Source organism: Streptacidiphilus jiangxiensis (assembly GCF_900109465.1).
In the GTDB taxonomy this organism is placed as follows: Bacteria; Actinomycetota; Actinomycetes; order Streptomycetales; family Streptomycetaceae; genus Streptacidiphilus; species Streptacidiphilus jiangxiensis.
Genome location: NZ_FOAZ01000014.1, coordinates 112,033 through 168,243, shown reverse-complemented (window position 1 = coordinate 168,243; position 56,211 = coordinate 112,033). Strand labels below are relative to the sequence as shown.

General features: G+C 72.1%; 54 protein-coding genes (2 of these 54 cut by a window edge). 31 read left to right on the top strand and 23 right to left on the bottom strand.

The features are described 5' to 3' along the window. From BMY61_RS25605 to BMY61_RS46440, 4 genes are all read right to left on the bottom strand, one after another. Positions 1-224: the 5' end (the start) of a hypothetical protein gene (locus BMY61_RS25605; RefSeq protein ID WP_236656495.1), read on the bottom strand. 289 nt of this gene lie to the left of the window's left edge; the window shows 224 of its 513 coding nt (coding positions 1-224); it begins with the start codon at positions 222-224; the stop codon falls past the left edge of the window. Then, positions 218-1,825 (bottom strand): alpha/beta hydrolase, encoded by a 1,608-nt coding sequence (locus BMY61_RS25600; RefSeq protein WP_042454879.1) that lies wholly within the window; start codon positions 1,823-1,825, stop codon positions 218-220. Before BMY61_RS25600 ends, BMY61_RS25605 begins: the two co-directional genes overlap by 7 nt. Before the next feature lie 113 nt (positions 1,826-1,938). After that, positions 1,939-3,276 (bottom strand): DUF3472 domain-containing protein, encoded by a 1,338-nt coding sequence (locus BMY61_RS25595; RefSeq protein ID WP_052439181.1) that lies wholly within the window; start codon positions 3,274-3,276, stop codon positions 1,939-1,941. A gap of 12 nt (positions 3,277-3,288) precedes the next feature. Beyond that, positions 3,289-3,441 carry a hypothetical protein gene (locus BMY61_RS46440; protein WP_161791319.1) on the bottom strand — a complete coding sequence of 51 codons (153 nt, stop codon included), beginning with the start codon at positions 3,439-3,441 and terminating at the stop codon, positions 3,289-3,291. 144 nt (positions 3,442-3,585) lie between these two features. Between BMY61_RS46440 and BMY61_RS25590 the strand changes: the two genes are divergently transcribed. Together BMY61_RS25590 and BMY61_RS25585 are read left to right on the top strand one after the other, a co-directional pair. Beyond that, positions 3,586-4,863: an ATP-binding protein gene (locus BMY61_RS25590; protein ID WP_042454877.1), complete on the top strand. Its 1,278-nt coding sequence runs from the start codon at positions 3,586-3,588 to the stop codon at positions 4,861-4,863. A gap of 144 nt (positions 4,864-5,007) precedes the next feature. Next, positions 5,008-5,928, top strand: a complete 921-nt coding sequence (locus BMY61_RS25585; protein WP_042454874.1) for an AEC family transporter — start codon at positions 5,008-5,010, stop codon at positions 5,926-5,928. A gap of 20 nt (positions 5,929-5,948) precedes the next feature. Here BMY61_RS25585 and BMY61_RS25580 read toward each other — a convergent pair whose 3' ends face one another. Further along, the gene (locus BMY61_RS25580) at positions 5,949-8,126 is read right to left on the bottom strand and encodes an alpha-galactosidase (protein ID WP_042454872.1); all 2,178 of its coding nucleotides are present in this window, start codon (positions 8,124-8,126) and stop codon (positions 5,949-5,951) included. Positions 8,127-8,259: 133 nt separating this feature from the next. Beyond that, positions 8,260-9,117: a PIG-L family deacetylase gene (locus BMY61_RS25575; protein ID WP_042454870.1), complete on the bottom strand. Its 858-nt coding sequence runs from the start codon at positions 9,115-9,117 to the stop codon at positions 8,260-8,262. 177 nt (positions 9,118-9,294) lie between these two features. Here BMY61_RS25575 and BMY61_RS25570 point away from each other — a divergent pair, with 177 nt between their 5' ends. The 3 genes from BMY61_RS25570 to BMY61_RS25560 are packed head-to-tail and all read left to right on the top strand — an operon-like array spanning position 9,295 to position 11,080. Beyond that, positions 9,295-9,504, top strand: coding sequence for a hypothetical protein (locus tag BMY61_RS25570; RefSeq protein WP_143094517.1), 210 nt, complete (start codon positions 9,295-9,297; stop codon positions 9,502-9,504). Next, positions 9,501-10,208: a tRNA-dependent cyclodipeptide synthase gene (locus BMY61_RS25565; RefSeq protein WP_042454865.1), complete on the top strand. Its 708-nt coding sequence runs from the start codon at positions 9,501-9,503 to the stop codon at positions 10,206-10,208. The genes BMY61_RS25570 and BMY61_RS25565 overlap by 4 nt, the downstream gene beginning before the upstream one ends. Continuing rightward, entirely contained in the window at positions 10,205-11,080 is an 876-nt protein-coding gene (locus BMY61_RS25560) for a cytochrome P450 family protein (RefSeq protein WP_052439180.1), read from the top strand. Before BMY61_RS25565 ends, BMY61_RS25560 begins: the two co-directional genes overlap by 4 nt. 4 nt (positions 11,081-11,084) lie before the next feature. On the opposite strand, the gene BMY61_RS25555 is transcribed toward BMY61_RS25560, so the two are convergent. Both BMY61_RS25555 and BMY61_RS25550 read right to left on the bottom strand, forming a co-directional pair. Continuing rightward, positions 11,085-12,575 carry an aminobutyraldehyde dehydrogenase gene (locus BMY61_RS25555; RefSeq protein ID WP_042454864.1) on the bottom strand — a complete coding sequence of 497 codons (1,491 nt, stop codon included), beginning with the start codon at positions 12,573-12,575 and terminating at the stop codon, positions 11,085-11,087. Positions 12,576-12,609: 34 nt separating this feature from the next. Continuing rightward, positions 12,610-13,539, bottom strand: a complete 930-nt coding sequence (locus BMY61_RS25550) for a UTP--glucose-1-phosphate uridylyltransferase (protein ID WP_042454863.1) — start codon at positions 13,537-13,539, stop codon at positions 12,610-12,612. A 181-nt stretch (positions 13,540-13,720) separates the two neighbouring features. Between BMY61_RS25550 and BMY61_RS25545 the strand changes: the two genes are divergently transcribed. The 5 genes from BMY61_RS25545 to pgm are packed head-to-tail and all read left to right on the top strand — an operon-like array spanning position 13,721 to position 19,616. Then, entirely contained in the window at positions 13,721-14,329 is a 609-nt protein-coding gene (locus tag BMY61_RS25545) for a TetR/AcrR family transcriptional regulator (protein ID WP_042454861.1), read from the top strand. 23 nt (positions 14,330-14,352) lie between these two features. Next, on the top strand, positions 14,353-15,678 hold the full coding sequence (locus BMY61_RS25540; RefSeq protein ID WP_042454860.1) for a glycosyltransferase: 1,326 nt from the start codon (positions 14,353-14,355) through the stop codon (positions 15,676-15,678). Next, positions 15,675-16,991, top strand: a complete 1,317-nt coding sequence (locus BMY61_RS25535; protein ID WP_052439179.1) for a hypothetical protein — start codon at positions 15,675-15,677, stop codon at positions 16,989-16,991. Before BMY61_RS25540 ends, BMY61_RS25535 begins: the two co-directional genes overlap by 4 nt. A 2-nt stretch (positions 16,992-16,993) precedes the next feature. After that, positions 16,994-17,971, top strand: a complete 978-nt coding sequence (locus BMY61_RS25530) for an SIS domain-containing protein (protein ID WP_042454858.1) — start codon at positions 16,994-16,996, stop codon at positions 17,969-17,971. Between the two features lie 4 nt (positions 17,972-17,975). After that, positions 17,976-19,616, top strand: coding sequence for a phosphoglucomutase (alpha-D-glucose-1,6-bisphosphate-dependent) (gene pgm, locus BMY61_RS25525; protein WP_042454856.1), 1,641 nt, complete (start codon positions 17,976-17,978; stop codon positions 19,614-19,616). Between the two features lie 125 nt (positions 19,617-19,741). Here pgm and BMY61_RS25520 read toward each other — a convergent pair whose 3' ends face one another. Further along, positions 19,742-20,083 carry a hypothetical protein gene (locus BMY61_RS25520; RefSeq protein ID WP_052439178.1) on the bottom strand — a complete coding sequence of 114 codons (342 nt, stop codon included), beginning with the start codon at positions 20,081-20,083 and terminating at the stop codon, positions 19,742-19,744. Positions 20,084-20,137: 54 nt separating this feature from the next. On the opposite strand from BMY61_RS25520, the gene BMY61_RS25515 reads away from it, so the two are divergent. Beyond that, positions 20,138-20,473, top strand: coding sequence for a hypothetical protein (locus tag BMY61_RS25515; RefSeq protein ID WP_052439177.1), 336 nt, complete (start codon positions 20,138-20,140; stop codon positions 20,471-20,473). Between the two features lie 28 nt (positions 20,474-20,501). On the opposite strand, the gene BMY61_RS25510 is transcribed toward BMY61_RS25515, so the two are convergent. Next, a complete protein-coding gene (locus tag BMY61_RS25510) occupies positions 20,502-21,119 on the bottom strand; it encodes a hypothetical protein (RefSeq protein ID WP_143094516.1) in 618 nt (205 codons plus the stop codon). A 150-nt stretch (positions 21,120-21,269) separates the two neighbouring features. Here BMY61_RS25510 and BMY61_RS25505 point away from each other — a divergent pair, with 150 nt between their 5' ends. The 8 genes from BMY61_RS25505 to BMY61_RS25470 all read left to right on the top strand — a co-directional run bounded on the left by BMY61_RS25505 (position 21,270) and on the right by BMY61_RS25470 (position 29,479). Next, a complete protein-coding gene (locus BMY61_RS25505) occupies positions 21,270-21,698 on the top strand; it encodes a DUF6234 family protein (RefSeq protein WP_042454991.1) in 429 nt (142 codons plus the stop codon). A gap of 143 nt (positions 21,699-21,841) precedes the next feature. Continuing rightward, on the top strand, positions 21,842-22,906 hold the full coding sequence (locus BMY61_RS25500; protein WP_042454852.1) for an ATP-binding protein: 1,065 nt from the start codon (positions 21,842-21,844) through the stop codon (positions 22,904-22,906). Continuing rightward, positions 22,903-24,747: a vWA domain-containing protein gene (locus tag BMY61_RS25495; protein ID WP_042454850.1), complete on the top strand. Its 1,845-nt coding sequence runs from the start codon at positions 22,903-22,905 to the stop codon at positions 24,745-24,747. The genes BMY61_RS25500 and BMY61_RS25495 overlap by 4 nt, the downstream gene beginning before the upstream one ends. A gap of 98 nt (positions 24,748-24,845) precedes the next feature. Then, on the top strand, positions 24,846-26,108 hold the full coding sequence (locus BMY61_RS25490) for a hypothetical protein (RefSeq protein ID WP_075004064.1): 1,263 nt from the start codon (positions 24,846-24,848) through the stop codon (positions 26,106-26,108). Between the two features lie 108 nt (positions 26,109-26,216). Then, entirely contained in the window at positions 26,217-27,065 is an 849-nt protein-coding gene (locus tag BMY61_RS25485) for a polysaccharide deacetylase family protein (RefSeq protein ID WP_052439198.1), read from the top strand. A 135-nt stretch (positions 27,066-27,200) separates the two neighbouring features. Continuing rightward, positions 27,201-28,421 (top strand): LLM class flavin-dependent oxidoreductase, encoded by a 1,221-nt coding sequence (locus BMY61_RS25480; protein ID WP_052439199.1) that lies wholly within the window; start codon positions 27,201-27,203, stop codon positions 28,419-28,421. 146 nt (positions 28,422-28,567) lie between these two features. Next, a complete protein-coding gene (locus BMY61_RS25475) occupies positions 28,568-28,963 on the top strand; it encodes a helix-turn-helix domain-containing protein (protein WP_042455217.1) in 396 nt (131 codons plus the stop codon). Positions 28,964-29,032: 69 nt separating this feature from the next. Then, entirely contained in the window at positions 29,033-29,479 is a 447-nt protein-coding gene (locus tag BMY61_RS25470) for a VOC family protein (protein ID WP_042455220.1), read from the top strand. Positions 29,480-29,776: 297 nt separating this feature from the next. Here BMY61_RS25470 and BMY61_RS25465 read toward each other — a convergent pair whose 3' ends face one another. The 3 genes from BMY61_RS25465 to BMY61_RS25455 all read right to left on the bottom strand — a co-directional run bounded on the left by BMY61_RS25465 (position 29,777) and on the right by BMY61_RS25455 (position 32,420). After that, positions 29,777-30,571 (bottom strand): hypothetical protein, encoded by a 795-nt coding sequence (locus BMY61_RS25465; RefSeq protein ID WP_042455055.1) that lies wholly within the window; start codon positions 30,569-30,571, stop codon positions 29,777-29,779. A gap of 110 nt (positions 30,572-30,681) precedes the next feature. Next, complete coding sequence (locus BMY61_RS25460; protein ID WP_042455058.1) at positions 30,682-31,332, bottom strand: DsbA family oxidoreductase; 651 nt, start codon at positions 31,330-31,332, stop codon at positions 30,682-30,684. Positions 31,333-31,385: 53 nt separating this feature from the next. Further along, a complete protein-coding gene (locus tag BMY61_RS25455) occupies positions 31,386-32,420 on the bottom strand; it encodes an MsnO8 family LLM class oxidoreductase (RefSeq protein WP_042455059.1) in 1,035 nt (344 codons plus the stop codon). Between the two features lie 156 nt (positions 32,421-32,576). Between BMY61_RS25455 and BMY61_RS25450 the strand changes: the two genes are divergently transcribed. From BMY61_RS25450 to BMY61_RS25430, 5 genes are all read left to right on the top strand, one after another. Beyond that, complete coding sequence (locus BMY61_RS25450; RefSeq protein WP_201777627.1) at positions 32,577-33,173, top strand: thioredoxin family protein; 597 nt, start codon at positions 32,577-32,579, stop codon at positions 33,171-33,173. Further along, complete coding sequence (locus BMY61_RS25445) at positions 33,170-33,700, top strand: protein-disulfide reductase DsbD family protein (protein WP_143094515.1); 531 nt, start codon at positions 33,170-33,172, stop codon at positions 33,698-33,700. The genes BMY61_RS25450 and BMY61_RS25445 overlap by 4 nt, the downstream gene beginning before the upstream one ends. 218 nt (positions 33,701-33,918) lie before the next feature. Further along, a complete protein-coding gene (locus BMY61_RS25440) occupies positions 33,919-35,718 on the top strand; it encodes a carbohydrate-binding module family 20 domain-containing protein (RefSeq protein ID WP_042455064.1) in 1,800 nt (599 codons plus the stop codon). Between the two features lie 27 nt (positions 35,719-35,745). Continuing rightward, complete coding sequence (locus tag BMY61_RS25435) at positions 35,746-36,261, top strand: GNAT family N-acetyltransferase (RefSeq protein WP_042455066.1); 516 nt, start codon at positions 35,746-35,748, stop codon at positions 36,259-36,261. Continuing rightward, positions 36,258-36,746, top strand: a complete 489-nt coding sequence (locus BMY61_RS25430; protein ID WP_042455067.1) for a nucleotidyltransferase domain-containing protein — start codon at positions 36,258-36,260, stop codon at positions 36,744-36,746. Before BMY61_RS25435 ends, BMY61_RS25430 begins: the two co-directional genes overlap by 4 nt. 65 nt (positions 36,747-36,811) lie before the next feature. Here the strand turns inward: BMY61_RS25430 and lepB are convergent, their stop codons facing one another. Beyond that, a complete protein-coding gene (gene lepB / locus BMY61_RS25425; RefSeq protein ID WP_082015435.1) occupies positions 36,812-37,558 on the bottom strand; it encodes a signal peptidase I in 747 nt (248 codons plus the stop codon). A 209-nt stretch (positions 37,559-37,767) separates the two neighbouring features. On the opposite strand from lepB, the gene BMY61_RS25420 reads away from it, so the two are divergent. The 3 genes from BMY61_RS25420 to BMY61_RS25410 all read left to right on the top strand — a co-directional run bounded on the left by BMY61_RS25420 (position 37,768) and on the right by BMY61_RS25410 (position 42,569). After that, on the top strand, positions 37,768-39,030 hold the full coding sequence (locus BMY61_RS25420; protein ID WP_042455069.1) for a Gfo/Idh/MocA family protein: 1,263 nt from the start codon (positions 37,768-37,770) through the stop codon (positions 39,028-39,030). A gap of 163 nt (positions 39,031-39,193) precedes the next feature. Further along, entirely contained in the window at positions 39,194-40,447 is a 1,254-nt protein-coding gene (manA, locus tag BMY61_RS25415) for a mannose-6-phosphate isomerase, class I (protein ID WP_075004063.1), read from the top strand. 112 nt (positions 40,448-40,559) lie between these two features. Then, a complete protein-coding gene (locus tag BMY61_RS25410; protein WP_042455074.1) occupies positions 40,560-42,569 on the top strand; it encodes a fructose-specific PTS transporter subunit EIIC in 2,010 nt (669 codons plus the stop codon). Positions 42,570-42,597: 28 nt separating this feature from the next. On the opposite strand, the gene BMY61_RS25405 is transcribed toward BMY61_RS25410, so the two are convergent. Then, positions 42,598-43,236 carry a C39 family peptidase gene (locus BMY61_RS25405; protein WP_042455076.1) on the bottom strand — a complete coding sequence of 213 codons (639 nt, stop codon included), beginning with the start codon at positions 43,234-43,236 and terminating at the stop codon, positions 42,598-42,600. A 174-nt stretch (positions 43,237-43,410) separates the two neighbouring features. Here BMY61_RS25405 and BMY61_RS25400 point away from each other — a divergent pair, with 174 nt between their 5' ends. Then, complete coding sequence (locus BMY61_RS25400; RefSeq protein WP_042455077.1) at positions 43,411-45,069, top strand: MFS transporter; 1,659 nt, start codon at positions 43,411-43,413, stop codon at positions 45,067-45,069. Positions 45,070-45,121: 52 nt separating this feature from the next. Here BMY61_RS25400 and BMY61_RS25395 read toward each other — a convergent pair whose 3' ends face one another. Then, on the bottom strand, positions 45,122-46,573 hold the full coding sequence (locus tag BMY61_RS25395) for an amidase (RefSeq protein WP_042455079.1): 1,452 nt from the start codon (positions 46,571-46,573) through the stop codon (positions 45,122-45,124). 115 nt (positions 46,574-46,688) lie between these two features. Between BMY61_RS25395 and BMY61_RS25390 the strand changes: the two genes are divergently transcribed. The 3 genes from BMY61_RS25390 (at position 46,689) to BMY61_RS25380 (ending at position 48,213) form a co-directional block, all read left to right on the top strand. Beyond that, positions 46,689-47,057: a hypothetical protein gene (locus tag BMY61_RS25390; protein ID WP_042455085.1), complete on the top strand. Its 369-nt coding sequence runs from the start codon at positions 46,689-46,691 to the stop codon at positions 47,055-47,057. A 266-nt stretch (positions 47,058-47,323) separates the two neighbouring features. Beyond that, positions 47,324-47,968, top strand: coding sequence for a hypothetical protein (locus BMY61_RS25385; RefSeq protein WP_042455087.1), 645 nt, complete (start codon positions 47,324-47,326; stop codon positions 47,966-47,968). After that, positions 47,968-48,213 carry a helix-turn-helix domain-containing protein gene (locus BMY61_RS25380; RefSeq protein WP_042455089.1) on the top strand — a complete coding sequence of 82 codons (246 nt, stop codon included), beginning with the start codon at positions 47,968-47,970 and terminating at the stop codon, positions 48,211-48,213. Before BMY61_RS25385 ends, BMY61_RS25380 begins: the two co-directional genes overlap by 1 nt. A 1-nt stretch (position 48,214) precedes the next feature. Here the strand turns inward: BMY61_RS25380 and BMY61_RS25375 are convergent, their stop codons facing one another. From BMY61_RS25375 to BMY61_RS25345, 7 genes are all read right to left on the bottom strand, one after another. Then, on the bottom strand, positions 48,215-49,249 hold the full coding sequence (locus tag BMY61_RS25375) for an ABC transporter ATP-binding protein (RefSeq protein ID WP_042455091.1): 1,035 nt from the start codon (positions 49,247-49,249) through the stop codon (positions 48,215-48,217). A 35-nt stretch (positions 49,250-49,284) separates the two neighbouring features. After that, positions 49,285-50,376 (bottom strand): ABC transporter ATP-binding protein, encoded by a 1,092-nt coding sequence (locus tag BMY61_RS25370; RefSeq protein ID WP_042455093.1) that lies wholly within the window; start codon positions 50,374-50,376, stop codon positions 49,285-49,287. Between the two features lie 10 nt (positions 50,377-50,386). Continuing rightward, a complete protein-coding gene (locus BMY61_RS25365; protein ID WP_042455095.1) occupies positions 50,387-51,397 on the bottom strand; it encodes an ABC transporter permease in 1,011 nt (336 codons plus the stop codon). 29 nt (positions 51,398-51,426) lie between these two features. Further along, the gene (locus BMY61_RS25360) at positions 51,427-53,202 is read right to left on the bottom strand and encodes an ABC transporter substrate-binding protein (RefSeq protein WP_174514553.1); all 1,776 of its coding nucleotides are present in this window, start codon (positions 53,200-53,202) and stop codon (positions 51,427-51,429) included. Between the two features lie 26 nt (positions 53,203-53,228). Further along, a complete protein-coding gene (locus BMY61_RS25355; RefSeq protein ID WP_042455098.1) occupies positions 53,229-54,227 on the bottom strand; it encodes an ABC transporter permease in 999 nt (332 codons plus the stop codon). A gap of 104 nt (positions 54,228-54,331) precedes the next feature. After that, positions 54,332-54,859 (bottom strand): NUDIX domain-containing protein, encoded by a 528-nt coding sequence (locus BMY61_RS25350; protein WP_052439201.1) that lies wholly within the window; start codon positions 54,857-54,859, stop codon positions 54,332-54,334. Between the two features lie 12 nt (positions 54,860-54,871). Beyond that, positions 54,872-56,211, bottom strand: the 3' portion of a protein-coding gene (locus tag BMY61_RS25345) for an ABC transporter ATP-binding protein (RefSeq protein WP_236656533.1). It continues 616 nt past the right edge of the window; the window shows 1,340 of its 1,956 coding nt (coding positions 617-1,956); its start codon lies beyond the right edge, outside the window; it ends in the stop codon at positions 54,872-54,874.

Below are 56,211 nucleotides of genomic sequence, written 5' to 3'. Positions count from 1 at the left end.
GCGCGGACCGGTTCCAGGTCGAGCTCCGCCTCGCCGTCCGGGACGAGGTGCAGGCCGTGCGCCGCGCAGTGGGCGTCCAGTTCGGTCCGCGAGCCGAAGGTCAGCAGCCGGGCGTCGCCGTCCAGGGCCAGCGTGTCGGGTGCGTCACCCGTCCCCGGCCGCCACAGGACGATCCGGTCCCCGGTCCGGCCCTGGATCCGGTACGGGTACGCGACGCTCAGCACGTCGTGCCGTCCGCGACGGGACGCAGGTCGACGAGGAAGCCGTCGACGGCGTCGGTGACGCAGCCGTTGCTGCGGCCGTAGGCGGTGTGGCCCAGGCCGTCGTAGGTCAGCAGCATGCCGTGCGGGAGCTGCGCCGCGAGGCTCTGCGCGTCCTGGTACGGCGTGGCCGGGTCGCCCGTGGTGCCGACGACCAGCACCGGCGGCAGTCCGGGCGCGTGGACGCGGTGCGGCTCGGCCGTCCCGGCGGGCCAGGTGCGACAGGCGAGGTCGGACAGGACGGTGGTGGCGCCGTAGTCACCGGAGGAGGCGGTCGCGCGGTCCAGGAGCCGCCAGTAGGCGTCCGGGGCACGGGGGTGCGGGACGTCGAGGCAGTCGACGGCGGTGAGCGCGGCGGTGCTGTTGTCGGGCGCCTGCTCGTCCTGCGAGGGAGTCGCGGCTCCGGGCGAGGGGCTGGATCCGTCGTCCTGGAGGTTCGTGCCGGACCGCGCGAGCGTGGCGAGCCCGGTCCCGTCACCCTGTTCGGCCGCGGCCCGCAGGCCGTCGGACAGCTCCTGCCACTGGGCCTCCGGCGTGTACATCGCCGTGGTGAGCGCGCTGTTGAAGGTCACGGCGTCGAGCGGCGGCTGCTTGCCGCCCTGCACGGGGAGCGGGTCGGTTGCAGTCCGCGTGGCGAGGTCGGCGAGGACCCGCCGGATCCCTGCGGGGTCGCCTCCGGCCGGGCAGCCGGTGGTGACGACCGTGGCGCACCGGTCCGCGTAGGCGTCGACCGCGTGCGCGAAGGCCGCGCCCTGTTCGAGGTCGCGCGCGGCCCAGTCCTTGCTCGGGTCGACGGCCCCGTCCAGCACCAGCGCGCGGACGCGCTGCGGGAACAGCTCGCCGTAGACGGTGCCCAGGTAGGTGCCGTAGGACCAGCCCAGGTAGCTCAGCTTCGGGTCGCCGAGGGCGGCGCGCAGCACGTCGAGGTCGCGGGCGGCGTCCTCGGTGCCGACGTGGCGCAGCAGGTCCCCGCTGTGGGCCAGGCAGGCGGCCGTGCCGGCGTCCGCGCTCGCGACGGCGGCCCCGCGGTCGGCGGCGGTCCGCGGGACGAGCGGGGCTGCGTCGGTGGCCGGGTCGGGGGCGGTGGCGGGGTCGCCGGTGGGAGTCGCCGCAGGACCGCTGTCGCCGCAGTCCACGGACGGCCGGCTCCCGGCGACCCCGCGCGGGTCGAAGCCGACGATGTCGAACCGGGCGCGCACCGTGGCGCTGAAGGAGTCCGTCCCGCCCGCCTTCAGCGTGGCGACGCCGGACGCGCCGGGGCCGCCGGGATCGAACACCAGCGAACCGATCCTGGCCGACGGGTGGGTCGCCGCAGCCTTCGCCAGCGGCAGGCTGAACGTCTTGCCGTTGCCCGGGTGCGTGTAGTCCATCGGGACCGTCAGGCGCGCGCACTGCAGTTCCCCGCAGGCCGTCCAGGTGAGCTTCTGCGCGTAGAACCGCTGGAGGGGGTCGGTGTGCGCAGTGGGTACCGTCAGCTGCGGTGCGCAGCCCGCGAGGGCGGCGGCGCCTGCGACCGCGGCGGCGAGGGCCGCGCGTATGGTTCCGGTGGACCTGGGTGCGTGCATGGTGGATCTGTCCGTCCGTGTCGAGCCGGGCGCGTCACCGAGCGGTGCGACGCTGCTTGCAGCGTGGGGTGGCCGGGCTGAGGTTTTGATGAGGGCCGGGGCTTCGGCGCGCGTCAGCGCGCGTCGCGGCGCCGCCGCCGGACCAGCAGCACCACCGTCGACCCCGCCGCGACCAGGCCGACGGAGGCCAGGGCTGTCGCCAGGACCCGACCGTCGACACCGGTCCGGGCGAGCAGGCCGGTCGGGTCCAGGGAGACCGCGGACGCGGACAGGGCTCCGGCCTGCGGGGTGCGCGGCGTCCGCCCGTCGAGTGTCGGCAGGGTCCACCCCCGGTCGCTCGGGTCGGCCGAGCAGCGACGCGAGGCGAGGCCGGAGCCGTCGGCCGCCAGGCACCGGCCCGTCTGCCGGTTGCGCAGCTCGCCGCGGGCCGGGTCGTAGGTCCACAGCTTCGCCGGATCGGTGACCCGGCCGGAGTCCTTCGCGCCCTTGCAGTCACGGATCCGGACGCCGGTCCGGCCGTCGCCCAGGCAGTAGTTCGACGGCAGCCGCAGCGTGCCGTCGGACCCGTGCACCCAGCCGCGGTCCGCCCTCGGCAGACACGGGACGAGAGCCGCCACGACCCCGTCCGCGACGGTCCCGTGCACGCCCAGGCACGCCTTGCCCTTGCCCACCTCGCCCCGCACCGAGTTGCCGATCCCGTTCCGCTGGACGCTGCCGCCCGCGACGCGGGCGACCCGCGACTGCGGGTCGCAGGCGGGGCCGAGCCCGGTGCCGGACACCCCGGCGTGCACCCGGCCGCCGTCGCCGCTCGGCAGGCCGAACCGGACGCCGGAGCCGGGCTGGTCGTAGCAGGTGGAGCGCGGGTCGTTCCACTCGACGTACTCGGTCCGGTCGACCATGTTCTGCGTGGAGACCGCGTGGGCGGTGGTCCTGATCCGGCCGAGGACGATGGTCCTGCGGGTCTGCTGGTCGGTCACCTTGCCTTCGAACCAGCCGTCGCCGACGGCGCTGACGGTGAAGGCGTAGGTGTGGCCGGTGGTCCAGTCGACGGTGGCGGCGCAGTGCTCACCGGTGCCCTCGCCGCCGAAGCTCTCGCAGTGGCTGCCCGCACCCGGCACCGCCTGGGTGGCGTTCCGGACGGAGAAGAGCATCCAGCGCGGGTCGCCGCCGTTGCTCCGCAGGCCGATGGAGCCGGTCCGGCCGTCGTCCAGGTCGAACTGGTGGCTCCAGAAGACGTCCGCGGTCCAGCCCGGGTCCACGGTGGGCGTCGTCGTCCAGGTCACGTCGTGCAGCGGCCTCGTCCCGGCCGGGAACGCGTAGTCGGTGGAGGACCCCGGCGTGTGCCCGTCGTCCGCGTGCGCCCCGGGCGCGACGGCAAGACCCAGCCCGGCCACCACGCCCAGCGACAACAACCCACCCAGCAGCCGCGGTCGGACCCGACGGTACGTCATCCACCACTCGATTCAGACGGTGCTCAGCACGCCACCGCCGCCTCCTCGAACGGCGGCGACGCGCTCGGACGCGTCAGCGTCCCGCACCGGACCTGAGGTTTCGATGAGGACGTGCCCGTCGGGCAGCTCGCCGGCATCGGACGGGCCGGACACGAAGCCGACCATCTCGGGTCACCCGTTCGGCGGAGCGTTCGTGCGGTCGCTTCTCGGTCCCGGCCACGGCTGTTCATCGCCGGCGGTCACGACCACATCCTGCCTCCGGCCGTGCGGCGCGAGAATGACCGGAAGAACCCCTTCGAGGAGGCTGCCGTGTCGGTGTGGCACCTGCGGGACTTCCACGACGACGACCTCGACCAGGCCGTCCAGCTGTGGGACCAGGGCCGGCAGGCCGACCTGTCGCTGCCCGTCTTCCCCGTCTCCGAGGTCGTCGGTGCGGCCCGTGGCGGCCAGCCGGCCGTCGTCGCCGTGGTCGGGGAGGAGCTCGTCGGGATGGTCGTCGCCCGCGCGGAGGGCGAGCGCGGCTGGATCATGATCGTCGCGCTGTCCGGCGCCTGGCGGAACCGGGGCCTGGGCAGCGCGCTGATCGCCCAGGTCGAGCAGCGCCTGCGAGCCAAGGGCGTGCGGCGGATCGGCGCGGTCCTGACTCCCGGATCGGCCGGTACGACGGCCCTGGAGAACTCCGGCTACCGCCTCCTGGACGGCCTGGTCTACTACGAGAAGCTCGAACACCTCGGCGCGGCGGACGCGGGGCTGCTCGCCCAACTCGGTGGCCGGGTCATGCCGCAGGGCCTGTGGGAGCAGCTCGCGGGCATGTACGAGGCCAAGGAGACGATCGAGAAGCGGATCGTGCTGCCACTCGCCGAGCCGGAGGTGGCCGAACGCTACGGAGTGCGCCCGCCCAAGGCGGTCATCCTGTTCGGGCCACCGGGCACCGGCAAGACCAGCTTCGCCAAGGCGGTCGCCTCCAGGCTGGGCTGGCCGTTCGTGGAGCTGTTCCCCTCCCGCCTCGCGGCCGACGCCGACGGAGCCCTCGCCGCGTCGCTGCGCGAGGTCTTCGCGGACCTGGCCGAGCTGGGCAGCGTGCTGCTCTTCATCGACGAGGTCGAGGAGATCGCTGCCGCCCGCTCCGGCACGGCCGTCGACCCGGGACACGGAGTCACCAACGAACTCCTCAAGCTCATCCCGGCCTTCCGTGACCACGACGACCGCCTGCTGATCTGCGCCACCAACTCGCTGCGCACCCTGGACCCGGCCTTCCTGCGTCCGGGCCGGTTCGACTACGTCATCCCCGTCGGACCGCCCGACCCCAGTGCCCGCGAGGCGATCTGGCGGCGCTACCTCGGTCCGGCCGGGCAGCGGGTCGACCTCGACCGGCTCGTCGCCGCGAGTGAGATGTTCACCCCGGCCGACATCGAGTACGCCGCCCGCAAGGGCTCCCAGCGGGCCTTCGAGCACGAGATCGCCCACCGCCGCGGTGCCCCGCCCGCCACCGACGACTATCTCGCGGCCATCGCGGACACCCGGCCCACCCTCACCGAGCGGGCCTTGGCCGACTTCGCCGAGGACGGAGCACACATGCGTCTCTGACGCAGCCTCCGGTCGCACCGATCACCGATCACCTGCTCCGGCCGGTCACTGGCGCGAGCACCCTGACGCGCTGTCCACATCGACGGCGCCACCGCGCCACGGTGCCCCTGGTCCAGCGGGCGAGACGCGCCACATGATGATCACGTGAACCTCGTCGACGCCTTCATACCGATCTGGGCCCTGACCGCCGTCGGCTATCTCGCGCGGCGCCGGGGACTGCTCGGCGAGGGCGCCGCGATGGTGCTCGGGCGGTACGTCTTCCATCTGGCCATGCCCGCCGCGCTGTTCCTCACCCTGTCGGTGACCCCGCTGGGCAGCTTCGACCTGCGCGGGCTGGGCGTGTTCGGCGTGAGCACGGCCGTGGTCGTCGGCGTCGGCTGGTTCGGTGCCGCGCGGCTGTTCGGCCGCAAGGCCGGGGAGCGGCCGGTGTGGGGGATGGCCGCGGGCTACGTCAACTCGGCGAACCTGGGCATCCCGATCGCCCAGCAGGTGCTTCACAGCGTCTCGTTCCTGGTCGAGGTGGTCCTCGTCCAGGTGCTGGTGGTGACGCCGGTCATCCTCACCGCGCTGGACCGGCACACCGACGCGGCGGGCCGGATCCGGCTCAGGCGGCTGGCCGGCCTGCCGTTCCGCAATCCGGTGATCCTCGGGTCCGCGTTCGGCGTGGTGTGGTCCGCCGGGCATCTACCGGTGCCGCACGTGGTGTCCGGCACGTTCGGCCTGCTCGGCGCCTCCGCCGTTCCCGTCGCGCTGATCGCGCTCGGCGCCTCGCTGCACAGTGAGGACGCCCGGCCCGCGACCGCAGCCGAGATCGGGGTGATCGCGGGCCTCAAACTGGTCGCCCAACCGGTCGTCGCGCTGCTCGTCGGTCTTCTCTTCCACCTGACGCACGCGCAGCTGTTCGCGGTGGTGGTCTGCGCCGGTCTGCCGACGGCGCAGAACACCTTCATCTTCGCCCAGGAGTACGGCGTCGGCGAGGCCCTCGCCAACCGCGCGGTCATCGTCTCCACCACCTTCTCCCTCGGCACCCTTGCGGTGGTGGCCGCGCTGCTCGGACCGCGCTGAACCGAACCGACGTCAGGTGGTCAGGTCCGGACGAGATGCACCAGGGTGCTCGCCCAGTCCTCGTGCGGGAGCTGGAGGTCGAGGCCGCGCTCCAGCAGGACCGCGGCACTGTGCACGCGGCCCGTGCGCGGGTCGCGGTAGTGCGCGTCGCGGGGCAGGCCCGCCAGGCGGACCGGCGCGGGCGGGAGGCCGAACCGGGGCTGCGGGAGCCAGCCGAAGACCGCCGTCTCGGAGGCGTCCACGTCGGCGGAGACGTACTGGACGGCGGTGAGACCCTGCAGGTCGCCCGGCGGGCGCAGCCGGTACAGCTCGCCGTGCTGGACCAGCGGGCGCACGGCCTTGTAGTCGGCGATCAGCTGCTCCGCCTCCTTCAACTCCTCCGGCCGCCACCGCGTCAGGTCACCGCCGACGCCCAGCACACCGCTCATCGCGCTGTGGAAGCGGAACCGCAGCGGGACGGTGCGGCCGGTCTGCTGGTTGGGGACGTCCGTCACCCAGGCGGCCATCGTCCGTACCGGATACAGCTGGGTGTAGCCGTGCTGGATGGTCAGCCGGTCCGCGGCGTCGGTGTTGTCGGAGATCCACACCTGGTCCGTGCGCGCCAGCACGGCCGGGTCGACGCGGCCGCCGCCACCGCTGCACGCCTCGACGCGCAGCTGCGGGTGCGCGGCGCGGAGGCGGTCCAGCAGGGCGTGGTAGGCGCGGACGTGCTCGTACCAGAGGCGGTCGCCGCGCCCGCCCGGCTCGTCGGGCCAACCGGCCTCGGTGAAGGGGCGGTTCATGTCCCACTTCAGGTAGTCGACGTCGTTCGCGGCGACGAGCCGGTCCAGCCAGTCGAAGGCCCAGGCGGCCACGTCGGGGCGGGCGAAGTTGAGGACCAGCTGCTGACGCAGCTCGGTGCGGTGGCGGTGGGGGAAGTGCAGGACCCAGTCGGGGTGGGCACGGTAGAGGTCGCTGTCGGGGTTGACCATCTCCGGTTCGACCCACAGGCCGAAGGCCATGCCGAGCCGGTGGACATCGTCCGCCAGCGGCTTCAGGCCGTCGGGGAAGGCGCCGACGTGCGGCGTCCAGTCGCCCAGGCCGGCTCGGTCGTCGCGGCGCGCGCCGAACCAGCCGTCGTCCATGACGAAGAGCTCGACCCCGAGGGAGGCGGCGATCCGTGCGAGCCGCTGCTGGCCTTCCAGGGTGACGTCGAAGAACGTGGCCTCCCAGGAGTTGTACAGGACCGGCCGGGTCTCCTGCGGGTGCGGCAGCACGTGGGCGCGCAGGTGCGCGTGCCAGGCCCGGCTGAGCGCGCCGAATCCGCCGGTGCCGGTGTGAAGGGCGAGGACGGACGGGGTGGTGTGGGTCTCGCCGGGGCGCAGGGTGACCGTGACGGCGTCGTGGCCGGCGCCGGTGTTGACGGAGAGCTGGTTGTCGGCGGTGCGCTGCAGCGTGATCTGCCAGGAGCCGCTCCAGGCGAGGGCCGCGCTCCAGGCCTCGCCGTGGGTCTCGGTCGTGTCGCCCGCGTCGAGGATCACCCAGGGCTGGGCGCGGTGGCTGGTGGTGCCGGTGCGGCTGGTGAGGACGGTCTCGCCGTAGGGCAGTGGGGTGCGGCGCAGTTGGGTCTCTGCGGCCCACTGGCCCACCGCGTGGCTGAGGCGGTAGTCGTCGCGGGGCGGCAGGGGGAGCGTGGCGGAGTCGGCGCGCAGCAGTACGAGTGCGTCGTCGGCGGTGTCGGTGTCGGGCGCGCCGGTGTCGGGCGAGGCGGTGTCGGGCGTGCCGGTGTGGGTGAGTTCGGTCCAGCGCTCGATCACGTCGGTGTCGGGGTGGAGTCGGTAGCCGAGGGTGGTGCGCAGCGGGTAGTGCGGGTCGCGGAAGCGCAGCAGCAGGGTGTGCGGGTCGGGCTGTGCGTGCCCGTCGGCCTGCCAGGTCAGTGCGCGGGTGCCGTCGGCGAACCGGACCCGTAGCGCAGGTGGCCCGAAGCGGTCCGCGCCGTCCACGGCCAGCTCCTCGGAGGCGGCCGTCCGGCCGTCGAAGCTGCTGCGCGGGCCGGTGCCCGCGAGGGGCAGGGAGACGGCGTCGTGCAGGGAGAGCGGCCCGCCCCAGTGGAGGTGCCGCGGCACGCCGTCCTCGTCGACGCGCAGGGCGTAGCTGCCGGCGCGGGTGGAGAGCAGCCAGGTGCCGGACGTCGGGTCGTGGTGGATCGCCGCAGGCATGGAGGATCCTCGCTGTTGGAACCTGTTGAGCTGTGTGTGGTTCTGAGCGTAGGGGTGCGAGGAGGCGAGCAAAAGAGGGGCGTCGGGGCTCGGCTCGAAATTCCAGTCGAGCCCCGACGTCACGTGGCCGGGCTCAGCGCAGGCCGGCGAAGAGGTCGTTCTCGGGCACGGGCGCGCCGGTGGTGTCCCGGACCCGGACGAAGGTCTCCACGCCCATCAGCTCGGTGAACCTCTCCTTGCCCATCTTGAGGAAGAAGATGTTCTCGCCCTGGCTGGCGTGCGCGGCCAGCGCGTCGAACTTCTGGCCGCCGAACTCGCGGGTGTCCACCCAGGTGGTGATCTCCTCGTCCGGGAGCCCGATCTCCGGCACCTCGGGCGTTTCGGGCGTCTCGGCGTCGGCGCCCTCGGAGGCGGCCGGCTCGTCCCAGTCCGAGCCGAGTTCGCGCATGACCTCGCCGAACCGCTGCATCATCGAGCGCGGGGCGGTCGTCCAGTAGACCTTCGGCGTCAGCCCGGACTGCTCCAGGGCCGCCATGGTGATGCGGTTCGCCTGGATGTGGTCGGGGTGGCCGTAGAAGCCATTCTCGTCGTACGTCACGACCACGTCGGGCCGGTAGCGGTGCAGGAGCTCGGCGAGGCGGGCCGCGCCCTCCGTCACGGGCGTCTGCCAGAAGGACTCGGGGGCGTCGTTGGTCGACCAGCCCATCATCCCGGAGTCGGCGTAACCCAGGGTCTCCAGGTGGCTGACGCCCAGGACCTCGCAGCTGGCCTTGAGCTCGTCGAGGCGCATCGCCGCGACGGCCTCCGGGTCGTGCCCCGGGTCGCCCGGCTTGACGCCCCCGGGGCCGTCGCCGCAGCCGCCGTCGGTACAGGTGACGAGGACCGTGCGCATGCCCTCCTGTGCATAGCGTGCGAGGACGCCGCCGGTTCCGGTGGCCTCGTCGTCGGGGTGGGCGTGCACCGCCATCAGGGTCAGGGGGCGGGCATTCATCAAGCAGTCCTCCGGGTAGAACGTTCCTGGTGCGTCGACCAGTGCAACGGTGTCGGGCGGACCCCCTGTTCCCGGCTGCCGGATCGCTGCTGATTCGCGAAGGACGATGGTTCTCGTACGGTGTTCCCGGGCAGGATGGGGCGGAACGCTTGTTCGTCGACAACGGGGGAGTTCGACGTGGCCGGGCCCAGGCTGACCGATGACGATGTGCGGGCTGCCATCCGCAACAGCGAGAACAGGCGACTGGTGGAGCTGACGGAGGAGATGAGGGACCGTCAGCAGTGGATCTACACGATCGAGGCGATCGACTTCATCACCCGGGGCCTGAACGACGCGCTGGAAGCGAAGGAGCGCGAGCAGGGAGCAGACGCGGAGTCGGGGTCGTGAGCACGGCCGCCGCCACGTTCGTCGTGGAGCCTTTCTCACCCGCGAGCGTCGACATGGTGGCCCGGCGCGACCACGCACTGCTGGGCATCTCGCCCTGGAACAGCTACTACCGGCCGCGCCGGATCGAGGAGCTGGTGGCCTGGGCCTGCCGGGAGTTCCGCAGCGTCGACGTCCTGGTGCCCGGCTACGAGGCCGCCTACACGCTGATGGCGGGCGGCATGGAGACCCTGGAGGCGGTCCACCGGGCCCGCAAGGTGGGGCCGCAGCTGCGCAATCCGGCCTACCGTGCGCTGCAGCGGGCCGGCATCGCCGACTGGCGGCAGCGGGTGCACTCCTGGACGGAGCTGGCCAACCGTCCCGCCTACGCCGCGCTGCGGGCGGCGGCCGAGGAGGCCTACGCGCACGACCCCGTCGTGAGGGACGCCTGCCGGGCCGTCGCCAGGACCGCCGTGCGGCACGCCGCGGGCGGCGAGGAGCGCGCCGACGCGCACATGGACCTGGCGGCGCGCTACGCGCTCGCCGAACTGCCGCTGCTGCTGGACACCCCGGCCATCCTCTCCGTCCCCAGCTCGGTGTTCGTCTACCACCGGCGCATCGAGCTCGTGGAGCCCATGGTCGACGGCCGCAGCACCCGTCTCGCCCCCGCCGCAGGACAGGGCTACGCCGTCGTCACCCCGGCCGGGTCCCTGGTGGAGGCGGCATGACCGGCGGGACCGGCACGACCGGAGTGCGGGGCGGACGGACACCCGAGTTACCCCTGCGCTACCCCTTCGAGCCCGGACCCCTCGGCACGCCGCCGACCGTGCTGCAGTGGGCGCGCAAGCACCGGCCCGTCTGCCCGGTGCGCCTGCCGTCGGGACGCTCCGTGTGGATGCTCACCCGGCACGACGACATCGCCCGGGCACTGAGCGACCCGCGGCTCGTCCCCGTCGAACCGGACGGGCACGCGCCGCACCTCACCGACCAGGGCGTGTCGGCCCAGCGTCCCGTCATCGTTCGCCGCACCTCACGACTCCTGGACGCCATGGCGGCGGGCCCGAACCTGATCGATCTGATACCGGCCTACGTCGGCCCGCTGCAGGAGCAGTGGCCCGATGCGGCGGACGCGTCCCCGGTCTCCGCGCTCGCCGTCGGCGCGTTCACGCTGCTGGTCAACCCCCGCGCCGTCCGCGTGTGTCTGGCGGACCCGTCCTTGTGGCCCAAGGCCGTCGCGGAGATCCTGCGCTGCCACCACGCCGGGGTGCTCGGCCGACCCCGCATCGCCACCGAGGACCTCACCCTCCATGGTGTCACCATCCGGCGCGGCGAGGCCGTCTGTGTGCCCGTCCGGTCCGCGGCCGGTCACGACACGGCATACAGGTTCGACCTCCACCGTCACCGCGAGGACCCGACGGCGGCCACGCCCGAGCCGGGAGCGGCGCTGACGCGCCTGCTCGTCGGCGTGGCGTTGGAAGCCCTGTTCACCCGCCTCCCGGGCCTGCTCCTGGCGATCGCGGAACGCGAGGTCCCCTGGGACCTCGACGGCCCGGCCGCCCGGCCGGTCTCGCTCCCCGTGGCATGGCCGACGCCGGGGTGAGGCGTCAGGCCGGGCGGAAGGAGGACGTGTCCGACCCGCTCGCCGGATGCTCGAACACGCTGTGCTTGATCATGAAATGGCGGGTGACGGTGTACTCCAGGATCGCTTCGTGGCTCATGTCCTTGCCGAAGCCGCTGCCCTTGACGCCGCCGTGCGGGGCCTCGGAGGCGATCGGGAGGTGGTCGTTGACCCAGGTCACGCCCACGTCGAGGCGGTGACCGACGCGCAGGGAGCGGCCGACGTCGTTGGTCCAGATCGAGGAGGCGAGACCGTAGCGGCTGTCGTTGGCGAGGCGCACGGCCTCGTCCTCGTCGTCGAAGGGCAGTACGACCAGGACCGGGCCGAAGACCTCGCCCTGGACGATCTCGCTGTCCTGCTGCGCGTCGACGATCAGCGTCGGGTGGTAGAAGGCGCCGGGACCGTCCGGGAGCTCGCCGCCCGCGACCGTGCGGGCACCCGCCTTGCGGGCGCGCTCCACGAAGCCGTGGACGCGGTCGCGCTGTTCGACCGAGACCAGCGGGCCGATGTCGGTGGCGGAGTCGCGCGGGGCGCCGACGCGGATGCCGGCGAGCGTCGCGCGCAGCTGGTCGACCAGGTCGGCGTAGCGGGAGCGGTGGACGTAGACGCGCGTGGCGGCCGTGCAGTCCTGGCCGGTGTTGTAGGTCGCGCCCATCGCGATCGCTCGGGCGGCGGCGGGTATGTCCGCGTCGGCGAAGACCAGGGCGGGGGCCTTGCCGCCCAGTTCGAGGTGGACGCGCTTCACGCTCTGCGCCGCCGCGGTCATGATCGCGCGGCCGGTGCCGGTGGATCCGGTCACCGAGATCATGTCGGTGCCGGGGTCGGTGACCAGCGCGCTGCCGACCTCCGCGCCGCCGGTGACGACGTTGAGCGCGCCCGCCGGCAGGCCCGCCGCCAGGGCCAGCTCGGCCAGTCTCAGCGTCGAACTCGGCGTCGTGGGAGCGGGCTTGAGGACGACGGTGTTGCCCGCCGCCAGTGCGGGGCCCAGCTTCCAGACCGCCATGACGAGCGGGAAGTTCCACGGTGCGATGCTGCCGATCACGCCGATCGGGCGGCGGACCAGCATCGAGGTGTAGCCCTTGCTCAGCACCCCGGCGCCGGTGCCGTCCAGGGAACGGGCGGAGCCGGCGAAGAAGCGGAGGTTGTCGGCCGCGAAAGGCAGTTCGCCGTCGCGGAAGGTGGCCCAGGGCTTGCCGGACTCGCGCACCTCCAGCTCGGTGAGCTCCTCGGCGTGCTCCTCGACCAGGTCGGCGAGCTTCAGCAGCACCCGCGCGCGCTCGCCCGCGGTGTGGTCGGCCCAGCCCGCGGCGGCCGTGCGCGCGGAGGCGACGGCGGCGGCGACCTCGGCCGGGCTGGATTCGGTGATCTCGGCGACCGGTTCGCCGGTGGCCGGGTCCAGCAGGGTGCGCACCGCGCCGCCGCCGGGGCGGGAGGTGCCGTCGATGAGCAGCCCGTCGACGTGCTGACCGTCGGTCATGTCTGTTCCTTCCAGAGCGGTCTGAGGAGAGAGCTCAGCTGCGGGATCCGGTACCGAGGCGCTCGGCCACGAACGAGCGCAGCCAGTCGTTGAGGTCGGGTCCGAGGTCCTCGCGTTCCGAGGCCAGGCGGATCACCGCCTGGAGGTAGGAGAGCCGGTCGCCGGTGTCGTAGCGGCGGCCGCGGAAGACGACGCCGAGCACGCCGCCGCCGCTCGAAGCCGGTACGCGGGAGCCGAGCTCGCGCAGGGCGTCGGTCAGTTGGATCTCGCCGCCGCGACCGGGCGCGGTGCCCTCCAGGACGTCGAAGACCGCCGGGTCGAGCACGTAGCGGCCGATGACCGCGTAGGTGCTGGGCGCCTGGTCCGTTGCCGGCTTCTCGACCAGGTCCGTCACCCGGACCACGTCGGGGTGCCCGGCGTCGGGGAAGGCCTCGAACGCGGCGCAGCCGTAGCGGTGGATCTGCGAGCGTGGCACCTCCGTCAGCGCGACCACGCTGCCGCCGAAGCTCTCGCGCAGGGCCACCATGCGGGAGAGCAGCTCGTCGCGGGCGTCGATCAGGTCGTCGCCGAGCAGCACCGCGAACGGTTCGTCGCCGACGTGCCGGCGCGCGCACAGCACGGCGTGGCCGAGGCCCCTGGGTTCCCCCTGCCGCACGTAGTGCACGTCGGCCAGGTCGGTGCTGCGGCGCACCAGGGCCAGCTTCTCCGCGTCGCCCTTGGCGGCCAGGATCGTCTCCAGCTCGGCGGCCTGGTCGAAGTGGTCCTCCAGGGCGCGCTTGTTCCGGCCGGTCACCAACAGCACGTCGGTCAGGCCGATGGACGCGGCCTCCTCGACGACCAGTTGGATGGCCGGGGTGTCGACCACGGGCAGCATCTCCTTGGGCGTGGCCTTCGTCGCCGGTAGGAAGCGGGTGCCCAGGCCTGCGGCGGGGATGACCGCCTTCGTGACGGGGTGCTGACCCATCGTGTCCCCCCTTCGGGAGCCTCGTCGTCCAGCGGAAGCGTTGCGGGAGTCTTGCATCGGGGTTCAGGCCGGACAAGGCTGCAGAACGTCAAGAGAACAGGCCTTTTCCTTTCGTTCTGAATGCGGATTCAAAGAGCGGAGGCGGATACGGTACGGCGCACTGGAGGCAGGGGTAGTGCAAGTGGCTCGAAACAAGCAGCGGCGCACCGAGCGCAGGGCGGACCTGGTGGACGCCGCGCGCCGCGCCATGCTGGAACACGGCAGCGCCGTGCGGTTGAACCAGGTGGCCGAGGTCGCCGGACTGACGTCCGGTGCCGTTCTCTACCACTATCCGGACCTGCAGGAACTGCTCCTGGAGGCCCACCGGGCGGGTATGGAGCGCTTCTACGACCAGCGCCTGCGGGCCGTCGAGGGTGTCACGGACCCGGTCCGCAAACTGGTCATGACGATCACCAGCGGCCTGCCCGTGGACAGTGAGGACGAGGACGTCCGCCTGCTGTGCGAACTCGGCGGGGCCGCCGGCCGCAACACCGTCTACGCCGCACTGCTCACCGCTCTGTACGACCGTCAGGTCTCCATGTACCAGGTGATCCTGGAGATCGGCGCCGCCCAGGGCGTCTTCTCCCTCAAGGACCCGTCACTGACCATCGGCCGCAACCTGGTCGCCCTCGAGGACGCCTACGGCTACCGCATGATGGCGCGTCACCCCTCCATCGACCACGCCGCCGCGAGCCGGCTGATCCTCGACTACGCCCGCCTCGCCACGGGACACCCGCTGCCCGCCGACTGACCCCCCACGATCAGGAGCGACCCATGACCGTCCGTCCGCTCACCATCCTCTTCATGCCCGAGTCGGCCTACGGTCCGACCAACCAGTGCATCGGCGTCGGCGACATCCTGCGCCGCCGCGGACACCGCGTGGTGTTCGCCGCCGAGGCGTCCTGGCAGGGCAGGCTGACGGCGCTCGGCTTCGAGGAGGACCTCGTCGACCTCGCACCGCCGGCCGAGGAGAGCGACGCGGAGACCCAGCAGGACGCCGGACAGTTCTGGAAGGACTTCATCCGGGAGACCGCGCCGGAGTTCCGCAAGCCCACCGTCGACCAGCTGGCCACCTTCATGCAGCCCACCTGGCAGGCCCTGATCGACGGTGCCCGCTACTGCGAGCCGCAGCTGAAGGCCATCATCGGGCGCACCCGCCCCGACGTGATCATCGAGGACAACGTCATAGCCTTCCCGGCGTTGCTGACCGCGGGCGTGCCGTTCGTGCGGATCGTCTCCTGCAACCCGCTGGAGGTCTCCGGCCCGGACGTGGCACCGCCCTACTCCGGCCTGCCGTGCGACGACCGCAGCGAATGGGGCTCGTTCCGGCACGAGTACGACCGCACCCACCGGGCCATGTGGGAGGAGTTCAACGCCTGGGTCGTCGAGCAGGGCGCGCCGCCGCTGCCCGACCTGGAGTTCATCCACGAGAGCCGGCACGCCAACCTCTACGTCTTCCCCGAGGAGACCGACTACACCGAGGCGCGCCCGCTCGGCCCCACCTGGCACCGGATCGACTCCAGCGTGCGCGAGACCGACGCCGTCTACGAGATCCCGGCCTCCGTCGCCGACCGGCCGGAGGGCAGCGCGCTGATCTATCTCTCCCTCGGCTCGCTCGGCAGCGCCGACGTCGAGCTGATGAAGCGGCTCGTCGACGCGCTCGGCCGGACCTCGCACCGCTACATCGTCAGCAAGGGTCCGCAGCACGCCGAGTACGAGCTCGCGGACAACATGGTCGGCGCCGAGTTCCTGCCGCAGACCACGCTGATCCCGCAGGTGGACGCGGTCATCACCCACGGTGGCAACAACACCACCACCGAGTGCCTGCACTTCGGCAAGCCGATGATCGTGCTCCCGCTCTTCTGGGACCAGCACGACAACGCGCAGCGCATGGACGAGACCGGTTTCGGCGTCCGCCTGCGCACCTACGACTTCACCGACGAGGAGATGGACGCCGCCCTCGCCCACGTGCTGGACCCGAAGGTGCGCGAGCGCGCCGTCAAGGTCGGCGAGGCCGTCCGCGACCGCGACGGACTGCGCCGTGCCGCCGACGTGATCGAGCAGGTCGGGCGGACGCACGTGGAAGCATCGGGCTCGTGACCCCGAACTGGTCCGAGCTGGTCGCGGCCGCGGACCCCGCCCTGGTGCTGCCCTCGGGAGAGCGGCGCGCCGAGGTGGCGGTCCCCGGCCCGCTCCGGCTCGACGCACTCCTCGACCTGGGCGAGGGCCACGCCGTCGGCGTGGTCCGCTCGGCCGACGCCGCCCGGTGGACCGTCCCGCTCGTGCGGGACGGCGCCGGCGGCGTCCGCCGGTCCCGGCCGGGCGACGGCACCGCCGAACACCTGGTGGCCGCCCTGGCCCGCCGGGGCGCGACGCCCGACGCGGCCTTCGTGCTGGAGGCCTTCACCGGTGCCGCCCCGGTGACGGGCGAGCGCGGCATCATCGTCGACCAGACCAACGAGAGCGTCATCGTCGGCGAGTGCGCCGTCGTCAAGTGGGCCGTCCGCCTGCCTGCCGAGGGGGAGCCGGGCAGCCCGGCGGCGCAGCGGATCGCCGCTCTCGCCCGTGGCGGCTTCACGGAGATGCCCCGGCCCTGGGGCCTGCTCACCCTCGCGGAGGGTGCGCAACCGGTACTGCTGGCGAGCGTCGTCGCCTACCTGCCGGGAGCGCTCGACGGCTGGGACTGGGCCGTCGACGACGTCCGCCGCCTCGCCCGGGGCGAGCTGACGATGGATCAAGCTCTGCTTCCGGCCGCACAGCTCGGTACGCTGACCGCCCGCATGCACGCCGCCCTGGCCGCCCGCGGCCGAACTCCCGCCACCGCGGCGGACGTCGCCGCGTGGGGCGTCCGGATGCGGGAGGAGCTCGACGAGGCCGTGGCCTCGGTCCCGGGCGCCGAGGGCGAACGGCTGAAGGCTTGGGCGCCGCGTATCGCGGACGTCTACGCCGAGTTGGACGCGCTGGCCGGGACGCCGCTGATCGACGTGCACGGCGACTTCCACGTCGGACAGATCCTGCGAGCCGACGGGCGGTACGCCGTCGTCGACTTCGATGGCAACCCCGTGCTGCCCGCCGATCAGCGGGCCGCCCGTCAGCCCGCCGCGCTGGACGTCGTCGGCATGACCGCGAGCCTCGACCACGTCGGGCGCGTCGTCGTCTTCCGGACGCCGGACGTCGATCCGGCCCCCGTGCGGGCCTGGATCGCTGCCGCGCAGCGTTCCTTCCTCGACGCCTACCGCACCACGCTGGCGAGGCTGGACGCGGACGACCTGTTCGACGATCGGCTGCTGACGCCCCTCCGCTACGCACAGGAGGTGCGCGAGTACCTCTATGCCGTGCGACATCTTCCCCACTGGGTCTACGTGCCCGACCTCTCCCTGACCGACCTGCTTCCGGAAAGACTGAAGGACTGATCGTGGAGCCTTCGCTGTTCGCGGCCGACCTCGCGTCCAAGCCCGCCCATCTCATGAACCTGGCCGCCCAGTTGGCCGACACCGACCCGTGGAAGTGCCTACCGGACGAGATCCGCCGCGTGGTCCTCGTCGGCATGGGCTCCTCCGCCTACGCCGCCGGTGTCGCCGCGGCCCGTCTCCAGGCACGCGGCCAGGAGGCCGTGAGCGTCCTGGCCTCCAGCAGCCTGCTGCCCGCGGTCCGGGAGGGGGACGTCGTCGTCGCGGTCTCCGCCGGCGGCGGCTCGCGCGAGACGTTGGCCGCCGTCGAGCACTACCGCGACCGCGCGCCGCTGGTGCTGCTGACCAACAAGCCGGAGTCGGCGCTCGCCGCGTCCCTGCCGCTGGTGGTGGACATGCACGCGGGCACCGAGGCCGGAGGCGTGGCCTGCCGCTCCTTCCAGCACACGCTGGTGCACCTGCTCGCCCTGGAACGCCACCTGCTCGGCCTGGACCGCGATCTGACCGAACTGGTCCGGGCCGCCGCCGCGGCCACCCTCGACCTGGCCGGCCGCGCGCCCGAGTGGCTGCCCCAGGTGCGCCGCCTGCTCGACGGCCCGCAGGGCATGCACGTCGCCGCCCCCGCCCACCGGCTCTCCTCCGCGCAGCAGTCGGCGCTGATGCTGCGCGAAGGCCCGCGCCGTCAGGCCTACGCCTGCGAGACCGGCGACTGGTCGCACGTCGACGTCTACCTCACCAGGACCACCGACTACCGGCTGCTGCTCCTGTCAGGCGCACGGTGGGAGGACGAGATGATGGACTGGGTCCGGCAACGCGGGTCCACGGTGGTGGCCGTCGGGGCCGAGGTCCCCGGGGCGGCGTACACCCTGCGCTACCGTGGCGACACGGACGACGACGTCCGCCTGCTCACCGAGACCCTTGTCGCCGAACTGCTGGCCTCGCGCCTCTGGCTCGACCAGGCGTGCGGGCTCGATCAGGAGTGATGGCATGCCGCACGAACGCGCCGGAACACCGGCCCGTCCCGACGACCTCGTCGACGTCGCCCGCCTGGTGACGGCCTACTACGCGCTCCACCCCGACCCGGCGGACCCCGCGCAGCGGGTGGCCTTCGGCACCTCCGGGCACCGCGGCTCGTCCCTGGCCACGGCCTTCAACGAGGACCACATCGCCGCCACCAGCCAGGCCATCTGCGAGTACCGCCACGCGCAGGGCACCGACGGCCCGCTGTTCCTCGGCGCCGACACCCACGCCCTGTCCGAGCCCGCCCGCGTCACCGCCCTGGAGGTGTTCGCGGCGAACGACGTGACCGTGCTGATCGACTCCGCCGACGGGTACACCCCGACCCCGGCCGTGTCGCACGCGATCCTGACGTGGAACCGGGCGCGGACCTCGGGTCTCGCGGACGGAGTGGTGGTCACCCCGTCCCACAACCCGCCCGCCGACGGCGGGTTCAAGTACAACCCGCCCAGCGGTGGGCCGGCCGGCTCCGAGGCCACCGCCTGGATCCAGGACCGCGCAAACCAGATCATCGCGGGCGGGATGACGGACGTCCGACGGATCCCCTACGCGCGGGCCCTGGCCGCCCCCGGCACCGGCCGCCACGACTTCCTCGGCGACTACGTCGCCGACCTGCCGAACGTCCTCGACCTCGACGCGGTCCGCGCGGCCGGGGTGCGCATCGGCGCCGACCCGCTGGGTGGCGCCTCCGTCGCGTACTGGGGCCGCATCGCCGAACAGCACCGGCTCGACCTGACGGTGGTCAACCCGCTCACCGACCCCACCTGGCGCTTCATGACGCTGGACTGGGACGGGAAGATCCGCATGGACTGCTCGTCCCCCTACGCCATGGCCTCGCTGATCGGGCAGCGTGACCGCTACACGATCGCCACCGGCAACGACGCCGACGCCGACCGCCACGGCATCGTCACCCCCGACGCCGGGCTGATGAACCCCAACCACTACCTCGCCGCCGCGATCGACTACCTCTTCCGTCACCGCGCCGACTGGCCGGCCCGGGCCGGTGTCGGCAAGACCCTGGTCTCCTCCGGGATGATCGACCGGGTCGCCGCCGACCTCGGCCGGGAGCTGGTCGAGGTGCCGGTGGGCTTCAAGTGGTTCGTCGACGGGCTCGTCGACGGCTCCCTCGGCTTCGGTGGCGAGGAGTCCGCCGGCGCGTCCTTCCTGCGCCGCGACGGTTCGGTGTGGACGACGGACAAGGACGGCATCCTGCTCGCCCTGCTCGCCTCCGAGATCACCGCGGTCACCGGCGAGACCCCCTCGGAGCGCTATGCGGCCCTGACCGACCGCTTCGGAGCGCCCGCCTACGCCCGCGTCGACGCCCCCGCCACCCGCGAGGAGAAGGCGCTGCTGGCCCGGCTCTCCCCGGCCCAGGTCACCGCCGACACCCTCGCCGACGAGAAGATCACCGCCATCCTCACCGAGGCCCCGGGCAACGGCGCGGCCATCGGCGGCATCAAGGTCACCACCGCCAACTCCTGGTTCGCCGCTCGCCCTTCGGGCACGGAGGACGTCTACAAGATCTATGCCGAGTCCTTCCTCGGCCCCGACCACCTGACCCGGGTCCAGGCCGAGGCGAAGGACGTGGTGACCGCGGCGCTGACGGCGTGACGGCGTGACCTGCGTGAGCCCCCTGTTCCGAGAGAACAGGGGGTGCTGCGCGCGGGGCCCCAGGCGGTCAGGCCCGGCGTGGGGCGGGGCAGTGCCGGGAGGCGATCAGCCGAGCTTCCAGAGTGTCAGCCGGCCGTTCTCGTCGACGGTGGTCCAGGTGCCGTCGCCGCACAGCCGAGGGTCGGCAGGAAGGCGGCCTCGGACCGCTCCGCTGGGCAGTCGACGACGTACGGGACGCTCCATTCGTCGTCCTCGGTCTCTCCGGCGATGGTGATCACCGCGGTGGCGCTGTCGAGGTAGCCCCCGCTCCACGCGACATGTGCGTCGTCGTCCTCTTCGTCACCGATGCTCGCGTCCTCATTGGCTCCTGCCTGGGCGACGAAGCGGTCGACCGCGAAGCGGCACAGCTCGGTGCCGTCCGGGAAGCTGTGGAAGACGGCGTTGTCCGCATCGTGCCCGACGGTCATGAACTCGCGACCGTCGGGGGAGACGTCGATGAGGCAGCGGTCGTCCCAACGGACGTGGGGGGGCCGCTGCCCAGTCCCGTCGACGATCGCGATCGCCTCGTTTCTTTCTCCCGTGACCAGCAGTCCTGCATCATCTGGTACCTCTATCTGCACCACAGCGGCCGGTCCGCCGTCGTCTGCTCCGACCGCGACTTCGCCTGCCGGCCGGAGGTGATGTACGGGCCAGACGGCGAGTTCGTGGTCCCGCGCAGCGACTTGTTCTGGTGCGCGCCGAACGTGGAGGTCTTCGCATACCGGTTCCTGGTCGAGGCGCGGCTCGGGAGCGCGATCCACGACAAGCAGCGCGCGAGCGACCTCGCCCCGGACGCCCTCGCGTACCTGGCGCACTAGGTCGGCCAACTGCGCGCTCGATCCGGAATCAAGTAGATGTCGAGCCGAATCGCCCTGCTTTTCCCCTCTCCGCGACGGCAGGGTCCGTTGTCGGCCGACGGGGTGGACCGGCAGAGGCGCTGACGCCAAGTTCGTTCCGCATCTGCTGTCGCATCACGTTGGTCGCCACCATCACGCTTTGCAGGATGCGTTCTGCTTCGTCGAGGCTGTCGTCCCGGCGGGGAGGCTGGCTTCGGTCCATCCGCATCAGAATCCCGTAAGCGCGCCCCAGTTCCCGATTGACGATCGAACTGGCGTCCAGGACGGCATCGCCAATGATCATCTGGGCTTCTCCGCGGGTGGTGCGGTACTCGCGCCTCGATCGGGCGACTTCTTCCCTGATCTCTGCGGTCACGCTCCTGTCGCGCAGCGCGAAGAAGAGCTCGTTCAGCGCGTCACGGTACTCCCGGGCCCGGACGTTGAGGTTGCTGCACGTAATTCGGAGTTCGTTGTACTGCCGTGCCTCTTGCTCGCGAGAGTGCTGGATCGTGGCGCGCTCTGCTTCGTGCGCCATCTCCCGGGCTTTCGTCTGTTGGCCCAGACGTTGCGTCCACACGGATGACCCAAGGGTTCCGAGGACGCCGACGATGGCAACGATCAGTGACACGGCACCGCTGGACATAGCCCCCCTGTTCTGCAGTGACCAACCTGAACGAGATTAGCCCGGCACTGCGGCGACGCGCAGGTGGGAACGTGGAAGGCGTCTGAGTATCCGTACTCAGGCGATCCGGGGAGCGGGTGGGCCAGGGTGGCGGGCATGATCGTGTTGAACCCTGAGACCCCGACGAGCCGCGGCCGGTTCCGAGTCCCGCGGGCACCGCTCCCGGTGGACGTCGTGGCGAGCTGCGTCCTGCTGGGCGTCGAGGTCCTGCTCTACGTGTGGCTGTGGCTCGGTGGCGGGCTGCAGATCTGGGCCGCGGGTGACGACTCGGCGAGCGTCGACGCGACGCTGCGGACCGAGCTGGCCCGGACGCAGTGGCTGCTCTTCGCCGCCCTCGCTCTCGTGGTGGTGGCCGCGGTGCTGCGGGCGCCGTGGACGTTCGGGTCGCAGCTGCTCGCCGCCGCCGCGCTGACGGTGCTGCTGACCCTCGCCCAGCAGGGCTACGACCGCACGCACCCGACCCCCGCGCCCGCGCCGACCGGCGACCACCAGCCCTGCTACAGCGGTAGCGGTACCTGCAACTGACCCTCCGACGTGGGGAGAGGGGCGTGGCGGCGCGGAAAACCCGGTGCATGCACGGGCACGGGCGGTTCACACTGGCAGCCCCGGCCCGGCCTGCCACCGACAGGCGGCCGGTCATCCCCGTATCCCCCTCCTTGAGGAGAGTTGTGCAGAGTTCCGTCACGGTGTCCCCCTCCCAGGTGCCCGAGCTGCTGCTCGGGCTGGCGACGGTGCGGCCCGTGTTCCTCTGGGGGGCGCCCGGGATCGGCAAGTCGTCGCTGGTGGGCCAGTTCGCCGAGTCGCTCGGCCTGGAGTGCGTCTCGCTGCTCGGCACGCAGCTCGCGCCGGAGGACCTGATCGGTGTCCCGCAGATCACTCCCGAGGGGCGGTCGCGGTTCTGCCCGCCGGAGGCGATCGCCCGCGACGAGCCCTACTGCCTCTTCCTGGACGAGCTCAACGCGGCCACGCCGGACGTGCAGAAGGCGTTCTACTCGCTGATCCTGGACCGCCGGATCGGCTCCTACGAGCTGCCGCCCGGCAGCATCGTCATCGGCGCGGGCAACCGGTCCACCGACGGCGCGCTGGCGCGCCCCATGCCGTCCGCGCTGCTGAACCGCCTGGTCCACGTCCATCTGCGGGCGAGCGCCGACGACTGGCTCACCTGGGCCGGGGGCGCGGGGATCCACCCGTGGATCACCGACCACCTCACCGACCGCCCCGACCACCTGTGGTCCGCCCCGCCCAAGACGGAGGAGCCCTTCTCCACCCCGCGTGCCTGGCACATGCTCTCGGACACGCTGCACTCCTTCGGCCCCACCCTGGACGAGCCCACCCTGAAGGTGCTCGCCCACGGCCTGCTGACGCCCGCGCACGCGGTCGCCTTCTGCGGCTACGCCAAGATCGTGCGTAACTCCTACGGGCTGGACGCGATCCTCAAGGGCGACGCCTCCTGGCCGAACCGCGTCGAGGACCGCGACCTGCTCTACTACCTCGCCGACGCCTTCCGCGGACGCCTGGTCAAGGAGCTGCCGGCCAGCAAGGAGCACGCCTCGGCGGCCGTGCGGCAGACCGGCTACCGGGCCAAGTCGCTGCTGGTGCAGCTGGCGGAGATCTCCGTCGAGGTCGCGCAGACCGTCATCGCCGACGGGCCCGACGGCAACCCGGTGCTGCCCTCGTGGTTCCTGATCGAGGCCGCGCGCGACATGCCGCGCCTGGTCGAGGCCCGCCGGTGAGCGGGCGCCGCCGGACCGGCCGCGCACCGGCGGGCGGCAGCGACACCCCGGCGGACCCGGCCGTCGCGGCGTTCGGCGCCGGGTTGGCGCTGGTGCGCCGCAACACGGCGCTGGACGCCGTCCCGGCCACGGTCTGCGGGGCCGCCGAGGACGTCTGCCCCCACCACCCCGCGCACGGCTGGGTCGTGGTCACCTCCAACGGCGTGCTGCACCACAACCGTCGGCGCCGCGCGGAGCCGGAGGAGTGGGCCTGGGCGCTCGCGCACGCGCTGTTGCATCTCGGCTTCGGCCACGTCCCGGCCGCGCGCGGGCGGCGGGAGCAGCCGGACCGGGCGGAGCTGGCCGCCCGCTGCACGGTGGTCAACCGCTTCCTGTCCGGCTTCGGCGTGGGCCGGGCGCCGGACACGCTGCCCGCCGTCCATCCGGGCGACGACGAGGAGCGGCTCGCGACCCGCTGGCGCCGCGACGGCGTCCCGGCCGAGTACGCCGACTGCGGCGTCGCCGGGGGCGAGCCGGACCAGGTGCTGGAGACCTGGGCGGCCTGGCAGCAGCCGCCCGAGGACTGGACCCTCGCGTTCGCGCACGCGCTCACCCGCACCGTCTCCGCCGCCATGGACCTGGCGGCCGGCCGCCGTGAGGAGCTGGGCGGGCCGCGCCTGCCGCAGCGGCCCTGGGAGCGGGCACTCGGCTGGTTCGTCTCCTCCTACCCGCTGCTGGGCGGGATCGCCGCCGGGCTGACGCTCGTCGCCGACGCCGAACTGGCCCGCGCGCACGGCATCGCCATCGCGGCCGTCAACGCCGAGGCGGGCGAGATCTACGTCAACCCGCTGCGCCGGCACAGCGACGAGGAGTGGCGCTTCATCCTCGCCCACGAGATGCTGCACGCCGCCCTGCGGCACGGCGAGCGCACCGGGGGACGTGACCCCTACCTGTTCAACGTCGCTGCCGACTACGTCATCAACGGCTGGCTGCTGGAGATGGGCGTCGGCGAGATGCCCGAAGGGCTGCTCCACGACCCGGAGCTGAAGGGCCTGTCGACGGAGGAGGTCTACGACCGGATCGCCCGCGACCAGCGGCGGCTGCGCCGTCTGGCCACGCTGCGCGGCAAGGGCCTCGGCGACGTGCTCGGCGAACCGCTGTCGCGCGGTGGTCGTGACGGGCGCGGCGGCACGTTCGTCGACCTCGACGAGTTCTACCGGCGTGGCCTGCAGCAGGGGTTCGAGCTCCACCAGCGCGAACGCGGGTTGCTGCCGGCCGGGTTGGTCGAGGAGATCCGCGCGCTCGCGCAGCCGCCGCTGCCCTGGGACGCACGACTGGCTCGCTGGTTCGACGAGTTCGTCCCGCGCCCGGAGCCGGTGCGTTCCTACGCGCGCCCGGCCCGCCGCCAGGCCTCGACGCCCGACATCCCGCGCGCGGGCCGGTACTTCCCGCCCGAGGAGGTGGCCCGCTGCACCTTCGGGGTGCTGCTGGACACCTCCGGCTCGATGAGCCGCACCCTGCTCGGCAAGGCGCTCGGCGCGATCGCCTCCTACGCCGCCTCGCGCGACGTCCCGGCGGCCCGCGTCGTCTTCTGCGACGCGGCGCCGTTCGACGCGGGCTACCTGCCCGTCGCCGAGATCGCGGCCCGGGTCCGCGTCCACGGCCGCGGCGGCACGGTGCTGCAGCCGGGAGTGGACCTGCTGGGTCGCGCCCCCGACTTCCCGCCCGCCGCGCCGCTGCTGATCATCACCGACGGCGAGTGCGACGTGCTGCGGGTGCGCGGCCGTGAGCACGCCTACCTCGTCCCGCGCGGCGCGACGCTGCCCTTCACCCCGCGTGGCCCTGTCTTCCACCTGGCGTGAGTCCGGGTGCGGGCGGACCGTGCGGCTCTGGACGGCCCGCCCCCGTCCGTGTCACCGTGGCGCCCTTCGAGGCGCGGAGCGACAGGGGGGAGCGGGACATGTGCGCGTGGGTGGCCGGGCCGTTGCGGGTGGTGCGGCTGTGGGCGGGCCGCGTCCGGGCCCGGGCCCAGCGGCTGGGCCGCGGATGGGGGCGGGCGCTGCGGATCCCCCTCGGCGTGGTCGCGTTCACGGTCCTGGTCGACGAGGGTCGGACCGATCTGCGGCTCGCCGCCGCGGCGGTGCTCTGCGCCACCCTCACCTGGCCGGTCTGGCGCGCGCCGCACCACGGCGAGCCGGAGCCGCTGCGGCTGCGCAGCAGACAGCGGCGGATCGCGTGGCGGGCCACGTGCGTGCTGCTGTTCGCCGCCGTCGCGGTGCGGCTGGAGGTGGGCCCGGGGGCTGCGGCCTCGGCACTCGCTCTGGGCTGCGTCGTCCCCCCGTTGGTCGACCCGCTGGTGTGGCGCGCCTGGCCGGCCTCGATCCGCTCGGCGGCCCGGCGGGCCCGGGGCGGGCAGCGGTACCTGGAGGTGGCCATCGGGCCGGGGCGGCTCTGGCCGCAGCGCCGCCGGTCGGACCGGGCGGCGGCCGGGGCGGTGGCCGCGCGCCCGGCCGCCCTGCCCACGGCCCGGCCGACCGCACAGCCGAACTGGCGTCCGGCGGGCACCCGGCGGCCACGCCGCCGTCCGGGCGCCGCGCCCGCACCCTTCCTGCCGCCCGGCGCGCCGGTCACGGCCACCGTGGCGGCGTTGGGCGGCTTCGACCCCGATGCGGGAGCCGCGGGTCGACCCTCCCCGCTGCCCGGCCACACGGCGCGTCGCCGCAAGGGACCGGCCCCGGACCAGGTGGACTGCCGCAGTCACCAGCGGCTGCTGCGCTGGACGCCCGAGCACCGGGAACTGAAGCTCCACCACCCCGCAGGTCAGCTGGTGCTGCCCGTCGTGGGCGCACCCGCACCGGACGGCGGGGTGCGGGCCGCGCTCGCCCGGCATCCCGTCGCGGAGCTGGTCCTGTACGAGGAGTTCCGGGCGGACACGCCGACCTGGCGGCGGACCTGGCTGGCCCTGCTGGACGCGGAAGGCTACCGCGTCCTGGAACTGCCGGGCTGGGGAAGCGACTGGGCGGCCGTCGGGCGGCTCGCGGACGAGGCCGGGCTCGCGTTCGCCCGGTACCTGCTTCCGGGCCTGGCGCGAGAGGGGCTGGACCTCCGCGGCCCGGTCAGCCGGACCCTCTTCCCCTGGCGCCCGCTCGCCTGGCTGGCCACCCGGCGCTTTCGCAGCGCCGCCCTGCTGGACAAGGAGCAGCGGGCCTCGCGAGGCTGGTGACGCGTGGCCACCCACCTGGTGGCGGGTGGGTGAACAGCCGGCCGCGGGGCGGTCGAGGGGCGGACGCGTCTGTTGGAGCGGGTAGTGGGCCGGGTAGTGTGCGCGCCCGTGAACGAGCTCATACGCCCGCGCCTGTCCCGCCGGGCGCTGCTGACCCTGGGCGGACTCAGCCTGCTGACCGGCTGTTCCTCGCCCGCCGCGGCCCGGACCGCGGGCGGCCGTCCGTCCGCGGGCGCGGGCTCGGCCTCGCCGTCGGCTGCTGCCTCGACGGGCGCGTCCGCCGGTCCGTCCCCCTCGCCCGTTCCGGGCACCGGGACGGGCCTCGGCACCACGGTGGCGAGCCCCTCACCCGGCGCGAGCGGGAGCGGTGACGGTGAGCCGGTCTTCTACGTCCACCAGGGTCCGCACGCGATCGCGCTGACCATCGACGACGGTCCGGACCCGCGCTACACCCCGCAGGTGCTGGCGCTGCTGGAGCGGTACGACATCACCGCCACCTTCTGCCAGCTGGGACAGCAGGTGAGCCGATTCCCCACTCTGGTGGGCGAGGTCTCCGCGCGCGGGCACCTGCTCGCCAACCACACCTGGACGCACGCCGACCTCACGCGCGCCACCGCACCCGCGATCAGGGACGAACTGACCCGTACCAGCGAGGCGTTGGAGGAGGTCACCGGAGTGGAACCGACGTTCTTCCGGGCCCCGTACGGCGCGTGGTCGCGTCAGGTCCTGGACGAGTGCCGGCGGCAGAACCTCACGCCGCTCGCCTGGTCGGTCGACCCGCGTGACTGGTCGCGGCCCGGAGCCGGCCACATCACCGACACGATCCTGCGCACCACCCGTCCCGGCTCGATCATCCTGGAGCACGACGGCGGCGGTGACCGGTCCCAGACGGTAGCGGCGTTGCGCATCGTGCTGCCGCGCCTGTTGGACGAGGGGTACACGTTCGTCACCCCATGACGTTGGTATCGCCGTGATCTGACGCAGCATCAGCTCAGCTCGCCCAGGCCGTTGCCTTGTCGCCAAATCTGATGGATAGTCAGATGTTCTTGTGGCGCGCGCAGCGCGACTCCGTCACAGCCTGGAGGGCCCACCGTGGAATTCGGCATCTTCGTCAACGGGTTCATCCCCGGCCCGGCCGCGCACGACCGGGCCTCGGAGCATCTCGCGCTCCGCCGCGAGATGGAGATCGCCATCAAGGCGGACAAGCACAACTGGAAGTTCGTCTGGTTCGGCGAGCACCACTCGCTCACCGAGTACAGCCACATGTCCGCCCCCGAGGTCGTGATGGGCTACGTCGCGGCCCGCACCGAGCGGATCCACCTCGGCACCGGCATCAACTCGCTCTCGCCGCGCAAGGAGCACCCGGTCCGGTTCGCCGAGCGCGCGGCGATGCTGGACCACATCACCGAGGGTCGGTTCGAGTGGGGAACCGGCCGCGGCGCCGGCTCGCACGAGCTGAAGTCCTTCAACATCATGGACACCGACTCCACCAAGCCGGAGTGGGACGAGGTCTCCCGCGAGATCGTGCGGATGTGGGAGCAGCACGACTACTCGTTCCAGGGACAGCACTTCACCGTGCCGACCCCGCACAACATCCTGCCCAAGCCCTACGGCCACTCCCACCCGCCGATCTGGATGGCCTGCGGGAACCCGCCCTCCTTCGCCAAGGCGGGCTCGCTCGGGATCGGCGCCATCGCCTTCAACTTCGAGCCGATCTACAACCTCAAGGGCAGGATCGAGGCCTACAAGGAGGCGGCCGAGAACCCCGTGGAGATCCTCGGCGACTACCAGAACAACAACGTGATGATGACCAACGCCGTGGTCTGCCTCAACGACCGCAAGCGGGCCCGCGAGATCGCCCTCTCGGCGGGCAACGCCTACATCGTGACGCTGGTCAACCTCTACCACGACACCATGCCGAAGTCGGCCGACGGCATCACCTGGCCGGAGCCCCCGATCAACCTCGGCGCCTTCGGCGGCGAGGAGCTGCTCGACGAGCTGATCGCCGGCGGCTACCTGCTGTGCGGCACGCCCGACGAGGTCTGCGAGCAGGTCGAGGCCTACCAGCGGGTCGGCTGCGACCAGTTGGTCTTCGGCCTGGCGGGCGGCATGACCTTCGAGGAGCACCTGGAGATGGTGGAGCTCTTCGGCGACCGGGTGATCCCGGAGTTCGACCGGAACCCGGAGATCTCCACCGAGGTCTACCGCCGCGGCGCGGGCGCCCCCAAGTACCCGCCGTTCAACGGCCCGGTGGACCCCGACCTCAAGCACAGCGTGCTGCCGCTCAGCGCGATCCTGCCGGTCCAGGACTGAGCGGGACGGCGCAGGGACGAGGCGTGTGCCAGGATCGACGGGTGGCCGGTCCCGTCGATCCACAGCCCGTCGATCCGCAGCCCGTCGATCCGAGTCTCGCGACTCCGGCGGGCGACGCCGCCGCGCACCTCGACCGGCTGCGCCGGATGCGGCTGGCCAAGGACGCGATGGACCGCGACTGGGCCGGGCCGCTCGACCTCGACGCCGTCGCCCGCGAGGCCGGGTACTCGCGCTACCACTTCATCCGGCTCTTCCGGGCCGCCTACGGGCAGACCCCGGGGCAGTACCTCAGCCGCCGCAGGATCGAGCGCGCCGAGGACCTGCTGCGGACCGCCGACCTGTCCGTCACCGAGATCTGCACGCTGGTCGGCTTCAGCAGCCTCGGCACCTTCTCGTCGAGCTTCCGGAGGCACACCGGCCTCGCTCCGAGCGAGTACCGCGCCCGGCACGTCGGGCGCGGCAGCGCCCTCGTGCCCGGCTGCTACGCCTTGCTCTGGCACGGCGGTTTCACGGCGTTCCGCAATTCCGGAGAAGCCGACTGAGCCCGGCCGTCCCTACCGTGGTGGGGGAGCGGACGCGCGCGGCGCCCGCCCGGGCACGTGGAGGCCGTCGTGATCAAGGGAATGTCCATCGCCAACGTCTGGGTCCTGGACCATGAGCGGGCCAAGGCGTTCTACACCGAGAAGCTGGGGCTCGAGGTCCGCACCGACATGACCATGGGCGAGGGCGGCATGCGCTGGCTCACGGTCGGCGCCAAGGACCAGCCGGATCTGGAGATCACGCTCATGGTCCCCGGCCCGCCCGCGCTCGACCCTGAGTCGGCGGAGGAGCTGCGGAAACTGGTCGCCAAGGGCGTCCTCGGTGCCGGGGTCTTCGCCACGGACGACATCCACGCCGACTACGCCGCCCTGAAGGCGCGCGGCGTGGAGTTCCTCCAGGATCCGAAGGAGCGGCCCTACGGCACGGAGGCGATCTTCCGCGACGACTCCGGCAACTGGTTCTCGTTCACCCAGCGTCGTGAGCGGCTGGATCCGGGGCAGGACTGGGGCCTGAGCTGAGCGCAGCGGCCATACGGTCGGCGGGCGCCGGGTCGCCGGGAGGTCCATGCGGGGGGACGGTGTCGGACAGCCACCAGTGCACGAAGGCGGCGGGGAGACGGACGGGCTGGTGGCGCGGGGTCACGTTCGCTTTCATGGTCACCAGCCTGGTGCCGCCGCCAGGGGTGTGGGGTAGTGGCGCGGGGGCGGCGAAACCTGGCGAATCGAGCAGGTGCACTACGCCGCCCCGGACTCCGTGTACGCACTGTACTGCAGAGGCGGGCACGGTCCGGCGCGTTCCAGCGGGCTCGGCCGGGCTCAGGCGAACTCGGGTGCCGCCGGGGTGGGTGCGGGACCGTCGAGGGCTCCGCGCCGCTCCGGCATGCGCAGGCTGACCATCCGGTACCAGCCGCCGAGCCGCTCCCAGGCGTACATCCCGTGGATGCCGGCGGTGATCACCGCGGCCTTGGCCCGCGGCCACCGCAGGATCTCCGCCATCCGGCCCATCACCGCGAGGCTGACGTCGCGGTAGACGCGGATCTCCGCCGCCGCGCTCGCGTCCAGCAGGTCCTTGATCTCCCGGCCGCGTCCGGCCGCCGCGAGACGCAGCAGTTCCTCGTGGCAGTAGGCGAGGTGGTTGTCCTCGTCGCGGCAGATCATGCGGACGGCCTTGCCGATGCCCGGGTCGTCGCCGAAGTAGTGCGCGAGCATCCGCATCTGCTCCGAGGCCCGCTGTTCGGTGACCCGGCTGTGGGCCAGGTAGGCGACGACATCGTGCTCGTCCAACCGGTCGTCGGCGCTCAGCTTCCGGTGGGACAGACCGATGCCCTGGCGCTCGAGGATCATCGTGTAGTCGGTGTCCGGCGGCACCGGCACCGGGGTGAGGTCGCGCCGGTGCAGCAGCGCGTTGAAGATCCGGCCATGCTTGTCCTCGTCGGCCCCGTGTCGCGCCACCCGAGGGGCGAGGTAGTCCATGCCGGGTGGCAGCAGCGCCGCGATCCGCCCGTTCTCCCAGCCCCCCTGGGCCTCGCCGCTCGCCGCGATCGAGCAGAAGAGCCGGAACGCCTCGTCGTCGTCCAGGATCTCCTGGAACACGCTCTTGGCAGTCAGCACATCCTCACCTCATCCGGACGCCCACGCCTTCGTCCCAGCCTTGGCCAGGCGCGGGCGGCCCACAACCGCGGGAGGTCCGGCCGGGTGACGCCCGGGCCGCCGCGGCCAGGTCAGGCCTGCGGGACGGCCCGGCTGCTCCACGCCTGTTCGAGTGCGGAGGCGAAGGCCGCCGGGGGCTGAGCGCCGGAGACGCCGAGGCGGCGGTCGAAGACGTAGAAGGGGACGCCGGTGGCGCCGAGCGCGGCCGCGGTCGCCTCGTCCTCGCGGACGGCGTCCGCGTACGCCGTCGGGTCGGCGAGGACCTCGGCGGCTCGGGCGGGGTCCAGGCCCGCCTCGACGGCCAGCGCCTGGAGACGGCCGGGGGCGAAGGGGGAGACGTCGCCGTCGAAGTTCTCCCGGTAGAGCAGGTCGAGCAGCCGCTCCTGGCGGCCCTGCTCGTGCGCGAAGTGCAGCAGGCGGTGCATGTCGAAGCTGTTGGCGACGTCGCGCTCGGCGCCGCGGTAGGCGAGCCCCTCGCCGTGGGCGTGGGAGGCGATCCGCTCCTCGGCCTGCTGGGCCTGCTCGACGGTGATGCCGTACTTCGCGGCGATCGCCGGGAGGACCGGGCGCGCCTCGTGCGGGGCGTTCGGGTCGAGCTCGAACGAGCGGTGGACGACCTCCACCTCGTCGCGGTGCGGGAAGGCGGCGAGGGCCTTCTCGAAGCGTGCCTTGCCGATGTAGCACCACGGGCAGTTGATGTCGCCCCAGATCTCGACGCGCACGGTCTTGCTCCTCACTTCTGTTCGTCCTGCTCCGTCCAGGTTACATGAGGTGCTCAATAGTTTTGATGCTCAAGCTCCTGGGCGACGGCGGCCAGCCGGGCGAGCGAGGAGCGGAGCGCGGCCGGATCGTAGGCGCTCGCGGTGACCAGGACCTCGTCCGCGCCCGTCTGCGCGACCAGCGTCTGCAGGGCCTCGCGCACGTCCGCCTCGGTGCCGGCGATGTGGCCGGCCCGCGCCTGCGCGAAGAACCCGCGCTGCCGTGCGCTCGTCTCGGCCGTCCGCATCCGCTCCGGCGAGGGCAGGGGCGGGAACGCGCCGCGTGTGCGGGCCTCGGCCAGCGCCCAGGCCTCGGCGGCAAGCATCTCGCCGGCCTCCTCAGCGGTGTCCGCCACGGCCACGGGCGCCGCGACGACGACGTACGGCTCGGCGCTCCATGCGGACGGGGTGAACGCCTCGCGGTACTCGGCCACGGCCGCCAGCAGCCGGGCCCGGTCGTGCAGGCCGCCCACGACGACCGGCAGCCCCGCCTCGGCGGCGATCCGCGCCCCCGCGCCCAGCGCGAGCACGAACGCCGGCACCGGCAGCCCGTCGGAGGGCTGCACCCGCACCCCCGGTCGGACCTGCTCTCCCGCACGGCGTTCGCTGTCGCCGCGCGCCCACGCGAGCAGCTCGGCCAACTGCGCGGGGAAGTCTTCCACGTCGCGCACGCTGTGCCCGAGTGCCTCCTGCACCGCGCGGGTGAAGCCGACGGAGCGCCCGAGCCCCATGTCGATGCGCCCGGGGAAGAGCGCGCCCAGCACCGCGAACTGCTCGGCCACGACCAGCGGCCGGTGGTTCGGCAGCATCACGCCGCCGGTCCCGACCCGGATCCGCGATGTCGCCGACGCGATCGCCGCGGCCAGCACCGTCGGCGCCGATCCCGCGATCCCCGGCACGCCGTGGTGCTCGGCCACCCAGAATCGCTCGTATCCGAGCAGCTCCGCCTCCTGCGCCAGTGCCAGGGTGTCGCGCAGCGCCTGCGCGGCGGACCGCCCCTCGCGCAGCACGGACCGGTCGAGGAGGGAGAGCTTCAACGCAGCGTTCGTCACGTGAGAAGCAACGGCGTGGAAGCCCACGACCTTCCCGTCGCCCCGCGGCGCGGGTGGGGACCGCAGCGGACCCGGTGATCAACCCCGAATCGCGGCTGGCTATCCTCCTGCGGCACACCTGCCGCACAGCGGCCTCACAGTCCCAGGGGGAGTCCCATGCCACGCCCGTCCCGTCTCGCGGCCCTCGCCGTCGCCGCGGCCACCGTCCTGATGAGCGCCGCGTGCGCCTCCGGGACGACGGCGGTCGCGCCGGCGGACCCCGGAACCCCGCAGGCGGCCGCGCCGAACATCGCCGCGCCGAGCGCTGCCGCCTCGTCGCCGACCGCCGCGGTGGCGTCCCCGCTGCCGCTCCCGACGGGCTACGATCCCGCCGCGGACGCCAAGGCACAGGTCGACGCCGCGCTCGCCGCCTCCGCCAAGGACCACCGCGAGGTCCTGCTCGACTTCGGTGCGAACTGGTGCCCCGACTGCCGGGTGCTGGAGAAGCTCTTCGCCGACCCCGAGGTCGCTCCGCTCCTGCAGCAGCACTTCCGGGTCGTCCCCGTGGACGTCGGCAACTGGGACCACAACCTGGCCCTGGCCGCCGCCTACCGGCTCGACCTGCGCACCAGCGGGATTCCGGCGCTGGTCGTGATCGGGGCGGACGGCAAGGTGCGCCACGTGACCAACGACGGTGCCTTCTCCAACGCGCGGACGATGGACCCCGCTCAGGTCGCCGCGTTCCTCACGCAGTGGTCGGCGGCGGGGCAGTGAGGTTCCATCGTCTCGCGCCCGTGCTCGCGCTGGCCCTGGCGGGCTGCGCGGGCCCGGCGTCCCCCTCGGCCTCCCGTGCGGAATCCGTCACCGGTGCGCCCCACCCCGTCCTCGCCTCGCCGCGCGCGGGCGTCGACCTGGGCGGTGTGCACGTCGTCGTGGCCCTGCAGGGCTCGCGGCTCGCCGTCACGCTGACGCCCGACCGTCCCGGCTTCCACCTCTACAGTGCCGCGCTGCCGGACGGCGGAGTCGACGGTCTGGGTGTGCCGACCCGGCTGCGCGTCCGGCACGGTCTGACGGCGACCGGCGCACTGACGGCGAGCGTCCCCGTCCGCACCCTCCACCTGGCCGCACTCGGCGTGGACCTTCCCGTCTATCCGGACGGCCCGGTCACCCTGACCCTCCCGGTCGAGCGCACGGCGGGGGCGACCGGCGCGGCCGAGGCCGTGGTGAGCTTCGGCGCCTGCAGCGCGGACCAGTGCCTGGCCCCCGTCCGGGACCAGGTCCTTCCGGTGCCCCAGGGGTGATAGCGACGAGAAATCGTTCGTAATCGCTTGCCGAAACTTGCCGTAAGAATTTCCACGGAGTTATTGACGCGCTCATTCCGGCTGCGGGATGGTCTGCTACGCGGCGCGGCGGCCACAGCGGGCGTGGCCGCCGTCGCGTCCCCACCCTCTGGCTCCTCCGCGGCCCCGGTCCGTCCGGTCGACCGTCGGCCGGGCCGTGCGCACAGAGAAGAGCCACCATGAAGCGCATCACGTCGCAGCGCAGAGCCAGACCCCGCTGGGCCGCCGTCGGCGCCCTCCTCGCCGGTGCGGTCCTGCCGCTGACCCTGCAGGCCGCTCCGGCCCGGGCGGCCACCGCGCCCGACGGCGGAGACGTCATCGCGAACCTCTTCGAGTGGAACTGGACCTCCGTCGCGAGCGAGTGCACCAACGTGCTCGGCCCCAAGGGCTACGGGGCGGTCGAGGTCGCCCCGCCGGAGGACTCGATCCGGCTCAGCGGCCACCCGTGGTGGGAGGTCTACCAGCCGATCGGCTACGACCTGAACAGCCGCATGGGCAACGCCGCGCAGTTCGCGTCGATGGTCACCACCTGCCACAACGCCGGCGTCAAGGTCTACGCCGACGCCGTGCTCAACCACATGGCCGGCAACAACAACACCAGCACCGACTCCTACGGCGGCGACAGCTTCAACTCGTCGACGGAGAGCTACTCGCAGCCCGGCTACACCAGCGCGGACTTCCACGCCTCGCCCGCCAACTGCCCCAACTCCGACCTGTCCATCACGGACTGGAACAACCAGGCGCAGGTCCAGGAGTGCGACCTGTCGAACCTGGAGGACCTCTACACCGAGACCACCCACGTCCGTCAGACGGAGGCCGGCTACCTCAACAGCCTCGTCGCCGACGGCGTGGACGGCTTCCGGATGGACGCCGCCAAGCACATCAACGCCGCCGACATGGCCGCGATCCTGGCCCAGGTCAGCAACACCACCTGGACCAACTCCCGGCCCTACGTCTACCAGGAGGTGATCCCGGGCAGCACCAACGGCGCGCTCCAGCCCGCCGCCTTCGAGTCCAACGGCAGTGTCATCGAGTTCACCTATGCCCAGGACCTGAAGGCGCAGTTCACCGGCGACATCGCCAACCTGAAGACGTTCGGCCAGAGTTGGGGTCTGGAGCCGTCGTCCGCCTCGACCTCGATGGTGACCAACCACGACACCGAGCGCAGTGGCAGCACGCTGAACTACAAGTCCGGTGCGAACTACATCCTGGCCAACCTGTTCGAGCTGGCCTGGGGTTACGACGTGCCGCAGGTCTACGCCAGCTTCGACTGGACGAACAGCGACGACTCGCCGCCCGCCGACGCCAACGGCTTCGTCACCAACACCGACTGTTCCAACGGGTGGTTCTGCACCGACCGCAACCAGGGCGTCGCCAACATGGTCGGCTGGCACAACGCCACCGCCGGACAGTCCGTCGCCAACTGGTACGACGACGGCACCAACCTGATCGCGTTCAGCCGGGGCGACCGCGGCTGGATCGCCATCAACAACGAGTCCGCCGCCAAGACCGTCACCGTCGAGACGGGCCTGCCGGCCGGCAGCTACTGCGACGTCATCCACGGCGACCTCACCCCCTCGACCGGCGCCTGCACCGGCTCGACCGTCACCGTCGCCGGCAACGGCACCGCCACCGTCACCGTCCCCGCGATGGACGCGGTCGCCCTCTACCTCCCGAACGCCGCGTCCGGCACGGTCGGTGAGAGCTTCGGCGTCAACCAGACGACGAGCTGGGGCCAGAACGTCTACCTGGTCGGCTCGATCCCGGCGCTCGGCAGCTGGAACACCGCCCAGGCGATCCCGCTCTCCTCCTCGGGCTACCCCGTCTGGCGCGGCACGGTCACCCTGCCCGCGAACACCTACGTCGAGTACAAGTACATCCTCAAGAACTCCGACGGCTCGATCACCTGGGAGCCCGGCAACAACCACTCCTTCACCACCGGCGCCTCGGGCAACGGCACGCTGACCGACACCTGGTAGCCGACCTGTCCGAGTAGCCTGCGGGGTATGGAGCGACCGACCCTGCACGGAACGTCCGTCACCCTGCGTCCCGCCGGGGTGGCGGACGTTCCCGCGCTCGCCGCCATCCGGGAGACGCCCGAGGTCCACCGCTGGTGGCGCGGCGGTCCGGACCTGGCCGCCGAGGTCACCGCGGACCTCGCCGACGACGCCACCCCGACCCTCGTGATCGAGCACGAGGGCAGGGTGGCCGGTGCCATCCAGTGGCACGCCGAGGAGGAGCCGGACTACCGCCATGCCGGCATCGACGTCTACCTCGACCCCGCCCATCACGGCCACGGTCTCGGCACCGACGCGGTGCGCACCCTCGCCCGCTACCTCGTCCGGGAGTTGGGCCACCACCGGCTCACCATCGACCCGGCGGCCGACAACGCCGCCGCGATCCGCTGCTACGAGAAGGTCGGGTTCCGCCGCGTCGGCATCCTGCGCGCCTACGAGCGCGGCGAGGACGGCCGTTGGCACGACGGCCTGCTGATGGACCTGCTCGCCGAGGAGCTGACGTGAGGGTCGAGGACGTGCTCGCCCTGTACACGGACCTGGACGCGGCGGGCGTGCCGGTCCGCATCGACGGCGGCTGGTGCGTCGACGCGCTGCTCGGGCGGGAGACCCGCCCCCACCCGGACCTGGACCTCGCGGTCCCCCGGGAGCACGTGTCCGCGCTCGTGGCGCTCCTCTCCACCCAGGGCTTCGCGCCGCGCGGGGAGGTGGGCGCGACGGAGTCGAACTTCGTCCTGGACGACGGTCGGGGCCGGGCCGTGGACGTCCACGTCTTCGCCTTCGACGCGGACGGTGCCCATGTCTGGGGCGTCGCCTACCCGGCTGCCTCCCTCACCGGCACCGGCGTGCTGGCCGGTCAGGAGGTCCGCTGCATCGCCCCGGAGTGGATGTTCCGCTTCAAGACCGCCTACCCGCCCGCCCCCAAGGACCGCGGCGACGTGCGGGCCCTCGCGGAGCGCTTCGGCTACGAGATCCCGCAGTCCCATCGATGACCGCAGACCCATCGATGACCGTGGACCCATCGATGACCGCGGTCCGGGCGAGGGCCGTCCCGGGCTCACATCGTCCGGTCCCGGACGGCCGGTCCGACGGCCTGCCGCTGACGGGACCGCCGCACGAGCGCGAGGACGGCGGACACGAGCAGGACCACCAGCCCGAGCACGAAGAGCAGGAGTCCGGCGCCCAGGGCGACGAAGTACGCGATCACTGAGCTGTCCCCGTTGCGGCCGATCCAGCCGCCCCGGGAGGACCAGATCACCCGTCCGCTCACGGCGGTCAGCGGGAGGGTGCCCTGATCCTGGGCCAGGTGCATCCTGGAGTCGACCGCGTCGGCCCGGTTGTCCCCGAGCAGGAAGAGCCGCTCCGGGGGCACCGTGACCGAGTAGCCCGGCAGGCCGCCGTTCGCCGACGCCGCGTACGGTTCGACCAGCGCCCTTCCGCCGACCGTCAGCCCGCCCCCGGCGCAGCAGGCCACCCGGTCACCGCCCACACCGATGACCCGGCGGAGGGTCAGGCCCGGTATGCCCCAGGCCGATCCGTCGACCACGACCAGGTCCCCGCGCTGGGGCACCGCCCCGTCCAGGGGCACGGTCATCACGTGGTCGCCGGAGCGCAGGGTCGGGGTCATCGACGTGGTGGGCACCGCGTAGTCGTGCACGCGCCCGAGCGTCCGGGCACCGCCGGTGACGGTGAGCACCGTGCCGAGACCGAGCAGCACGAGGGCCAGGCGGAACACCCACCTGCGTCGCTTCGGGGCCACGGCCACCTCCCCCTCGTGTGGCGTGATCGGCTGAACCGCTGTCATGGTGCTCCTTTCGAGTCGACCCGCGAGGGGTGTGCCGGTGGTCCGGCCGGAATCCCGGCGCCGGGCGGCGCGAATCTAGCAGCCGGAGGCCGCCGACCTCGTGGAGCCGGGTGACGGATGCGGCCGTAGCGGGTGCGGAGCGCACCTCCACGGGGGATGACGTTCCGAGAGGAACGCCGCGACCACCTAGCTGCCCAGGAGTCGAATCCATGCCCCAGGTCTCACTGGTCGTCGTCGGCGCGGGCGACCGTGGCGCCCGCCACGCCCGCTTCGCGCTCGAACACCCCGAGCTGGCGCGGGTGGTGGCCGTCGCAGAGCCGCGTGCCGTGCGGCGGGAGCGGATCGCCGCCGAGCACGGCGTCGCCGCGGCCGACGCCGTCGTCGACTGGCGCGAGCTGGCCGCCCGCGGCGAGCGGATCGCCGACGCCGTCCTGATCTGCACCCTGGACTGCGACCACCTGGAGCCGGTGCTCGCCTTCGCCGCCCTCGGCTACCACGTCATGCTGGAGAAGCCGATGGCCCTCGACGAGGAGTCCTGCCGGGCCGTCGTCGAGGCCGTCGAGCAGGCCGGTGTCATCCTGTCCGTCGGCCACGTGCTGCGGTACACCCCCTACACCGACGCCCTGCGCACCCTCCTCGACAGCGGCCGGATCGGCGAGGTGGTGAGCGTGCGCCACCTCGAACCCGTCGGCTACTGGCACCAGGCCCACTCCTTCGTCCGCGGCAACTGGCGGCGCGCCGACGAGGCCACCACCATGCTGATGGCCAAGTCCTGCCACGACCTCGACTGGCTGCAGTACGTCGTCGGCGCGGCGCCCACCCGGGTCGCGAGCTTCGGCCGGCTCTCCTACTTCACCGCCGCCAACCGGCCCGAGGGCGCCACGGACCGCTGCGTCGAGTGCCCGGTGCGGTCGCAGTGCGCCTTCGACGCCGTTCGCTTCTACGGCACCCGGCTCACCGAGGGCGAGCACGGCTGGCCGCTCTCCGTCGTCGTGGAGGACTTCACCGACGAGGCCCTGGACACCGCCTTGCGCACCGGCCCCTACGGCCGCTGCGTCTTCGCCTGCGACAACGACGTCGTCGACCATCAGGTCGTCGCGATGGAGTTCGAGAGCGGCGCCACCGCGACGTTCACCATGACCGGCCTCACCGAGATCGGTAACCGCCGCACCGAGATCTACGGCACGCGCGGCGAGATCCGCGGCGACGGACGGCTGCTCCACGTGCACGACTTCCGCACCGACACCACGGAGACCCTGGACACGCAGGCCACCGCGGCGATGTCCGCCGCGGGCGGCCACGGCGGCGGCGACGCGGGACTGATGGAGGCGTTCGTCGCTGCCGTCGCGGCGGGCGACCCCTCGCTGGTGCGGTCCGGCCCGCGCGAGTCGCTGCTCAGCCACCTCGCGGTGCTCGCCGCGGAGCGCGCCCGCGTCGAAGGCGCGGTGGTGGAGGTCCGGGCCGGCCGGTGAACGTGGGGGCCCTTCGTCGCGCCCCCGGCCGTGGGACTTTCGGCACCCGCGGTCGGGGCGGAACGCCCTGCCCCGGCGGCCGCCAGGGCTCCTAGCGTCGTGGAGTGGCCCGGGACGGGCCCGGACCCCCCGCTTGCGACTGCCCGAAGGGACTGAGGCGCCCATGGACCGCCTGGAGAACACCGTCCGCCCGTACGCCTGGGGGTCGCGTACCGCGATCCCGGCCCTGCTCGGCCAGGAGCCCAGTGGGGAGCCGCAGGCGGAGGTGTGGATGGGCGCGCATCCGGGCGCGCCGTCGGGGGTGGACCGGGGCACGGGCGGCACGCTGACGTTGGACGCGGTCATCGCGGCGGACCCGCAGCGGGAGCTGGGCGCGGGCGTGGTGGCGCGGTTCGGTGCGGGGCTGCCGTTCCTGTTCAAGGTGCTGGCGGCGGGTGAGCCGTTGTCGGTGCAGGTGCATCCGGATCTGGCGCGGGCGCGGGCGGGGTTCGCGGCGGAGGAGGCGGCCGGGGTGCCGCTGGAGGCGCGGGAGCGGAACTACAAGGACGCGAACCACAAGCCCGAGATGCTGTGCGCGCTGGGGGAGTTCACCGGCGTGTGCGGGTTCCGCGCACCGCTGTCGACCGTGGCGCTGCTGGAGCGGCTGGGGGTCGCCGGGCTGCGTCCGGTGATCGAGGTGCTGCGGGCCAAGCCCGAGACGGAGGCCCTGCGCGAGGCGCTCACCTGGGTGCTCACCCTCCACCCCGACACCGTGGCGCGGCTGGTCGGGGCGACCGGGCACGCGCTGCTGCGTCTCGCCGGGGAGTCGACCGACGCGCGGGAGGCGCTGATGCTGCGCGACTACGCGGCGTTGGCGGACCACTACCCGGCCGACCCGGGCCTGTTGTCGGCGTTGCTGCTGAACCACGTGGTGCTGGCGCCGGGCGAGGCGGTCTACCTGGGGGCGGGCGTGCCGCACGCCTACTTCCGGGGCCTGGGCGTGGAGTTGATGGCCAACTCGGACAACGTGCTGCGGGCCGGGCTGACGCCGAAGCACATCGACGTGCCGGAGCTGCTGCGGGTGGTGGATTTCGCGGCGACGGAGCCGGGGGTGATCCGGCCGCGGTCGGTGGCGGGGCATCCGGGGGAGGAGCTCTACCCCGCGCCGATCGACGAGTTCCGGCTGTCGCGTTACCGGTCCGGTGGCTGGCCGCTGCCGACGGACACCCCGCAGATCGTGCTGTGCACGGGCGGCCGGGTCGTGCTGACCGACGCCACGGGGGAGGAGGTGCCGCTCGCCCCGGGGCAGTCCTGCTTCATCGCCGCCGACAGCCCCGCCGTGACCCTGACCGCCCGCGGCGCGGACGCGACGGCGTTCCGGGCCACGGTCGTGGGCGCGCAGGCGGGAGCCTGCTGGGGGCTTTCGGAGGCGGCCTAGGGGCCTTGGACCCGTTCCGGTTCGGGTCGGCGGACCCTGATGGCACACCGGCCCGCAGAGGGACTCTGAAAGTCCGATTAATTCTTCAGGACCCCCTGCGAGGAGAAGATCCGTGCCCCCGACCAGTGACGCCGGCCCACTGCGGCTGGTGGCGGTGACGGCCTGTCCCGCCGGTATCGCGCACACCTACATGGCCGCCGAGAAACTCCAACAGGAGGCGGCGGCACAGGGCCACACCATCAAGGTGGAGACCCAGGGCTCCATCGGGGCGGAGAACGTGCTGACCGCGGCGGACGTCGCCGCGGCTGACGCCGTCATCGTCGCCGCCGACAAGGAGGTGGACCGCAGCCGGTTCGCCGGGAAGCCCGTCGTCTCGGTGGGGGTCGGTGACGCGATCCGGCGGCCGGTGGAGCTCTTCGAGCAGGCGCGCAGCGCCACGCCGCAGGCGAGCGGCGGATCCGCCGCTGCCGCCGCCTCGGGCGGGTCCGGTGCGTCCGGCGGGTCCGGTGGCTCCGGTGGTGGCAAGGAGCGCAGCGTCGTCTACAAGGCGCTGATGAACGGCGTCTCCTACATGATCCCGTTCGTGGTGGTCGGCGGTCTGCTCATCGCCGTGGCGATGGCCTTCGGCGGCCAGGCCGGTCCCGACGGCATGGTCATCCCGGACGGCACGGTGTGGAAGACCATGAGCGACGTCGGCGCGCTCGGCTTCTCGCTGATGGTGCCGATCCTCTCCGGCTACATCGCCTACGCGATCGCGGACCGGCCGGGCCTCGCACCAGGTCTGATCGTCGGGTTCATCGCCAACACCGGCACGTTCTACCACAGCGAGTCCGGCACGGGCTTCCTCGGCGCGATCGTCTCGGGCTTCCTGGTCGGTTACGTCGCGCTGGCGATCAAGAGGATCAAGGTGCCACGGGCCATGGCCACGGTGATGCCGATCATCTTCATCCCGGTGCTCACCACCGTCTCGGTCGGGGCCTTCTTCGTCTACGTCATCGGCTCGCCGATCTCCTGGGTGTTCACCACGCTGACGCACTTCCTCAACGGCCTGCAGGGCGGCTCGGCGGCGATCCTCGGCATCGTGCTCGGTGCCATGATCGCCTTCGACATGGGCGGCCCGGTCAACAAGACCGCGTTCCTCTTCGGCTCCGGCCTGATCGCCTCCGGCAACCACGAGGTCATGGGCATGGTCGCCGCCGCGATCGCGGTGCCGCCGCTGGGCATGGGCCTGGCCACACTGATCCGCAAGCGCCTGTTCAACGCGCAGGAGCAGGAGACCGGCATCGCGGCGCTCTTCATGGGTTTCTTCGGCATCACCGAGGGCGCGATCCCGTTCGCCGCCGGGCGCCCGGCGCAGGTCATCCCCGCGAACATGGCCGGCGCGATGGTGGCCGGCGGTCTCGGCGCGGTCTTCGCCGTCACCGACGCGGTGCCGCACGGCGGCCCGATCGTGGCCGTCCTGGGCGCGGTGGGCGGCGTCCCGCTCTACTTCGCCGCGATCGCTGCGGGCACCGCCGTCACGGCCTTCACCGCGGTCGCGCTGATCGAGCGCTCGGAGCGTCGCCGTGGCGCGTCCGAGGCGGCGGCAGCGTCCGCCGGGACGGCCGAGGTGGCCGACGTGGCCGAGACGGTCAAGGTGACCGAAACGGCCGAGGTGGCCGAGGACGAGGTGCTCTCCGGCTACCTGACCACCGACACCGTGCAGTTGGAGCTGGAGGCCGAAGCCAAGGCCGACGCCATCGGCGAGCTGGTCCAACTCGCCGCCGGGACAGGCCGGGTGGCGGATCAGGACGCGCTGGTGGCGGCCGTGCAGGCCCGGGAGGCGCAGGGATCGACGGGTCTGGGCGAGGGCATCGCCATCCCGCACGCCAAGACCGACGCCGTCACCGCGCCCGTCGTCGCCTTCTCCCGCTCGCCGCAGGGCGTCGAATGGGGCTCGCCGGACGGCGAGAAGGCCAAGCTGATGTTCCTGGTCGCCGTCCCGAAGGAGATGGCCGGGGACGAACACCTCCGGATCCTGGCGCAGTTGTCCCGCAAGCTCGTGAACGCCGAGTTCCGCGAGGAGTTGGAGGCTGCCACCAGCGACCGCGACATCGTCCGCACCCTCGAGGCGGTCGGTTGACCCCACCCGCTCCACCGTCCGGCCCGGCTCACCCGCCGGGCCGGACGTCTGCGTCGGCGCCGAGGACCACGCCGCGTCGAGCGAAGAACCGGTCCAGGTCCGCCCACGGCACGCGCGCGTAGTGCTGACTCCCCGGGTAGCCGGAGGGGTTGTTGACGTACAGCGCCTCGTCGTCGTGGTCCACGGCCAGCACCAGGTGCCCGCCACGGAACGGAGGTTCGGGATTCAGGGTGCGGATGGACGGGTGCACGGAGAGCATCGGCAGCCGTCCTGCGTCGAGATGCGCGCGGATCCCGGCCGGGTCGAGCGAGGTCTCCACCGTGGCCGCCAGTCCCCAGCGTTCGCCTGCGTAGCGGGCGAAGGGCGCGTAGATCAGCCCCTCGACCCGTTCCCCGTCCACGACGTAGCCGCCGGCCGCGACGCACTGGTGCGCGAGCTCGACCGTGCCGGGGGCGGAGCCGCGCCAGTGCAGCAACGCCATCCGCAGACACGCCATCCCGCAGACCCGTCGGCACCACCATGCGTACTCCTGCGGCGTCGAAGCGCCCGACTCGGCCCAGCGTGGGTCGTCCTGCGCGGCGAGCGTGCCCGAGATGAGCTCGGGGACGAGCTCGGGGGAGCCGAACTGGGAGCAGTAGGGCACGGTGCCGGTGGCGGTGATCTCCATGGGTCGATTCTGCACGCGTTCTGCCCGCACCATTGACCGGCGCCGGAGCGACTTCTACATTCCTCCATACCGACCGGTAGGTGTGCTGAATTCCATTTCACAGACGACTGGAATCCGTCCTGGCCGCACGCGCGCGTCTTCCCGCGTGCGCGCCGGGTGCGAGGAGGGCTCCGCATGTCCGTGTCCGTGCCCCTGACCGCCCCGACCCCGCTCGCCCGGCTGTGGCGAAGAGAACTCGCCCACTACCCCGACACGGCGCGCCGCTATCTCTATCTCGGCATCGTGGTCGTCACCACGGTGGTGCTCTACTACGAGCTGTACGTGCAGTACGCGGTGGCGACCTCGATCATCCGCCACTACGACATGAGCTTCCGCACCTTCGTCTGGATCAGCGTCATCGGCAACGCCGTCGGCGCCTTCGCCTCGCTCGTGGCCGGCTTCGCCGACCGGTGGGGACGCGCCAACCTCGTCGTCTACGGGCTGCTGGTGGCGGCCCTGCTGCTGGTCCTCGGCCTGCCGAACGCGCCCGACAAGAACGTCTACCTGGTGCTCTTCTCTGCCGTCAGCTTCGTCGAGGGCATCGTCCTGGTCGCCACCCCGGCCCTGATCCGCGACTTCTCCCCGCAGCTCGGCCGGGCCACCGCCATGGGTTACTGGACGATGGGTCCGGTCATCGGCAGCCTCGTCGTCACCGAGGTGACCAGCGCGACGCTCTCCACGGCGGGCTGGCAGGACGAGCTGCGCTACTCCGGCTACGCGGGCCTGCTCGTCTTCGTCCTGGCCCTGTTCGGGCTCCGCGAGCTCTCACCGCGGCTGCGCGACCAGATCATGGTCAGCCTGCGCGACCGCGCCCTGGTCGAGGCCCGCGCCGCCGGGATCGACCCCGAGCGCCAACTGAAGGGCCACTGGCGGCAGATGATGCGCCTGGACGTGGTCGGCTCGGCGTTCGCGATCAGCGTCTTCCTGCTCTTCTACTTCGCCGCCGTCGGCAACTTCGTCGTCTACTTCGCCACCACCTTCGGCTACTCCGAGCAGCGCGCCAACGCACTCGCCAACTGGTACTGGGCGCCGAACGCGGTGGCGCTGGTCGTCGTCGGCCTGCTCTCGGACCGGCTGCGGGTCCGCAAGCCCTTCATGATCGTGGGAGCGCTCGGCACGATGGCCGCGACCGCGGTCTTCGCGACCCGCGCCACGCATCCCACCACGGGTTACTACACCTTCGCCCTGCTGTGCGCGTGCGTCGGCGTCCTCAGCGGCGTCGCCTACGCGCCGTGGATGGCGAGCTTCACCGAGACGGTCGAGAAGCACAACCCTGCCGCGACCGCGACCGGCCTCGCGGTGTGGGGCTGGATCATCCGCATCGTCGTCGCGGTCTCGGCGGCGTTCGTCCCGGTCGTCGTCACCGCCGTGACCCCGCTGGTCGAGCACGGTTCCCAGGTCGCCGCCGCACAGGCGGAGGCGGGCCCGGCCCTGGCCGTGGTCCAGGCCCACCCCCAGCTCTTCGCCGAGCTCGGCAAGTACCCGCCGACGGCCATCCCGCCCGCCCTGCTCGCCCAGGCCGCCCAGGAGGTCGGCCCCGCCAACCTGCAGCTCGTCGCCAAGGCCCAACCGCAGCTGACGATCCTGCAGACCTACGGCCCCGAGGTCCAGAAGGCGGCGGCCCAGGGCCCCGGCCAGTGGCAGACCTGGTGGTGGATCTGCTTCGCCGGCCAGGCGCTCTTCATCCCCTTCGTCTTCACCATGACCGGCCGCTGGAGGCCCCGCCGCGCCCGCGAGGACGCCGAGGCCCACGAGGCAGCGGTCGCCCGCGAACTGGCGGCCCTCACGGAGTGACAGCCGTGCCGGGCGCCGGCTCGCGGCGCCCGGCACGCGCAGGGGACGGTAATCAGTGCTGGGCTCGGGACTGGCTCATCGTCTCCTCCAGCAGTTCGGCGAGCCGCAGTGGGGTGCGGTCCTCGAACATCGGGCCGATGAGCTGGACGCCCACGGGAAGGCCTTCCGGGGACAGCCCCGCCGGGACGGCGGTGGCGGGCAGGCCGGGCATGGTGGCCAACCCGGCCCAGACCAGTTGGTCGAAATACGGGAAGGCGACCCCGTCGACGTCGATCCGGCGCTCCATCGGGTTGGGATGGTGGTCGTGCGGGAACGCGGGGGTCGGCGTGACCGGACAGACCACGACGTCGAACTCGGCGAACAGCCGCCGCCACGCGTGGCGATGGAGCTCGCGGCGGCCGTTCAGCCCGACCCAGTCGCGATGGCTGAGCACCACGCCGCGCAGCCGCGCCGCCTCGAGGCTGTCGTCGTCCGCGCTCAGCCCGGCCACGCGGGCCCGCACCTGCTCGTACGCCTCCATCGGGAACCGCGCAGCGGAGTTCGACACCAGCAGCTGCATGTAGATCGTGGCGGCCTCGCCGAGGTCGGGGAGCAGCGCACTGTGCCGCTCGACGCGGGCACCGCCCTCGGTCAGCGCGTCGGCCACCCGGTTCACTGCCGCCCGCACGGCGACCCCGCTCGCGATGCGCGGATGGTCCTCGACGACCAGGACCCGGAAGTCGCCCAGCCGCTGGTGGCGCGGCGGCGGCAGCCTCATGTCGTACGCCACCCCGTGCGTCAGCGGGTCCGGGCCGGCCATGACGTCGAGCAGGAGCGTGAGGTCACGCGCGGAGCGCGCCATCGGGCCGACGACGGCGAGGTCCTGGTCGGCGGGCAGGGCCGGTCCGGGCGGTGGGACCATGCCGCGGCTCGCCAGCAACCCGAGGCTCGGCTTGTGGGCGTGGATGCCGCAGAAGTGTGCCGGGGTGCGCAGCGAACCGGCGATGTCGGAGCCGATCGACAGCGCCCCGAACCCGGCGGCGAGGGCCGCGGCCGACCCACCTGAGGATCCGCCCGGCGTGCGGGTGGGGTCCCACGGGTTGTTGGTGGTGCCGTAGATCTCGTTGAAGCTCTGAATGTCCTGCAGACCCAAGGGCACGTTGGTCTTGCCGAGGACCACCGCGCCCGCGGACTTGAGCCGTGACACCTGCACGGCGTCTTCGGCGGGCAAGTGGTTCCGGTACGCCGGGATGCCCCACGTCGTGGGCAGCCCGGCGACGTCGTAGGACTCCTTGACCGTCACCGGGATGCCGAGCAGCGCCAGATCCTCCCCCCGAGCACGCGCCCGGTCCGCGTCGCGCGCGGCCGCTCTCGCCCGGTCGAAGTCCGGTACGCAGATCGCGTTGATCGTCTTGTCGTCCCGCTCGATTCGGGCGATCGCCTCGTCGGTCAGCTCCACCGAGGACACGTCGCCGGCCCGCAGCGCGGCGACGAGCTCTTCGGCGGTCGGAAAGTTCGACTCCATGGACCGACCGTACCGACCCCTCGAAAGGGCCACGAAATGCCGATTCACGCAACGGAATTCGGGTGGAGGGGAGGGCTCGGGGGGGGCCGGTTCGGGCGTCTGGGACGATGTGGCCGTGCATGTTGACGACCGGATCGGCGAGGGTGTCTCGGCGGAGCTCGCGGAATTCCTCCGGGGGGCCGTCGACGACCGTCCTGCGAAGATCGCCCCTGCCGTGTGCGACGGGTGCGGCGGCCGCTGGTTCTCCGTGCTCGTCGACGGCATGGAGGGCGCAGCTGAGCGGGAGTGCCCCGGCTGCGGCAGGCGGGCGTTCATCGCCGACAGCGAGGAGTTCGAGGACGCCGTTGCGTTCTTGCTGGCGGAGGACGGGCCGGTCCGCTGGGTGACGCTTGGCCTGCGGTGCCAGCACGACGGCGCCGTCGAGTCCTGTGCCGATTGGAAGATCGATTACGGTCCCACTGATCACCTGCTGGGTAGGGCTTGAGTCGGCCTTGGTTCTGGCGGTGAGGGGGACTACCGGGCCACATGACACGACCGCTTAGCCTGTGGCGCATGCCGCGGAACTGGCGGCCCGCGGTGCCCGGGACGTCGTGCGGTCTCGGGCCTGTGACCAGGCCGAAGGCATCCTCGCCGCCGGCTGACCGCTCACCACCCTCGGCCGTGCGTGCATCAGTAGGGGTTCCCTGAGGCCATCCGCAGCCGTATCGTTTATCGATAGCATCGATAAACGATACGGGCGAGGGTGTTGCCATGACCGAGGAACCGAAACTGCTCGAACCGCTGGCCACCGCGGTGGGGTTCGTGCTCAAGCTGGTGATCGCCCTACTGGCGCTCGGCTTCGTGTTGAGCCTGTTCAACAGCAACGTTCATGTCGGCTGGAGCTCGGGGAACGTCTGCGCCACCGACCAGAACTTCCTGAGCAGCACCAGCGGCGACAGCACCCTGGACCAGATGGAGTTCCTGCCCAAGGGCGGCGCGACCGTCGGCTTGCATCCGCAGTTCTGCACCTCGAACCCGAGCGGCTTCCAGCGGCTGCTGGTCACGTTCGAGCAGCTGCCGACCCTCCTGATGGCCGTCGGCTCCCTGCTCTGGCTCAACGCGCTGTTGCGCCGCGCCGCCCGGGACGGGGTCTACACCCTGCGGACGACGGCCGGGATCAAGCGGTTCGGTTGGTGGCTGCTCGTCGGCAGTCTCGTCGTCTCCGCGGCGAAGGCCGCCGCGCAGGCCGCGCTGCTGGCGACGCTGACCGGGCGGGCCACCTCCACGGCCGCGTCCTGGCTCTCCACCTGGAGTTTCCCAACCGGCATGGTGTTCACTGCTCTTGGGCTGTTCACCTTCGCGCGGATCCTGCGCGCGGGCGCGGCCATGCGAGAGGACCTCGAAGGGACCGTGTGATGTCGTCGACCGAACCCCCGGAAGGCCACGGCATCGAGGTCCACCTCGACCGGCTGCTTGCCGAACGGGGCATGACTCTCACTGAACTGGCCCAACGGGTCGGCGTCACGACCGTCAACCTGTCGATCCTGAAGAACGGTCGTGCCAAGGCGGTCCGCTTCACCACCCTCACCAGTCTGTGCGAGGCCCTGGACTGCCAGCCGGGCGACCTGCTCGCCTACCGCCCCGAGGGCCGGCCGGGGTAGATCACCCCGGCGAAGGTTCGTTCTCCGGAAAGTGGCAGGCGACCAGGTGACCCGAGCGCAGTTCGCGCAGGGGCGGTTCGACCTGGCGGCAGATCTCCTGGGCCTTCCAGCAACGGGTGTGGAAGCGGCAGGCCGGTGGCGGGTTGACCGGGGAGGGGACGTCGCCGGTGAGGAGGATGCGTTCGCGTTGCTGCTTGCGCTTGGGGTCCGGGACGGGGACGGCGGACATGAGGGCGACGGTGTAGGGGTGGAGCGGGGCGTGGTAGAGGGAGTCGCGGCCGCCCAGTTCGACGACCTTGCCCAGGTACATCACCGCCACGCGGTCCGAGACGTGGCGGACGACGGACAGGTCGTGGGCGATGATCACGTAGGTGAGACCCAGTTCGCCCTGGAGGTCGTCCAGCAGGTTCACCACCTGCGCCTGGATCGAGACGTCCAGCGCCGAGACCGGCTCGTCGGCCACGATCAGCTTGGGACGCAGGGCCAGCGCCCGCGCGATGCCGATGCGTTGGCGCTGGCCGCCGGAGAACTCGTGCGGATAGCGGTTGTAGTGCTCGGGGCTCAGCCCGCACAGCTCCAGCAGTTCCTGCACGGCCTTCTTGACGCCGTGTTCGGTCTTCACGCCCTGGAGGCGGAACGGCGCGCCGACGATCGTGCCGACGGTGTGGCGGGGGTTCAGCGAGGAGTACGGGTCCTGGAAGATCATCTGGATGTCGCGGCGCAGCGGGCGCATCGCGCCGGTGCTCAGGTGCGTGATGTCACGGCCCTCGAAACGGATCGAGCCTGCGGTCGGCTCGAGCAGGCGGACCAGCAGCCGGCCCGTCGTGGTCTTGCCGCAGCCGGACTCGCCGACGACCCCCAGTGTCTCCCCGGCGCGGACGGTGAAGGCCACGCCGTCGACCGCGCGCACCGCGCCGATCTGGCGTTGGAGCAGGCCCTGACGGATCGGGAAGTGCTTGACCAGGGCGTCGACCTGGAGCAGGGCCTCGCCGTCCACGGGTGCGGTGCCCGGTGCGGGCACGGTCTCGGTCGTCATCGCAGCGGCCTCCTTCCATGGCGAGACCCGCAGGGTCACAGTCCCGGTGCGACGTCCTCACTGAAAATGCGCTGCCGATCCTCCGGGGTGAGATGGCAGGCGACGGTGTGGTCGGGGTCGTCCGCGTCCACCGGGACCAGCGGCGGTACCTCCGTGTTCGAGCGGCCGTCGGTCAGCAGGGCGTAGCGGCAGCGCGGGTGGAAGGGGCAGCCCGGCGGGACGCGGATCAGGCTTGGCGGATTGCCCTCGATCGGCAGCAGCCGGTCCTGACGCTCGCGGTTGATCCGCGGCATCGAGGCGAGCAGGCCCCAGGTGTAGGGGTGCTGCGGACGGGAGAAGACCTGCTCGGCCGGCCCGTGCTCCATGCACCGGCCCGCGTACATCACCAGGATGTCGTCGGCGATCTCGGCGACCACGCCCAGGTCGTGGGTGATGATGACGACGGCCGAGCCGGTCTCGCGCTGCAGGTCCCGGATGAGGTCGAGGATCTGTGCCTGGACGGTGACGTCGAGCGCGGTGGTCGGCTCGTCCGCGATCAGCAGGTCCGGGTCGTTGACCAGCGCCATCGCGATCATCGCGCGCTGGCGCATGCCGCCGGAGAACTGGTGCGGGTAGTCGTCGACGCGCTTGTCCGGCTGGGGGATGCCGACCCGGGCGAGCATCTCCACGGCCCGCTCGTGGGCCTGCTTGCGGTGGACGTCGGGGTGGTGGACCCGATAGGCCTCCGTGATCTGCCGACCGATGCTGTAGAAGGGGTGCATGGCCGTCAACGGGTCCTGGAAGATCATCGCCATCTTCCGGCCGCGCAGCTGTCGCACCCGCTCGGGATCGGCGTTGACCAGCTCCTCCCCGTCGAGCCACACCTCGCCCGTCACCCGGGCCCGACCGGAGCGGTGCAGGCCCATGATGCCCAGCGAGGTCACCGACTTGCCCGAGCCGGACTCGCCGACGATCCCGAGGGCGCGGCCGCGGTCGAGGCGGAAGGTCAGGCCGTCCACGGCCCGGACCAGGCCGTCGTCGGTGTCGAAGTGGATGCGCAGGTCCCGCACGCTCAGGAAGGCCGAATCGGGCGGGCCCTCCCCGGCCGTGACGGTGCCGGTGCCGGTGCGCAGATGGGGACGCTTCATCGCTCGCCCCTCACTTGTACCTGACACGAGGATCGACGGCGACGTAGAGGACGTCGACGACGAGATTGGCGGCCACGATGAAGAAGGCCGCCAGGGTGGTCACCGCCAGGATCTGCGGCAGGTCGTTGTCGGTGATGGCCTCCACCGCGTACTGACCCACCCCGGGCAGGGAGAAGGCAGTCTCGGTCAGCACCGCGCCGCCGAGCAGCAGGCCGAGGTCCAGTCCGAAGATGGTGATGATCGGGGTCAGCGCGGCGCGCAGCCCGTGCCGGACCACGACCTGACGTTCCGGCAGACCTTTGGCCCGCGCGGTGCGGATGTAGTCCTCGCTCATCGTCTCCAGCATTCCGGCGCGGGTCAGCCGCGCGTAGAGGGCGGAGTAGAGGAAGGCGAGGGTGACCCACGGCAGCACCAGGTTCTTCGCCCACAGCAGCGGGTCCTGGGTCAGCGGCACGTACTGGAGGTTGGGGAAGATCGGCCACTTGTAGCTGAACAGGGCCAGCGACAGCAGCGCGGTGAAGAAGATCGGCAGCGAGACGCCGGCCAGGGCCAGGCCCATGGAGAGCCGGTCGAAGACCGAGCCGCGCTTGAGCGCGGAGAGCACGCCGATCGCCACGCCGGTGACCACCCAGATCACCGCCGCGCCGGCGGCCAGCGAGATGGTCACCGGCAGGCGTGAGACGATCTCCGGCCAGACCGGCAGGTGGCTCTTGAACGAGTAGCCGAAGCAGGGGACGTGGCACACCGACGCGTCGGGGCCGTAGCGGAACGTCCGGCCGGCCACGATGCCGTGGGCGAACTCCCACCACTGCTGGTAGATCGGTTGGTCGAAGCCGAGGTTCTTCTCCACGGCCGCGAGCGCCTCCGGGCTCGGGTCGCGGCCCACGTACTGGGCGGCGAGCTGGGTGCTGGTCTCGCCGGCCAGTCGTGGCACCAGGAAGAAGATGCCAAAGGTGATCATGGTGACGGCGATCAGCAGGAAGATCGCCGCGATCACCCGGCGGACGATGTACGCGGTCACCGCACGGCTCCGGAATCACTAGGCCGGGGTCACTTGGTGGAGCCGACGTTGAGGTAGTCGTACATGCCGTAGGCCTCGGTCACGTAGATGTTGGTGGCGGCGGCCGGCCGGTACAGCAGGTCCTTGCGGTAGAGCAGCGGCACGATCGCCGCCTGCTGCATCGCGGCCTTGTCGATGGTGCCCCAGGCCTGGAGCCGCGCCGACTCGTCGGTGTTCTGGATCGCCGACGACAGCATCTGGTTGATGTTCGGGTCGTTCAGCTCGGAGAGGTTGCTGTTGCCGGAGGCCTTGATGGTGGCGCCGTCCAGGATCTGCTCCAGGAAGCCGTAGCCGGTCGGCCAGTCGGCGGCCCAGGCCATCATCATCAGGCCGAGGTCGTGGGAGTGGACGAAGGCGGGAGCGCCCGCGTTGTCGGTGAAGTACTTGCCGGACGGGTACTGCTGGATGTCGACGTTGATGCCGACCTTCTTCAGCGAGGCCTGGATGGCCTGCGCCATGGCGATCTCGTTCGGCCGGTCGGAGCGCGCCGACAGGTTGGTGGTGAAGCCGTTCGGCATGCCGCACATCGACAGCTGCTGCTTGGCGGAGTTCAGCCCCTGCGTGCTGTCCGCACCCGCGTTGCCCGGCGTCGGGTACTGGTCGGGGTACTGCGTGTAGCCGTTGACGGTCGGCGGCAGCACGGTGGAGGCGATGTCGCCGTGGACGTCACCGCCGGTCGCGGTCTGCACGGAGGTCTTGTCGATCGCGTACTCGACCGCCTGGCGGCAGTGGATGTTGTTGAACGGCGCCACGTTGGTCGAGATCGCCACGTAGGCGAGCGCGCCGCTCTGGGCGTCGTCGATGTGGCTCTTCTGGCTGGGGTTGGACAGCGCCGTCGCCTGCGTGGCGGCGGCCATGCCGGCGCCGGCCATGTCGAGCGTGGTGTTGCCGGCGATCAGGTTCTGGTCGACGGTGGTCTGCGCGATGTTGAAGTCGATGGTGATCTTGTCCGGGTACTGCTTGCGCAGCGGGTCGCTGCCGGCGCTCCAGTTGGGGTTCTTCACCAGGGTCGCGCCCTTGCCGTCCGTGTAGCTGCTGAACATGTAGGAGCCGGACGAGACGATGTTGTTCACGTACGAGGCGCCGGTGTCCTTGGCGGCCGGGACGGGCGCCGTCTGCGGGTTGCTGACCAGGTAGTCGAAGTCCGCGAACGGCTGCTTGAGGTGGAAGACGATCGTGTGGGTGTCGGGGGTCTGGATCGAGTCCAGGCCGCCGGTCTTGTCCTTGTACGGCCCCGGGTACGGGGTCGAGTTGTCGACCAGGTACTGGTGGAAGTAGGTCGGGCCGTTGGAGAGCACGTCGGGGGCGTAGTTGCTGCGCTCGATCGCGTACTTCACGTCCGCGGTGGTGATCGGCGTGCCGTCGGAGAACTTCAGGCCCGTGCGGATGTGGTACGTCCAGGTCTTGCCGCCGTCACTCGGCGTGCCGAGGCCGGTGGCGAGGTCCGGTACGAGCTTGAGGCCGCCGGTACCGGGCGCCGGGGTGAACGTGGTCAGGGCCCTCGCGTACAGCCGGGAGAAGTCCCACATGAACGCGTAGTAGGTGTTGCCCGGATCCATCGAGTCGGGGGTGCTGGAGAGCTGGTAGGCGACCGTGCCGCCGGCGTGCGTCGAGGGGTTGACCACCCCGGTGATACCCGCGTTGTACGAGCTCGAGCTGCTGCTGCTCGTGCCGCCGCCGCTGGAACTGCAGGAGGTCGCCGCGAGCACCACCGCGGCGGCGGCCGCCGCGAGGACGGCTGTCTTCGAGCTTCTGATGGTCCTCATGGTGACTGCCTCCTCCTCGCGTGCTTTCAGTTGCTCCTCGGGTCCAGCGCGTCGCGCAGACCGTCGCCGAGCAGGTTGAAGGCCAGGACGGTGATGAAGATGGCGAGGCCCGGGACGACCATGAACCACGGGTCCGCCTGGTAGAGGCTGATCGACTGGTTGAGCATCCCGCCCCAGGACGCCTGCGGCGGCTGGATGCCGACGCCGAGGAAGCTCAGACCGGCCTCGAAAAGGATGTTGGTGGGGATCAGCAGCGTGGAGTACACGATGATCGGGGCGACGAGGTTCGGCAGCAGCTCCTTGAAGAGGATGTAGTGCCCGTGGGCGCCCATGCTCCGCGCCGCGTCGACGAACTCGCGTTCGCGGAGCGAGAGCGTCTGCCCTCGGATGATGCGGCCCATGTAGGGCCAGCTGAAGAACCCGATGACGAAGATCAGCACGCTGATGTGCAGGGTCAGCCCGTGCAGTCCGAAGGCGCCGCCCTGCAGGGAGGCGGAGAGAGCGATGGCGAACAGCAGCAGCGGGAACGCGAGGAAGATGTCCATCAGGCGACTGATCACGGTGTCCACCCAGCCGCCGTAGTACCCGGCGGCCACCCCGAGCACGGTGCCGATGGTGACCGAGAGGATCGTCGCGCCGAAGGCGACGGCGAGGGAGACCCAGGAACCCTCGATGATCCGCGCGAGCAGGTCGCGCCCGTACTGGGGCTCGACCCCCAGCGGGTGCGCCCAACTGATCCCTCCGAAGCTGCCCTTGGGTTTGAGTAGCACCGGGTCGATGAGCTCCTGGTGGAAGGCGTTCGGGTCCAGCCCGAAGATCCCCTCGATGGGCTTGGCCAGCACCGCGAGCAGGACCAGGCAGACGACGACGATCCCGCCCGCCATCGCGACCTTGTCGCGCTTGAACCGGATCCAGGCGATCTGGCCGAGGGAGCGGCCCTCGATCTTCTCCTGGTCCACTCCGGCCAGCACGGATTCGGGCTGCGCCTCTGCTGCGGAGCCTGTCACGTCGAGCGGGGAGGTCATCTTGCTGCTCCCGGGCCGACGGGGACCTACTCGTCAGTCCGGAAGTGATTATAGGGCGAATGCTCCTTTATGCATATGGGATGCGTAAAGGAGATATATCGGACTTATCTGTCGGACATGCGTGGGACGAAGCCCGCCGCGTCCGCGGCCAGCTCCCGGCGGGTCGCGGACAGGACGCGGACCTCCCCCGACGCCCGGGCGTCGAGCGCCGCGCGGAGGCGGGAGACGCGGAGCGAACCCATGTAGGCGGGGATATCCGCCGGGGCGACCCACGCCGCGTCGCGTATCTCGTCCGGCTGCAGCCGCAGCGGCGGGTGCGGGAGCGGGACCGTGCCGAGGTCCAGGTAGAACTGGACGCCCGGCATGTTCGGCAGGTCGGAGGCGTCGCCGACCGCCCAGGCGAGATGGAGCAGACGACCGGCCCGCAGACGCAGGCCCGTCTCCTCGGCCAGCTCGCGTTCCGCCGCCTGCTCGGGCGTCTCCCCGGGATCGATCACGCCGCCCGGACAGCCCCACGGCTCGCGGTTGAAGCAGCGCACCAGCAGAACCCGGCCGGCCGGGTCGGTGACGACGCAGGAGACGGCGGGGAACGCGCGGGCGATGCCGCTCAGGTACGACTCGGGATCGGTCATGGTCCGGGCTCCTCAGTCCTTCTGGTCCTGGTGTCGCTGCTCTGGAATCGGACGGTCGCTCTGGAGACTCCAGAGACGCTGGAAGATCCCGGGCTGGTTCACCAGCTCCGCGAAGCTCCCCGACTGCGTGATCCGTCCGCCCTCCATGCACACGATCCGATCCGCCACCGAGGCGTTGGCCAGGTTGTGCGTGACGAGGATGACCGCGCGGTCCGCGGCGATCTCGCGCAGGCCGGTGAAGATGCGGTGCTCGGCGCGCGGGTCGAGGTCACTGGTCGGCTCGTCGAGTACCAGCAGGCCGCCGCCCCGGTGCAGCGAGCGGGCCACCGCGAAGCGCTGCCACTGCCCCGAGGAGAGCGCCACCCCGCCCCAGAACTCCCTGGCCAGCAGCGTGTCCAGGCCGCTGCGCAGCGAGGCGATCACGTCGTCGGCGCCGCTGGCCGCGGCCGCGCGCAGGACCGAGGTGTCCCCGTCGGGCCGCGGCTGACCCAGATGGATGTTCTCCCGCGCACTCATCGGCCAACGGGCGAACTCCTGGGGCACGACGGCGACGTGACGCCAGAGGGCGTGCGGGTCGAGCTCGCGGGTGTCGACGCCGTCCCACTCGACCGCGCCCGCGGTCGGCAGGTTGAGCCCGCAGAGCAGACGCATCAGCGTCGACTTGCCCGAGCCGTTCTCGCCGATCAGGGCGACGATCTCGCCGCGCCGGATCTCCAGGTCGACCTCGTGCAGCGTCTCCTTCTCGGCCGTCGGGTAGGTGAAGGAGACTTTGCGCGCCGCCACCACGGCGGGCGCCTCGGGCACGCCGTGGCCGCGGGCCAGCCGCATGCCGGAGGCCTCGGCGACGAAGGTGGACCAGTGGTCGAGGTAGAGGCCGCTGCGGAACAGCTGGGCGCCGTAACCCACCATGCCCTGCAGGCCCTGGGACGCCGCGCGGAGCGCGAAGACGGCCGTGCCGGCCGAACCGATGCTGATCAGCCCGGCAGAGAGCAGCAGCGCCAGCGTCACCCAGACCGCCCCCGAGGTGAGCCCCGCCGCGACCGACCCGACCAGGCTGATCCGCGCCCCGCGCCAGACGGCCCGGTTGGTCTGCCGCTCCACCTCCTCGGCGGCGGCCGAGTACTTGCCGAGCAGGTAGGGCGCGATGGTGTCGCTGCGGATCTGGTCGGCCTGCCACTTGTCGCCCAGGTGCCAGCGCAGCATGCCCATCACCCGACGCAGGCCGGACGTGGCGATCATCGCCTCGTAGGCCACCCGCGCGGCTCTGGTCGCGGCCACGGCCTGGGGGATCGCGGCCAGCAGCGTCAGCGGCAGCAGCAGCGGATGGATGATCGCGAGCACCACCGCGGCGG

What these genes read in the sequence shown, in the direction of transcription:
- BMY61_RS25600 (WP_042454879.1), bottom strand. Translation starts at nt 1,825, where the DNA reads ATGCACGCACCCAGGTCCACCGGAACCATACGCGCGGCCCTCGCCGCC.
- BMY61_RS25595 (WP_052439181.1), bottom strand. Translation starts at nt 3,276, where the DNA reads ATGACGTACCGTCGGGTCCGACCGCGGCTGCTGGGTGGGTTGTTGTCG.
- BMY61_RS46440 (WP_161791319.1), bottom strand. Translation starts at nt 3,441, where the DNA reads ATGGTCGGCTTCGTGTCCGGCCCGTCCGATGCCGGCGAGCTGCCCGAC.
- BMY61_RS25580 (WP_042454872.1), bottom strand. Translation starts at nt 8,126, where the DNA reads ATGCCTGCGGCGATCCACCACGACCCGACGTCCGGCACCTGGCTGCTC.
- BMY61_RS25575 (WP_042454870.1), bottom strand. Translation starts at nt 9,117, where the DNA reads ATGAATGCCCGCCCCCTGACCCTGATGGCGGTGCACGCCCACCCCGAC.
- BMY61_RS25560 (WP_052439180.1), top strand. Translation starts at nt 10,205, where the DNA reads ATGACCGGCGGGACCGGCACGACCGGAGTGCGGGGCGGACGGACACCC.
- BMY61_RS25555 (WP_042454864.1), bottom strand. Translation starts at nt 12,575, where the DNA reads ATGACCGACGGTCAGCACGTCGACGGGCTGCTCATCGACGGCACCTCC.
- BMY61_RS25550 (WP_042454863.1), bottom strand. Translation starts at nt 13,539, where the DNA reads ATGGGTCAGCACCCCGTCACGAAGGCGGTCATCCCCGCCGCAGGCCTG.
- BMY61_RS25540 (WP_042454860.1), top strand. Translation starts at nt 14,353, where the DNA reads ATGACCGTCCGTCCGCTCACCATCCTCTTCATGCCCGAGTCGGCCTAC.
- pgm (WP_042454856.1), top strand. Translation starts at nt 17,976, where the DNA reads ATGCCGCACGAACGCGCCGGAACACCGGCCCGTCCCGACGACCTCGTC.
- BMY61_RS25520 (WP_052439178.1), bottom strand. Translation starts at nt 20,083, where the DNA reads ATGACCGTCGGGCACGATGCGGACAACGCCGTCTTCCACAGCTTCCCG.
- BMY61_RS25505 (WP_042454991.1), top strand. Translation starts at nt 21,270, where the DNA reads ATGATCGTGTTGAACCCTGAGACCCCGACGAGCCGCGGCCGGTTCCGA.
- BMY61_RS25490 (WP_075004064.1), top strand. Translation starts at nt 24,846, where the DNA reads ATGTGCGCGTGGGTGGCCGGGCCGTTGCGGGTGGTGCGGCTGTGGGCG.
- BMY61_RS25475 (WP_042455217.1), top strand. Translation starts at nt 28,568, where the DNA reads ATGCGGCTGGCCAAGGACGCGATGGACCGCGACTGGGCCGGGCCGCTC.
- BMY61_RS25450 (WP_201777627.1), top strand. Translation starts at nt 32,577, where the DNA reads ATGCCACGCCCGTCCCGTCTCGCGGCCCTCGCCGTCGCCGCGGCCACC.
- BMY61_RS25440 (WP_042455064.1), top strand. Translation starts at nt 33,919, where the DNA reads ATGAAGCGCATCACGTCGCAGCGCAGAGCCAGACCCCGCTGGGCCGCC.
- BMY61_RS25435 (WP_042455066.1), top strand. Translation starts at nt 35,746, where the DNA reads ATGGAGCGACCGACCCTGCACGGAACGTCCGTCACCCTGCGTCCCGCC.
- lepB (WP_082015435.1), bottom strand. Translation starts at nt 37,558, where the DNA reads ATGACAGCGGTTCAGCCGATCACGCCACACGAGGGGGAGGTGGCCGTG.
- BMY61_RS25420 (WP_042455069.1), top strand. Translation starts at nt 37,768, where the DNA reads ATGCCCCAGGTCTCACTGGTCGTCGTCGGCGCGGGCGACCGTGGCGCC.
- manA (WP_075004063.1), top strand. Translation starts at nt 39,194, where the DNA reads ATGGACCGCCTGGAGAACACCGTCCGCCCGTACGCCTGGGGGTCGCGT.
- BMY61_RS25405 (WP_042455076.1), bottom strand. Translation starts at nt 43,236, where the DNA reads ATGGAGATCACCGCCACCGGCACCGTGCCCTACTGCTCCCAGTTCGGC.
- BMY61_RS25400 (WP_042455077.1), top strand. Translation starts at nt 43,411, where the DNA reads ATGTCCGTGTCCGTGCCCCTGACCGCCCCGACCCCGCTCGCCCGGCTG.
- BMY61_RS25395 (WP_042455079.1), bottom strand. Translation starts at nt 46,573, where the DNA reads ATGGAGTCGAACTTTCCGACCGCCGAAGAGCTCGTCGCCGCGCTGCGG.
- BMY61_RS25385 (WP_042455087.1), top strand. Translation starts at nt 47,324, where the DNA reads ATGACCGAGGAACCGAAACTGCTCGAACCGCTGGCCACCGCGGTGGGG.
- BMY61_RS25380 (WP_042455089.1), top strand. Translation starts at nt 47,968, where the DNA reads ATGTCGTCGACCGAACCCCCGGAAGGCCACGGCATCGAGGTCCACCTC.
- BMY61_RS25375 (WP_042455091.1), bottom strand. Translation starts at nt 49,249, where the DNA reads ATGACGACCGAGACCGTGCCCGCACCGGGCACCGCACCCGTGGACGGC.
- BMY61_RS25370 (WP_042455093.1), bottom strand. Translation starts at nt 50,376, where the DNA reads ATGAAGCGTCCCCATCTGCGCACCGGCACCGGCACCGTCACGGCCGGG.
- BMY61_RS25360 (WP_174514553.1), bottom strand. Translation starts at nt 53,202, where the DNA reads ATGAGGACCATCAGAAGCTCGAAGACAGCCGTCCTCGCGGCGGCCGCC.
- BMY61_RS25355 (WP_042455098.1), bottom strand. Translation starts at nt 54,227, where the DNA reads ATGACCTCCCCGCTCGACGTGACAGGCTCCGCAGCAGAGGCGCAGCCC.
- BMY61_RS25350 (WP_052439201.1), bottom strand. Translation starts at nt 54,859, where the DNA reads ATGACCGATCCCGAGTCGTACCTGAGCGGCATCGCCCGCGCGTTCCCC.